Source organism: Olleya sp. UBA1516, from assembly GCF_002323495.1.
Taxonomy (GTDB): Bacteria; Bacteroidota; Bacteroidia; order Flavobacteriales; family Flavobacteriaceae; genus Olleya.
In genome coordinates this window covers 57,672-115,342 of record NZ_DCQO01000012.1, presented here as the reverse complement: position 1 = coordinate 115,342, position 57,671 = coordinate 57,672, and the positions used below count along the sequence as shown (strand labels likewise).

Sequence of the window (57,671 nt, the reverse complement as noted above, 5' to 3'; positions counted from 1 at the left end):
ATCATTGTCTCCTGTATAAAAGGGATTTCTTGCATCTGTTTTAATAATTGAAGCACCAATACCAAAGCTAACATGTAATTGCGAATTAACATTTTGACTCAAGTTTTTTTTAAACCTCAACATAGGATTAAACATAAAAGCAGCTTTAGCCTGAATAGTATCCAAAGCTCTAACATACTTAAAAGACTGTTTTTGATCCGGAACGACAAATTGCAAAGCTAATTCTAAAGACTTTTTATTAGTAACTGGAAAGTCCAAACTTAGCTCGATTAATGGAGAGACTCCAAAATAATTTTTCAGTTTACCTTGAGGCAACATAACACCTCCTCCAATTTTAAACGTCACTTTTTTAAAGTAGTCGTCCATATAACTATGATATTGATTACTATTGGTCACGTAGATAGTATCCTTTTGCGCTATACATAGCTGTAAACCTCCAAAAAATATAATAGTAATTAATAAATTTTTCATGATTATAGTTTTAAAATTTGATTCAAAATTATTGTTATAATCACATAAAATTTTTGCTAATCCGCCAATAGTAAAAGTAATTTTTGCGATTTTCGCAAATTATTAGTAAATTACTACATGTTTCAAACTTCATTTTTAGCTTATTTAAAAGCACAACTGCCAAATAATACTTCTGTAATAGATGCTGTTGCAACTGCGTTAGATATTAGTTATGATGCTGCACATAGACGTGTTAGCTTAAAAAGTAAATTATCTTTAGATGAAAGTGTTGCATTGGCTAAATACTACAATGTGTCATTAGACAGGTTATTTGAAACGACTGCTAATGAATTTGTAACCATTGAAAAAACGAAGCAAATAGAGAATGAAACAGAATTGCAACACTATTTTGAAGATTCTTATCAGTCTTTATTACCCTTATTAAAGCAAAAGGACAGCACCATATTATATTCGGCTAAGGATATACCGTTATTTTACAATTTAAATGGCGATGCTTTAAGCCAGTTTAAATATTATGTTTGGCTTAAGTTACTAAACCCTAAATTAGCCAGTAAAAGTTTTGATAATTTTGCTCCAAGCCCATCTTTAATTGAAGCCGGAAAGCGACTAGGTAGTTTGTATAGTACCTTAAACACGCAGGAAGTTTGGGACATTACAACTATTAATAGTACTTTAAAACAAATACATTTTTACTTTCAGGCTGGACAAGTAAGCTCTAAATCTGCATTACAGTTATGTGATTTATTAAAACAATTAATCACATCTATTTTTAATAAATTAACGTCGGAAGACCATCCTTTTTTACTGTATTATAATGAGTTACATTTAATGAATAACAATGTTCTGGTTAGTACGCCTAATAACCAAATGTTATATGTGCCTTTTACTTTGCTATCTTATTATAAAACTGAGGACAGGCACACGTGTGAGGAAGCTGAACGCTTTTTAAAAAAGCAGTTACAGAATAGTAAATTATTAAATACTGCTGGAGAAAAAGAACGTAATCGTTTTTTTAATAAACTGTATAGTAAAATTGACGCTTTAAAGCAACTTATTGCTGCCACACAGCTATTAGATTTTGAGTAAGTCGCAACCGTAAGCGCGTTAAGGATGGAAGTGGCATCCTTTTTTGTTTTTTTTCAAAAAAGATATAACGTACAGCCTGACGCATTTAAGCTTACAAAAAGGCTTAAATGGGTAACGCTAAAAAAATAATTACTAATTTTTGTAACAAAAAGTGGATTGTATACGTATAACTATTGATAGCAAAATATTCACAAAAAAAATAATCACACTTTTTTAGATGAGACAACTTAAAATTACCAAGCAGGTTACTAACCGTGAGACCGCATCGTTAGATAAATATCTACAAGAAATTGGAAAAGTTGACTTAATTACCGCAGATGAAGAGGTAGAATTAGCACAACGTATCAAGGCTGGAGACCAGGTTGCACTTGAAAAATTGACTAAAGCTAATTTACGTTTCGTAGTATCGGTAGCTAAGCAATATCAAAACCAAGGGTTAACGCTTCCGGATTTAATAAATGAAGGTAACTTGGGATTAATTAAAGCTGCACAACGTTTTGATGAAACGCGTGGATTTAAATTTATCTCGTATGCTGTTTGGTGGATTAGACAATCTATTTTACAAGCTTTAGCAGAACAATCTAGAATTGTGCGTTTACCGCTTAATAAGATTGGATCTATTAATAAAATAAATAAAACTTTTGCTTTCTTGGAACAAGCGCATGAGCGTCCACCAAGTCCAGAAGAAATTGCTAAGGAATTAGACATGACTATTAACGATGTTAAGGAGTCTATGAAAAATTCTGGTCGTCACGTTAGTATGGATGCACCTTTAGTTGAAGGTGAAGACTCTAACTTATATGATGTATTAAATTCTGGTGAGTCACCAAATCCAGATCGTGAATTATTACACGAATCTTTACGTACTGAAATTGAGCGTGCTTTAGAAACACTAACGCCTCGTGAAGCTGATGTTATTAGATTATACTTTGGTTTAGGTAACCAACACCCAATGACGTTAGAAGAAATTGGTGAGACTTTTGACCTTACTAGAGAGCGTGTAAGACAAATTAAAGAAAAAGCTATACGTAGATTAAAACATACGTCTAGAAGTAAAATATTAAAAACTTACTTAGGATAACACCTAAGTTGCGGTAACAAACAGTTATTCATAACTGTTCGTTTTTTGATTGATGAAAGAACCCGAAGCTGATTACTTCGGGTTCACTCATTTAAAATACTACTGTATTATTATTTAAAATTTATTATTATATTTATTTATGTTAAAAACCATTTGCTATAAAAGCCAAGCTAATGCTAACCTAAACTTACTAGAGTTTGAGGCACTTTTTAATCAAACTCAGTTAAAAAACAATAGCCATAACATTACAGGTGTTTTAGTTAAAAGAGATGATGTGTTTTTTCAGATACTTGAAGGTAATCCTATAATAATTGACACAGTTTACGAAGAGATTAAAAAGGATCGTAGACACTTTAATATATTAGAACTTTTAAATAAATCCATATCGCAATTAAGTTTTAAGTCCTTTGATATTGGCTATGCTGTAATTAAGGATACTGATACACTTTATGGATTACAAAAATTTGTTAGCGATTTACAACAAAACAATATTGAAAATAGTCCACTGTTTTTGCAAATTATTGAAGAGCTACTAAGCGAGCACTAATAAAAAATGTTAGCTTTGTGCAAACAACACAAAACTAAAATAAATGTCTTCTAAATTAATTGCTCCTTCAATGCTTGCTGCCGATTTTGGCAACTTACAACGCGATACTGAAATGGTTAACAACAGTGATGCCGATTGGTTCCATATAGATGTTATGGATGGCCATTTTGTACCAAACATATCTTATGGAATGCCAGTTATTGCTGCCATTAAAAAACATGCCACTAAACCATTAGATGTGCATTTAATGATTGAAAAACCAGAACGTTATATTGAGGAGTTTGCAAAAGTAGGTGCAGATATTATTACTGTACACCACGAGTCTACTGTACATTTACATCGTACATTAAGACAAATTAAAGATGCTGGCTGTAAAGCTGGTGTTGTCCTTAATATTACAACTCCTGTATCTGTTTTAGAAGATATACTTCCAGAATGCTACATGGTTTTACTTATGTCCATTAATCCTGGTTTTGGTGGTCAGAAGTTTGAAGACGTTACTTACCAACGTGTAAAAAAACTTAGAAAAATGATAGACGAGCAAGGTCTTGATACCAAAATAGAAATTGATGGTGGTGTAACAGATAAAAACATTGAAAAACTAGTTGAAGCTGGTGCAGATGTTTTTGTTGCTGGTAGTCACGTTTTTAAAAGCGAAAACCAAAAAGACGCTATAAAAAACCTGAAAGCATTAGCTAACGGTTAATAGATATAAAAAAAAGGCTCCATATTATGGAGCCTTTTTAATTACTTAATTATTTATTATTAACCCTAAAACTGATTAATTAAGTAATTAATTAAATCTGTAGTAGTAACAATCCCAACCAAAACATTGTTATCTACCACAGGTAATGCATGAAATTCTTTTTTAGACAATAATTCTGCTACCTCCTTTATTGTCGTATTACTAGACACACTTATTAAATTTTTAGCCATAACCTGCTGTATTGTAAACATATTATATACAACTGTGTCTACATTACTATCCTGATCATCTGTTGCATCTGCATAACTAATTCTAAGTAAATCTGTATAACTTAACATTCCAATTATAGCATCTCCACTAACCACAGGAATATGTCTAATGCTATGAAGCTTAAATAAATTTTCTGCTTTATCTAAATCGTCAGTTGTATTTAAGGTAATGACATTTTTAGTCATTATGTCTGATACTGGAGTTCTTTTTTTCATGTTATTGGCTTTTAAATTATAGTAATAAAGTTACCTTTTATATACTTAAAAAAACATGACAAAAGTCAGTAAAAACCTATTTAATAGCCTTTAAAATTAAAGTTAAGCATTTGCCTAACCTTTTTATAAAGCTCCGGAAATTGTGCTTTAAAATCTTGAGGAGTTTCGATAAAAGACTCGACAACAACAGCGATAAACTCAAAGTTGTTTTCAAAAGCATATGCCCTAAAATAATTTGAATTTACTAGTTTACTTTTATAAACTGGATTGTCATTAATATAACTTTGCAACTCCTTTAAACCTGTTAAAAATAGATATGCAGTTACATCATTTTGAAATTCGGTTTGCAAATAGCTTAAGTGTAGAGCGTGTATAAATTCGTGTATACCTAAATTAAGATTATCATCTTCAATTTTATAACCAATCATAAAATCTTCCCAAGATAATATCACAGCTCTGTAAGCAGGATTAAAATGACCTTTATGGTAGGTCTTATCTAAGCTAGAGTAAAAAGTAGTGGGATAAATTAATATTTTGTCTACTAATCCAATTTTATAATCTCTGTATCCAAAGGTTAGCATTACTGCTGTTGCAGAAACTAAAACACGATGTGTATCATTAATTTCTAAATGCTCTTTACCAACAAACTCGGTATTATTTAAAAATTTATGAAGCCGATGCCTAAAGTAGCCTTGCTCTTTTAAATTAAGTCTTTTATAAAACTTGAAATTACTTTCTAGTATTTGTCTTTGTCCTGGAGTTAAGTCATTTAATTTAAGGTAAAAATGACGGAATAATGGTTTTCTAGCGATATAGTCAATATAAATACTTTCTACCAATTTAAATAACCAAATAAAGCCAGCTATTACCAAAAAGCATACTAACAACACAGATATTACACCTAAGACATATTTGTACACCAATGGGTTTTCATCTAATTCTGCCTTAGCTTGTAATAACATTAATTATTGTCCGGTTTTAAAATGTGTATTAATTAAATATAAATTAAAAATAAAGAAAGTGATTTTTATATATCACATATACTTAAATTAAGATTATTTTTATTGATAATAAAAAAACCAAATCACTACTTCAGAAAACTTGAAACAGCGTTTGGTTTTAATTAAAATTGTGACCTCGATGGGACAAAGTTCAAACTTTTTGAACGAGGACATTAGTCTAATTATTTCATCTTCAATCCAATCCAATTTACAGTCACTTTTATAATTATCATTAAGAAACTCTATGACTAAACAAAATCAGAAGAAAATTCATTCAATCACAAAGAACTTAAATATTAAAAACAATAAATTCTCTCATTCTGAAATAGACGCTATGAATATTATTAAGCATCCAATAACCAAAGTGTTAATTGGTGGGATAGTAATTTATGGACTTCTAATATCTTCGACTTACTTTGTTAATGGTTATGCAAATTTTATCAAAGCAACTCGAAACCTGAAAAATGCCAAGAATGGTTAATTAAATAATTATAACTGATCATTAATTAATGGATCAATTGAATCAGCTTTGCTAGAAGCCCATTGAATCCACTTTTTCTTGCCTTCGTTCAATTCGTTATTCTGCTCGGCTTTTTTTTTGGTTGCTTGAATGTAGTTTCTAAGGATAGTGGCTTTATGCCACTTTTCACTATCGACAAGGAGCTCTTCAAACCGTTCGTTCTCTAGCTGAATGATTTTAAGTTTTTCTTGCTCTTTTTCACGTTCTATATTTCTTATAAGCTCTTCCTCTGCTTGGCGCTTTCTAAGATCATGCCAATATTGACAATCTTGCTCAATCCATACTAAGATATTTGGAATGTAATCTTCAAGATTTTTCTTCTTGCCATCAATCCAATTCTTTTGACTAAAAGATGGACCGGCTTGAAATTCTAGTTTATCAGATTTTACCCATTGATCTCCACCGTATCCACTTTCATCTTTTTCTCTGATTCGGTTAATCTTCTGCCTTAGGTTTATTTCTGTCTGCTGACCGAACATTTCTACGGAGCAGGTAGTCTTATTTCTAAAACTAACAGAGTGCCCTTTATCGTAGATATTCGTAATAATCGTATTCATTATCCTAAGAGCTCGATTTCTCAATTTCTTATCTGTATGGATAGGTAATGTATTCTCGAAATGATTGCGACGTTCGTAATAATCTGTTTCAAGGATCTTATCATAAGCTTCAAGACTTTTTTTGGTCTTAATTATTAATGGATGTGCATTCTTTAGCGTGGTAGGAACTGTAAGTTTGTAACTCTTATCATTTTTAACTTCATAAACTCTCTTTAGAAATGGCGACTTAAAAAATGGAATATCATCATCTCCAACATTTCTTTTCAATAATTGGTATTCGTCTATAGTTTGTTTATTACTCTCTGGTAGTTCTGTAACAACAGTAGGCTTATTATGCTTAATCTTTGACCAATAGCCTTGAAGTGGCAGCGGTACATCGTAATATCTGCATAACTTTCTCAAATCATTTGTTGATATCCGATATTCCTGAGATATGGTTGTTGTCGATTTAGACCAAACTAATTCGTACAGACTTTCTCTTGTCATAGATTATTTTTTATTAGAAGCTTTCGCGAAAGCGTACGAATCATGAAATGGTTTTTTTTAACCTTTTCAAATATTATTTTTCTGGATTTAAGGATCGAGCCTAATGGAAAGTAGTTTAGTAATTTTTAAATGACGAGAGCCATTGTTTGAATTTGGACATCCTACTTACAAATCCAATACATTTGAAAAGTGCTGCAAATCATTACTAAGAATTCGTTTATCTATCATTCTGAATTGACGGTAATACTCATTATGTTTACCGTGACTGCACTTTTTAAGGGTATTACCAGAATTGCAGTAGCATAAATCTCTAATTCTTAATTTATCATTTTTTAAGCGCTGAATCATTAACTTGCCAATACTTTTTATATTGTTAATGCCTAGGATATCTTGATAGGATTGAACTACTCCATTAGAACCGTGATCGTACTCTTCAAATGAATATTCTCCATTAATTTCATAAAAGGAATTGTTCTCTAAGTATTTGACTGCTATTTCGTCAATAAAAAGTAAAAGAGACTTTATTTTTGTTTTTAATAATATCTGAGATTTTGCTGCTGTGGTAAAACAACAAGAACCTGTATCTGTGTAGATATGTCTATCCATTTTATTTGGAATCCGACCTTCGGTCTCAAAAACTACTGGGAACAGCTCTGGATAACGCTCTAATTGTATCTCCAACTCATAACTATCGCCGTCAGGTAAGAATAGTTCACCACTTAAAGAATTACTCTCTAAGTGGTAATCTAGCCCTTTATGTATTGCTAAAACCTCCTGCACTTGCTTATTAATATCCATAAGGCTTTGGTTTAACCATTGCAGCTCCTAATGATTTCTTGAGGCTATTGCTCTTGAATTTTTCATCTTTGTCCTCTCCTAAAGGAAATCTAATTCCAAACTGATTGTTTCTAAGAATTTCAGAGGCTATTTTGAAGTTACTTTCTTCTGAGGCTTTGATACAATCATTTTTTAAGCTCCTTAGAGTGTTTAAGAAGTTTGATTTTCTTGTCTCACTATAGTTCTCAAAAACATCTTCATTTGATGGTGTTGTAGGACGATAACATTTGAATCCATTATATCTATTTAGCTCTGCATCTATCGCTTTTACAGTTTCTCTGAAAGCTTCATCTAGATTATCTGCTTCCACGTAATTATTAGTCGCTAAAATGGTAAGTTCAAAACCACTAGGTAAGTTTAGATTTGTATTATTTGTTTCTCTAAAATTTTTCCACGCTTTTAAGCAACGTACAATAGCCTCTAATCTTGACCTCGTTTTCTTTTTATCATTAAACCATTCATAAAACTCTTTTGGATCGCTTTCTAACCAGCCTTTTGACTTATGAGCTAATTCAATAACGCCGTCTTCTTTATAATAGATAGGTAGGTCTATATGATGACCGTTTGCAAATACGACTCTGACACAAGTTGTTTTCCTGATTGAATCTTTACCGGTGTGATTCTCAGTAGCTTTGAAAATCCAATCGTGCCAAGTATTAATAGATTGCTTTGTGTCTTCTTCATTTTTATATATGAAATATACTCCGTCATCAAGGTCGTACTTTTTCAAACTATTTCCTTCATCGTCTTTAACAACAATAGGATTAACAGTAGTGTTCATTTCAAAAGAACCTTGGCTTCCAAATTTTGGTTTTATCTCGTTAGGCTTATTCTCTTTAAACCATTTTTTGATTTTTTTACGCAGTTCTTTTCTGCTCTTTTTTAATGATTCTTTTCTACTGTCATTAAGTTTGATTTCTTTATCAAACTTGTTGTATTCTTTATTTAATACTGCCATTTAATATCTTTTTTTTAGTTCTTTTCCAATAAACTTAGCGCTCATTATACCGCAGGTTTGAGGGTTTTTATTTGTATAATATTTACCTTTTATGGTTCCATCGAATAACTCTAAAATATTTGTCCCGTAATGCTCGGGAATCTCTAAAACTGAATTCCCATTGTTATGATAATTCATAAAAATCGTCATATGCCCGAACTCGTCTTTTCTAAGACTTATGAGTTTACTTTCTGATTCTGACGTGTCTCCAGAAATCGCATTGAAATAGGTTTTCAATTTTATTAATGAGCCCGTTTGTTCAATTTCAAGAGCAAACGACCTATTCTCAATAGTACCATCCAAATAACTATTAAAGGTTATTTCACCTTCATAGCGACCTGATACATCTTCTATCCACAGTAACCACTTAAAAGGTTTATACTTCCAAAGAAATTTATCTATACCTAAGATTAAAAGACCTATTAGAATGGTCGTCGAAGGAAATTGGTAATAGTTAAAGCCAAAACCGTCAACTATTGATGCAACTATTTGAGGTACTACTGCACTTATGATTGTACCTGTAATAAGAATAAAAGGTACTATAGCCCCAGGCCTATAATATTTCAAGTAACTTTTCTCCATATACTATCCTTTAGATTCTTTAGGGTCATTAGCTCTAGGATATGTTCTCTCTTCTTGAAAACCACCTTTGTTCTTGTGAATTTTTAAAGAACCACCTCCTTGATTCTGGATAAAATCTCTAGCTGATTTAATAGCATCCTGCTTGTTAGAGTCAATAATTTTAGAAGCGCGTTGCGCATTCTCTCTTTTAAGTTTGTACACACCATCATCGTGTACTAAATGAAAATTTTCCATTTGTATTCTAATTTATTAAAGTGGCTAACGTTTACAGACGATAGGCCTAAACCGCGAAAGGAAATAAGGAGATTTTGTGAAGAGAATAGAACACGCTATATTTGCGACACAAAAAATGGGGTAGTAACCTTTACGTTCTACTACTCACTTGAATTCTAAAAGTCCTTCCGGTCGAATGTTGGGACTTTTTTTTATGCTTAATAATTGGCAACCTCTGTTCCAAACTGTTAAGACTTTCTTAATTTGTCAAGCTGTCATTATGAACTATTTAGAAAATGATTAAAACGGATTAACTGTTTTTTATTGACGTTGAAATACTTAAAGTCATCCTCACATCTTACTGACATAAAATCAGTTATGCTTTTATTCAGATTGAGTGCGCAATATTTAAACTTGAAAAACCACCTAAATAGCTTAAACTTCCATAAATATTTTGTGATGGATATGATTAGAATAGAAAGAACTCCAAACACAGACAGTGAAAGTCCAAAGGATTCTTTAATGAGATAAATTAAGAAGAAACCACCCACAACGAGAAATATCAAGAACTGTGGATGGTAGTATTTTAAATAATCTTTTTCCATAATGCAAATTGCTTTTAAGTTTAACAATGCAAATATGGAATATAGGTATGCAATATATTTACACACCTTAAAAACATTACGCGGAAATTGTTTTTAACCTATTAGGCTATCATTAAAACCGCTCACAATCTCAAAGATTTTATCAGCTTGTTGTTCTGTAAAAACGCCATCTATCCCTAAGCTGTGATAGTTTTTAAAAGGTGCGTCATAGAGCTTGCTTGGTTCTATCTCGCCGTTAGTCGTTAAGAATTTTTTAATGGTATCTAGAAACTCTATTTGTATTGCATTAAGTTGATAGTCATTAATAAATTTTGCAAAAGCAGCATCAACCTTTTCAGAGCTTAACCCCATCAATGAAATAATAAATTTTACCAAGCTGAATTGAGAACCTATCTCTTTCTCAATAGCTTCTTTATCAATACCACCTTTAAATAAAATAGCTTCTAGCGCTTGAAGCTCTGCCTGTGTAATAGCTTCTCCCTTTCTAATCCTTGTGATGGTGATATGATTTTCATTTTCTCGTATCAATTCCTCAAGGCGATACACATTATTTTGAAAAGGTGATGGTGTATAGGTAGCACCATCTTCTTTAACAAAGCTTCCTGTTTTTATTTTATCTTTTAATATATAGTCTGTAAAATCTGTCGTGACATAACGTTGGTCTACCGGATCTATATACTTCACTAACTCACGAACCCCTTTTCTTAATTTTTCAAGATGTACGATACCATTTACTTTCCAAAAGTCTTCTTCTAGCGGTAGCTTGATAAGTCCTTCCTTAGACTTAACCGCAGGTATTGTCGTTTTCTTTAGTAGCTTTCTGGAAGTGCCTACTACTTTTGAAATAGGAATTATAAAACTATTCACATACTCTTCACTATTAGGTGTTTCAAGTCTTTTTGTAATAAGCGTATAAAGTAGTTTATCGTAATATCTAGCAAGATCTGTATCGCCTTTTTGCGGTTTTATAAGTGGTGCCAGTTCATCTTCTATGCGCTTTGCATCGCGTTTTGATAAGTGATTCCAGATTTCCCGATTATCATTTCCAAACTCGTGTACAATCTCTAACTTCATTTTTACGTCAAATCGTTCTCGATCTAATCGAGCGATATCGCTGTGTAAGCCATCTAATAAATCTGTTCTAAATTCTTTTAATGTAGTGTCATCTTTAAACTGATTACTTCTTAGATATTCTGCCAGGCGCAAACGTAATCCAAACAACAATTCAGTTAGACTTTTTTGAGTAGTGGTTTCAATTCCTTCTGGGTTTTCATTAAAGAATTCAAAATTTCCACAGAGATCAAAAATTAAGAAATTCTCTTTATCATCGCCTGGTCCAAAAAGATCTGGACGTAATCGGGAACCACGACCTATCATTTGCCAGAACTTTACATAAGATCGTACAGGCTTGTAAAAAACTAAGTTGACACAACTAGGCGCATCTATTCCTGTATCCATCATATCTACAGAAATAGCAATTTGCGGTAGTCGTTCTTTTTCTTCGTCACAAAAACGGTTGATAAACTCTTTTGCCTTGGGTTCACTGTGTGTGATGACCTTAACATAGTCGTTACCAAATATTTCTTTATCGAGCTCCATAAAAGTATCTTTAAGGAACTGTGCGTGCTTTCTATTTTTAGCAAATATGATGGTTTTTCCTAGTTCATCTCCACCACGTTTTTTAATACCGTGTTCTAATAAATAGCGCAATGTTTCAATGGCTGTAGGTTTATTAAATAACCACGTGTTTAACTCAGAAGAAGAAATCCACTCATTTCCTGTGGCTTCTTCACCATCTAGTATTTCTTCTTCAAATTCCTCCTGTTCTTCTTCTGATAGTTCATCGTACTTGATGCCTTCTCTTAAAAACTTAGTAGGAATTTCAATAGTGTTATAAGGCGATAAGTGTTTATTATCTACTGCCTCTTTAAATGTGTAGGCATCCGTAGGCGACTTATCTGCTAGGCCAAAGATGTGATAGGTATTTTTATCAATACTGTTTTTAGGTGTAGCTGTCAATCCTAAAAATAGCGCGTCAAAATAATTAAATATCGCTTGATATTTTTTGTAAATAGATCGGTGCGCTTCATCAATGATGATAAGGTCAAAATGCCCTACACCATAAAAGCGCGCTTCTTCATCACGATTACGATCTATGAGTCCCATCATCGTCTGATAGGTGGAGAAAGCAAAACGAGCATCTGGATTGTCTTTTTCTTCTAAAAGGTTAACGCAAGTATGTTCTGGCAAGAACTTTTTAAAACTATTATTCATTGCTTGCTCTACAAGACTTACTCTGTCTGCCAGAAACAGTATTCGTTTTGCCCAGTTACATTCCAGTAATAATTTTGAAAAAGCTACTGCAGTTCTTGTCTTTCCTGTTCCTGTGGCGAGTACTAGAAGTGCACCTCTGTTTGTACCTATAAGTTTCCCATCTGTCTTATCGTTACCAGCAAAATGGGCTGCAATACTTTTTATAGCACGCATTTGATAAAAACGTCCAGAGATTTCTGTATCTATAGGTGCTGTGCGTATGTCTTCGCGGTGCGTGCGACGGAACATCGCGGTCTGCAATTCTGCCTTGGTATAAAATCCGTGAACTGGTCTTGACTGCTTATAGAATTGATCATCCCACAAGAAAATCTCGTATCCATTACTGTAATACATCACGGGACGTCTACCGTGCATTTTTTCTAGGCTGTCTGCATAAAGTTGTGCCTGGTTTTCTCCCTTACTAGCACTTTCTAACGTCTTTTTTGCCTCTACTAATGCGAGTGGTAAACCATCATCATCCCATAATACATAATCTACATAGCCTGTTTCAGAGACATTGGTAGATTTAGGCATATACTGTACTTTGTATTCTTTATCATTGACTCCATTTAAATCCCAACCTGCCTCACGTAGTGCTACATCTATAAGATATTTACGCGTTTCTGCTTCGTTACGAGGATGGTGTACTTCATCTGCTTCGTTTGCTTCAACTTTATTAGCTTCTATCTGCGCTTGTAAGGCTTCTATCTGTTTTTTAAACAGCTCGTTTTCATCTGCAAGTAGCTGTCGTTCTTCTTCTTTGGTTTTTAATTGCTCTTGATAGGTATCAAGCTCTTTATCTAGTTTTTCTTGTAGTTGTTGTATTTGCTTTCGCGAAAGCGTACTACCACCTTCTTTAGGGATATAATCAAAATCGAAAATACCAATATCACTTACAGGTTCCTGCGCGTAGGATTTTATAAACCACTTGCCGAAATAGAATAATGCATCAATCGCTTTATGCGAGTCTATATCGCTTACAGGTCTATTATGTGCTGCTAGATTACCACCTCTTTTGATGACAAATAATTCACCATAAAGTTTATGATTAAACTGCTCTTTAAAGGCTTGCTGTACCAGTAGGTTATGTAGGGACGTGTCATACTGAGATTCTAATTCTTCATCATTTGCATACATCCAGTTGATGGCTTCTTCTAGCGCCATACGACTGTAGATTAATGAAGTACGAGGATCTGTAATAACGAGCTGCTCTGCTTTATGCGCTCTGTCATAAAGCACAGGAAATTCTGCTGCTAAAAATTGAAAGTTTGTACTCATTTATGGTGTCCTCTTTATTTTAAATCACAATGTATATCTATATATCTCTAGTTTTTAATCTACTATTCTTCAATTACTTCCCAATAGCCACCTTTATCAGGACCTACATGTCTAATTATATTTTTTTCTTTTAAATCAGAAATCTGTCTATAGATGGTTCTCTCTGTAACGCCTATTTCCTTAGAAATTTCAGGTACTGTAACTTTCTTGTTTTGCACTATGAGTTCTACTATTTTCCCTGACGTTTTCCCTGACATTTTCTCTGAACTTTTCTCCCTAGTTTTTAATTTATTATTTTTCGATTACTTCCCAATATCCACCTTTATCTGGACCTATTCTATTAAGCTTTCCTTTTAATTTAAGATTAGCTATCTGTTTCTCAACTGCACGCTCAGTGATTCCTATATGCTTAGCTAAATCTTTGGCGCTTAAATCATTTTCATCTTTAAGTAATCTTATTATTTTCTCCGAACTTTTCTCCGAACCTTTCTCCGAACCTTTCTCCGAACCTTTCTCCGAACTTTTCTCCGAACCTTTTTTCTTAGTTTCTTCTAAGGTTTCTCCTTCAATAGGTATTACTATTTCAAACACATCACCTTCTTTAAAAAGAGGTACAGCTCCAGGATGATATAATTCTAAATACTTAAAAGTATTACGTACACCAGAGCCTAGCTCATCTACCCAGCCTATTTCTTTAAAAAACTTAGCTATGATAGGATTTTTAGGAAATGGAGAGAAGTTAACAGGATCTATAGCACCAGTACCGTGTGGCTTGTTCCAGTTTTCAGTACGTACCTGATTTGATTCTATAACTAACTTTGCAGGAAAAGGATTTGTAAATTCTCGGTGTACTAATAAGTTCCCTACAATTTCTCTAAAGAGGTTGTCGCGCAAATTAATACGCTGTCCGTTTATTAGGGTAAATTTTTCTGGTAAATGTTTTGCCACAAAAGCCATTAACCTCTCATAGCTTTCTATAAGATTGGTACGTATGTCATCACGATCATCATAACGGTCTGTATTTTCTACACGTACAATAGCATCTGTTTTATGGTGTGCCAGAACGCTTTGAATACATTCATCACTACCCAATAAAAGTACAGCAGCGAGCGTGTAACCTTCACCGCCTGTTTTCATATCTCGTTTAAACAATCCAGCAGATCGCAGCAACTCTTCATTGTTCATCGCGAGCCAAGGATGGTTAGGCTGGATGTTTCTCGCTAGGCTTCTTACTTTGTCAAACAGACTGGCTTTAAAGTCTGAAAGTTGAACATAAGGAAATACTTGATTTTCTGAATAGCTGTTTTGCTTGCGCAGGTATAATTGCGATACTAAATCATTATTTTTAGTAATATTAAAATCGCCATCTTGATTGCGATCAAAAATTTTACCTCGTGTAGCGTGCACCTGCGAACTCTCGGGCACGTAGAGTGTAATGACTTGTTTACCATCTACTGTTATCACTTCAGGCGATAAATAGTAGGGCGGATTTAAACGCTCTGGATTATTTGCGCCAGTAACAATATTATCTACTATGTTCTGTACCTGATTTTCTTGTACGCCAGTAATACTCTTATCTGCATCATTAATACCTAGAATAAGATAACCGCCACTACGATTTAAAAAACCACAAATAGAATCAAACGCATCACGGTTAAGGCCTATACTTGCTGCCTTAAACTCTACCTGAGTGCCTTCTCCTTGTTGTACTAATGCTCGTAGCTTTGTTTCTGTCATACGCTATAAAGGTACTAATGTGATTTTGATATATTTTATTTCATTTTTGATTATGTGTGATTTCACATACTGTTTATATCGTAAAAAGAAAAAACCATCACAAGGATGGCTATTTAGTAATTACAATAAAATTATAAGTTTTATGCGTTTAATACCAGCATAGCAGCCTGTTGATGAGATTGAGTTTCTTTTTTTTCATAAACACGAACAACATCTTTCATCGCAACCTTAACTCTTTGATTAGTTTGAGCAATGTGTACTTTACTGATAGGTGTAAATTTACCTTCATTAACAGTACTAAATGATATTTTTTCTCTATTGCCTGACATTTAATTTTTTACTTTAGGTTATGAAAATAACGATAATTTTCAAATTTATGGTGCAAATTAACGAAATTATTCTCATTAAGACTAATACACTTATCCGGGTAACCTGCAAAAATCAATGCATCAATACTTTCTTGATTAGCTTCAGTAGCATCTAAAAGTATGATACCTAAAGCTACTTTAATCTCTTCATTAAAGGTTTCCTTGTTATAAAATTCTCCTATCCATATAAATTTAGGCATTTTAGTAAGAAGTATAGTGGTTTTTAAATCACTTGTTATTTCATTACTTGAAATAATATGATTCTTGAAAGAACGGCTTGAAGTCAAATAGAATCTAAAGACAAACTCCTCATCAAACTTATAACCTATGTGATCATCTTTTATTATTTCTAGAATTAACTCTTTAGCAATTACCGATTCTAGATAGATCTTTTGATATAGAGGAATTACTATAGAATCAATTTTGTATTCCTTACAATCTTTATCCTCATAATGTTCACCTGGTGTATCTAAGGATATCAATTTATAAGGAATATCATTATCATCTTGTATAACATACTTCGCAGGAATACTCGAAGTTTCGAAATAGCTAATTGAATCTCCTTGAAATTCTAAAGACTCTTTGGTTACATTTTCCCAGTCTACCTCTTTGGTATACTGTTTACCTATCGCTACAACTACGTGACCTATATCACCACTCTCTAATCCTAACATTATGGGAATACCAGACTCAATGTAACTATCTATAATTGTAAATATCTCTTTTCCATAAGGCTTCTCTGCATAAATTCTGGTACCGAAACCGAATTCTTTTAAAGCAAAAGATATTTGATCCATTGTTAAACCATTTGATGGTAATTGCCTTTGATATGAAAATCTTTCAATTGCCTTATGAATCTTAGCAGGTAAAGCTGGCTTGTAATCTGGGTACTTATTTCCAAAATACTCCATAAGTCCCCAGATAGTAGTTTCAGCACACTTTATAGTCTCACCATCTTGAGAGCTATGTGGAAAACCATCTACATCTAGTTTAACACCATTAACGAGACTTTCAGTCCTACACAAACACAATTTATAGTCATTTTCTTCAAAAGCTTCAGGACTTATTATAGATCTACCAAATAATGCATTTATAGTAGGTCTAAGAATAAAGAAACCCAAATATCTTTCATTTAAATCTTGATGATTTTCTGATTTCAAAAAATCTTCATATTTGATCGAATTACTAAATAGAGAAACTCTAATACAGTCTCTTTGATAGCTATAATGCTTTGATGCATAATAATTATAATAACTATCTCTATAGACCTTATCTACGTAAGGATATTCAATAACGAAAAAAACATCTTCCTTTAATTCATCTATTAATTTTGCAAGATCAGTTTCAATAAATGGAGAGATAAATGCCTCGTCAACATCATTTATAAAAAAGTTCTTGATATTCTCAATGATAACTTTTAAAGCTATATCATAAGGAACTATGTCTATTTCAATATTGGTGTTCATTCTTGTTTATGGTTTACTACAAAGATGACAATAAATAATTTTTAATTTTGATTGGTCTGCTAGAGGCGCATAGTCGGGAACATATTTTGTGCTGTTTTTAATCATATTCTTCTCTCTACTTCATCTTCTAAAGCTCACCCTTAAAAGCCTTTTGCAACAAACAATTAAACAAGTCTTCACTTTCTCGTAGCTCTTGTTTTGCGAGTGCTTTTTGCTGCTCGATTAAGGCGATTTTTTCGGCGAATTGGTTTTGAAGTTCGATGGGTGGAACTGGAATCTGAAATTCTTTAATGATTGTTTTATTCAAATTTGCCATAGTAATACCTCTAGCTTTTTCATATAATCTTGATATGGTTACCTCTTGATTAAAAAAATAATAGCAAAATATCGGATTTAAATTTTCAATAAATCTTACGTAAAGACTTCCAGTTCCGCAAAAGAGGTCATCATCGTTAACTACTGATATTTTGCTTAAATCTCCTCGTCTAGCCATTATTATATCTCCGATTTGAAGATGATAGTTGGGTAATGACAAAAATTTGTGTTTACTTATTTTTCGACATTTTTGTAAATCTATTTTTCCATTATCAATATCGGTTGGGTTAACTAAAGAAAAGCCTGTTTCTTTATAATCTGATTGATGAAGTTGAGAACCAAATGGACCAATCTGTATTTTTTCACTCAAATCACTTATTCGTTTAATATTCCATTCTTTCTGATTTAAAACCGGATCCCCAAACATCTCCAAAAAGATAGACTCCGCCAGTAGGTCATATTCTGTGAGCAGTTGTGCGGTTTTATCACGTAAGGCAGCAGCATCGTCCAGAATGGTGGCGATGCGTTGTTGGGTTTTTAAGGGTGGAAGTGGGATTTTTAATTTATTTATGTAACGTGGTAATTGTAAATTGATAATACCAGTAGTTTTATTTTGAAACATTCCAGTAACACCAAATCTATGACTCGCATAAAGTAAGTAATGTAGATATTTAGGCACCACTTTTTCCTTCTTTGGTCTAAGTATGGATGTGAAATTGTTGCATAAATAGACTCCTTCTACATCATAGAAAACTACACGACCAACAGGTTGTTTTGGGCTTCCGCCGGATTTCTCAATTATTATATCTCCTTCTTGTAACTTCTTTTGTTCAACTTTTTTCTTGGAAATATTGCGTTTCACAACATTCGTAAAATCTAAAACCCCTGAATTCGTAAAGTTTGTTGTTCTAAGAACATTTATTTCTTCACCATCAGTTCCCCATTCACCAGTTATAGGCTTTTCGATTAAATCTTTTAATAAAGCCATCAATTATAAAATTTTAGATAGTTTTTGGTTGATATCCATTCTTTCACCATTCAAAGATTTAATCCTATCAATAATCTCATCAGGCGCATCATATTCCACTTCTTCATAAACGATTTCTTTATAACGATTTATGGATAGGTCCCAGTCGTTTTCTTTGATTTCGGTAAATGGCACGAGAAAAGATTGCGAGGTACGGTCAGCATAATTATGCGTGCAGGTGCCGTCCATAAATTTATCCATTCCCAGATTTTCTGGCACATCGTGTACGTGCAACAATTCTCCGTTTGTATCGTGCATTTTTCCCCAGTACTCACTTTTTAAATAGCGGTATTGATCTAGTATTTGTGGTAGGTTAAATTTCTCGTGGTCTTGTGCTAAGGTTTCAAGGGTTTGTGGTGTTACCGCTTTCGCGAAAGCGAAATTATTAAACGCCTCTTCTTCTACCAGTAGATTGCGCTTGTCGTCCAAACTTTTACCGTCTGCCAGCATATCATAAAACCATACATTATCAGTACCACCATTATCGGTCTTAGTAAATATGATAATGGCAGTACTCACTCCAGAGTAGGGTTTAAACACACCACTAGGTAGCGAGATCACGGCTTCTAGCTTGTGGTTTTTTACAATCTCGCTACGTATGCTTTTAAAAGCTTTACCACTTCCAAAAAGTACACCATCTGGCACAATAACGGCTGCACGACCACCTTTTTTAAGCTGGCGTAGCATAAGGGCTAGAAAGAGCAACTCGGTCTTAGTCGTATCTGTCACATTGCGCAGTCCTGGTGCAATACTTTCCTTATCTATCGTGCCTTTAAAAGGTGGATTTGCCAGTACCAGCGTGTAAGCATCGCTTACCGCATTATCTTTACTTACGGCATCTACATCAACAATGTTAGGCTCCTCAACGCCGTGTAGAAACAGGTTCATAGAGGCAATGCGCAACATCGTAGCGTCAAACTCGGTACCGTTAAACATACGTTTATTAATATGCTCGCTGTTTTTATCCAGCTCTGTAACGCTGTAATGCTTGTCTATATATTCTTTGGCAGCTACAAGAAAACCAGCCGTTCCCACAGATGGATCACAAATGGTGTCCTCTAGCGTAGGCTGCATTAACTCGGTCATTAATTTAATAATGTGGCGCGGTGTTCTAAACTGTCCAGCAGTACCGCCACCTTCTAGTTTAGAAAGCAAGTATTCATAGATATCGCCTTTTATATCTTGCGACTCCATATCTACACGTTCTAGCTTTTCCATCACCTGGTCTAGCGTAGCGGCTTTATTAATCCCAAAAGCGGCATCTTTCATATAGGTACTAAACAAGCTTTTCTCACCACCTAAACTGCGTATAAAAGGGAAAATACCATTTACAGAGTTGTTAAAAATTTCGTGACGTGCCTGTACATCCATTTCCTTTAAATTTTTCCATCTAAAGTCTTGCTGATCTACGCCAAAAATAGGATTAAAATCTTTTTTAAGTCGCTTTGCCATACGCTCGTTGCGCGTTTCTGTCTCGTCCAGATCTTTGATAAAGATTAAGTACGTGAGCTGCTCCACGATGGTAATAGTATTAGATATGCCGCCTGTCCAGAAGGTATTCCAGATAGCGTCTATTTGAGATTTTAGGTTTCCTGTGATCATAATCTTATGTAACTTTAATGTCTTTAATAAATATTTTAGTTCCGTCTGGGCTAGGTTCTGTTACTATTTCTACTTTTTGCCTGACTGACAGATTACTAGAGGCAACCATAGCAGGAGGAATTCCTATTTCTGTAGAACCATTAACGTCCTTAAAAGTTCCCCATCCATTATCTGCTATTCTCGAGACTTCACCTTTAAGAGTATTATTTAGAACTGTAGGTTGTATCTTATCCCATTTAGACTCATTCGTTACTTTGTCAGCGTTGTTATCCAAAAAAGATTTAAACCAGTCTAAACAATCTAACAACAAAAGAACAGTACTTTGGTATAAGAATGTATTTGAATTTGAAGCCATATATGCATCAACACCAAGCTTACTTCCTTCATTATGCGATCCATCTTGGGAAATACTCAATATTTTAAAAATATTGAAGGCAATTACTGGATGTATGATTTCTTGTCTATAAGAATAATTTGTGTTTTTACCAGATAAGAAAAAGCTAGATCCACTTATCCAACCTTTGTCCTGAGTTATCTCATCTGGAATACAGCCTATTTCGTTAAGTTTAGTAAAAATTGCTTCAATAATTTTTCTAATACCTGTTAAGGAATCTTGAGCAATTTTAATTTGACTTGGATTTTCAATATCCAAAATGAGATTATGCAGTCTATCGAAATGTTTCTTACCTATGTAAACATCAGTACACATTTCAAAAGGATTTGTGTATTTGTGTTTAAGCTTGGTCAGTTCTCTGTTATTACAAGCTTCAAGTAGTAGACGAAATAAGTTGTCTTCATCTTCTTCAACGCCTTTGTTAAATACATACGGAAAAGCATTTTTAAACTCTCTTGAGTTGTAAGCTTCGGCCTGACCAGTAAGAACGAAAAAGGATATCGTTTTATCTACCTCTTTAATCCAATCTTTTGCTTTATGCACCCATTTTGTATCCTCTGATCCTGGTTCATCTGTTTCGTTTTCAAAAAACTTTGCATCAAAAAGTATGGCATCATATTTTGATGTATTATTTTGAAACTCGGTACATCCTCCATTCATAGATTTGAACGGAAAAAGCGTGATGTCAAAGTCAATTGCAGTTTTATGCATTGCCTTGATTGATTCATGTTCATCATCAATCCATAGCACATTATATTTTTTACTCATTTATCATTGGTATTATTGGGAAACTAAATTTAAATGTTACTGGAAATACTTCTTCATTATTAAGATTAAGTTCCCATTCTTCATTATCAAAATAGGTTGCAATTCTATTAATATCATAGCCTCCTAGACCTGTTCCTTTTGTAGGGTTAGCTGTGGTGTATTTTGCGCTAAATTTTTGCTTATCGTAGTTGCGAGGAAAGGGCTTTCCGTTATTTCGTATTTCAAGTATCATTATATCTTCTGTGACCTTGAGTTCAATTACTAACAAATTCAATTCATTCCCGTCCTCAAAAGCGTATTTACTTGCGTTTGAAAGGATATTATTTAGTAAGATTTCAAACAAAGTAATATTAGCAATTATAGCTTTACCTTTTACTTCATCTGCAGATGCTTTATCAAAGTGAAGAGTAAAGTTCTGTGATGACTTCTTTAAAGACGTTAATAGCTTATTAATGTCTTTTAACGATATTGGTGTTAAATCATAATTATCTAAAACTAGACCTTGCTCTCCTTTTTCTAGAATTGAACTAATATGGTTTATGTCATTTTTAATTTGACTAATATCTTCGGTTAGATTATTACCGTACGTATTCTTATAAAGACTTTTAACTTCTAAAAAAGCTTCAGAATTATTGTTTTCAAAAAAACGAATTAGACTTTTCGTGTTTGATAAAATGTTCTGTCTAGGAGCTCCAAGTGAATGTTTAAGAGATGCAAACTCATCAAAACTTTTAACTTGTTTACCGTGAGCGAGTAAATTTCTTTCACGCTGAAGGATTTTGAACTTTTCAGAGAGTTCTAGAATTCCCTGTACCTTGGCTTTTTGCTCTTCAATAGAAGGAAGTACTATTTTTATTGCGAAAAAGTCAGCTCTATTCAATGAGGTTATAGCTCCTGGATTTTGAAATCCTGTAACTTGCTTAATAACTTGTGGCGATCTTAGTTCGCTAATTAAATAATGTGGATTTACTTCAAAATTTTCAGAATACATTTCTATTGCTAGTAAATCTATTCCTATATAAATTGGTTCTCCTTTATACTCAAATAAAGTAGGCTTAAGCGACTTCCATCGAGTAGAAATAAGAATGCAGTCTTTTTCTATTTTGATAGAATGTGATGGAAGCTCTCGTTCCTTAATCTCAGTCAAATCCAATTGATAAGAAACATCATTATCTTTCAAGTTGCTCGTACGAATGAATTTACCTGTTACCGCGTTTTCTTTACCAACTCGTTTACCACTGATTCTTTTTACAAACTTGATAAGTGGTTCTCCATTAAAATCTATAACAAAATATCTTTGAACATTAAGATTATAATTGTTTTGTCTTATTTGTTCAATAGGAACTTCAACCACAGCTTGAGATTGACTGAACTTAAACAAGTGTTCTAACAATCTATCTACCTCAAGTCTCTTTTCACGTTTGCCCTTGCTTTCAACGAAAGAAGAAGCATCTATCATTTTGATGGTGTTATTAATGTTCTTCTTTCTGGTTAGAATCATTATGCAAACCGGGATTCCAGTGTGTTTTAACATACCACTAGGCAAAGAAACTATTGTTTCTATTAGTCCTTGTTCTACTAAAGACTCTCTTAGCCTTTGATCATCACTACCTCTAAAAAGTATTCCTTGTGATATAACACAAGCAACTTTACCATCAAAATTTATTGATTCTAAACCTCTGTGTATAACATAGGTTTCAGCAGTCATTTTTTTTCTTCCGAAATTATGAGCTATGTAAGGGTCAATTTTGTAATTGAAAGGAGGATTAGATATTACTAAATCAAAATCTTCTGATTCTGGCCAGTTTTGTATGGAGTCTTCGACTCGATATTTAATTTGAGTGTGCTTATTCAGCCTCATTAAGCGCAACATTCCTAAAGCCCAAGTGGAATTAACTATCTCTTGACCATAGTAGCGTTGATTGCTATCCAAATGAGTTGCAAAAGAAGCAAGACCAGCAAAAGGATTAAAAACTGAAGCTCGACTAGGGATATCAGCTATTTCTATAACAAACTTGCTTATTTCATTAGGAAGTAAAAATTCTCCAGAATACTTGCCTTGATTATCTGCTAATCTAAAAAGTAAGTCATCAAAAATTTTATCAAAATATTGATATAGGACATCATTATTAAACATCGTAAAATGATGTAGTACCTCATTGAGTCGTTCTTCTGGAATACTGTCAATTATCGGTTTGTAGACATTTAAAATTTCAGAATATTGTTCTTCCCTTTCTAGAGAAGAAAAAAGATAATGATGAAGATTGTTAGAAAAATCAATATGTACACTCTTAATTATTCCGTCATAATAAGCAGATAGTAAAAACAGATAAACGTGATGATGCTCTACTGGTAATATACCGCGTAATAAGCTCATTGATTTCCAAACTTGATTGGTAATCATCTCTACTTCGCTATTTCTGTAATTATCTTCCTTCATAAGTGTTTTTCAATTCTACGTTGCAAATAAAGCAATTTGCTGTGCAAACTATGTGCACATCTGTTTTAATCTTCAATACTTATATTATAAATAAGGTCATGGGATACAAATTTCCTTATTTCAAATGGCTCACTAGTATCTTGTAAATCTTCAGCTGCCAAATATTTAACTGGACTTAGTCCGTGTGCTAAACCTGCGTCAATACGCAGAGTAAAAATGATGTTATCATTTTTAAATTCAAAATACCTGTAATGTGGCAGCTTATCTGCTCTTATTACTTTTGAAGTAAAATCTAATGAGTCACTTAAGCTCAATAATTTATTTTCATACTCATCTATTCTTTGGAAATTATTGATAATGTATTCTGGACTCTTATAACTCTTAAAATCTTTTTCGGATAAATGAATCATTAAATTTGAAAGTTTCGTTTGAGTAAGACTCGTAAATTCATTTATAAAACTTAGTAATAAACGTAAAGCAAACTCACTCTGATTAAACTTATCGTAATATGAAACCTCAAAAGTTTGATTAGCTATTCTAGACAGAAAATCTTCTGCGTTATTAAGGTTTGCAATAACTAATTGTGCGACATCATTGCTTTGGCTGTTTCTTGGGATACTGCCCTTTATTCTAGATTCATAGAGGTTACCAGCTGTTAGTTGTGGCACAACAAAATCAGCATATTGATGTGTAGTTGCTTTTTCTACCTTAAAAAATTTCTCAATGATACAGGACGTCCAGTCTTCACTTAACGCATCGTAATCTCCTTGGGATATATAATGTATAGTTTCTCCATTATTCAAGCTTACAGATAAGTGGATAGGGTAATCTAAAAACGAATCTCCAGAGCCTTGCTTAAGATTGAAATTATGAGACAACAAATAGGCCGATAATTTTTCTTGATTATTACTAAAATTCACCGCGCCTTCTACTACAAGATTTACCGCAATCCTATCCCTCTTTAATTTATCTATCCAAACAATATCATCTATTTGCCATTCTGAAATTTTATTATTGATGTGTATGTTTACTTCTTTGATGTCAAAGTGATATTCAATCCTACTCAACTCATCACTTAACGAACCAAGTACTGTACTCACTTTATTATTTTTCGTTTTTAAATCTTTTGGTAACTGATTTTTCAATGCAGTATTCAACCATTCTACTGCAGTAAACCTATCCAAGTCTTCGATATGCCATTGAGTACTTCTATCGATTAAACACTTCGTGCAAGCCAATTGACAATCACAATTTTCCAAAACATTTAAAGCTAGTTTCAATATCTTTTCAACATATAAATTAAATTGTGATGCATAACCTGCACCTCCTTTTGCAGTATCGTAAATGAATATTGTTAAATAGCCATTGTATTTTTTTATACCAAAACCTAATTCTGCCTCGTCAATTGCAAGATGTTCTGCCAAAGACTTAGTGAAGATTACGCCAAGAGAGTAAGCTAATTTTTTATCGTTTAAAAGATTATGATTTATACTTTTTAATCTTATTTCTGTAAAGTCTGTTTTAAACCTACTTCCTAGAATAATATTATCTCTAGTATTTTTAGCTTCACAATTACTATCACCTTTATCATTTTTCCCACCTCTTAAGCGCCTGTGACCATCCAACTTTTCTTGGGAAGTTTCTACTCTTCCACAATCAAAGCAGAGACTGTAACCATTTCCTTCTCCGGTATTGTAAAAAAGAATCTCAGCATTTTCTATGTCAGAACTATCTCTAAAATCAATGAAACTATTTTGATATTTATTCCACGGTTTTAACTCAAGCAATAATGGCTCTAGATATTGCGGTTTACTTTTCTCAGAAATTACTCTTGTAGGACTTTTAAAGAGGTCTGTTGAAAAGCCTGAAGGCTCTATGACATATGTGTATTTGTCTTGATGCTCCGTTAGTTCTATCCCTTTAAAAGAATTTGACTCATTACACTCTGGGCAGTTTTCATTAACATTTTTAAGACCTATAATTCTCTGAAAACCACAATTTGTACAGCCTTGGATAGCATCTCTTGTGCTAGTTTCTCCCCAAGTATTAGATAACACAATACCAGATGACTTATAATTAAAACCATCAATTAAAATATTATTTCCTGGAGCAAATTCGGTTAATGCTCGAGATATAGAGTAACTAGGATTAGACTTAATAGTTTTTTTATCGATATCCTTTTTAGTAGTTTTTTCAAAATCAATAACTCCAGTCGGAAGACCTGCATTAGGTAAAAAACCAGACTCAGCTAAATAGGTTAGTAAGTTTTTTGCTAAGAACTGTCTCTTCCTATAGTTAATAGCTTTAAAAGCGGCACTATTATTTCCAAATTCGTCCTTTAACTCAATAAGTTTTTTATCAAAACCTTCAATCTGTTTCTGAACTTTCGTTATTAGTTTTTTGAAATTTTTTTCAACCAAAAAAAACAACTGTTCAGAACTACTATTAGCAATTGGAGTTCCATTAGTTAAATATTTAAACTTACTCTTGTACAAAAAATTATTTTCTTTTGTCAACCAGGTCAAAAATTGCTCTCCTAAGGTTGGTATCTCATTAAAGAAGAATTCTTCAATGTTTTGTTTCACATCAAGTCCGACTCCTTCTTTTCTTATAAAAGCCCCAAACAAGAAAGAATTCACATTTCGCTCTATAATATTTTTACTATCAAATTTGCATTTTGGAGATGCAATGTCGTGTTCCAATGCCCATTTAGGGTTGTTCATTGTACGTAGGCCGATAGGATTAGGCGCGCAAAATGTTAAGGCTAGAGATTTGTTTTCTGCACGACGACCAGCACGTCCAGTTCGTTGTAAGTAATTTGCTGGCATAGGTGGTACATTACTCATTACTACTGCAGATATACCACCTATGTCTACGCCCATTTCCATAGTAGTAGAACAACTTAAAACATTTATTTCGCCATTTTCAAATTGTGTTTCTAGTTCTTTAAGACGTGTTTTATCTTGTTGAGCTGAATGCTCTCCTGCAAGGTATAATTTATCATAATCAAAGATGCGCTCGTGTAAATCGTTCCATAGTCCTTTGTCTCTTGCTTCTTTACTATTATCCTTAAGCCAAGCATCTACCTGATCAAGTGGTATGGCTTCATTATTATCATCAAGATGGTATGGATGTGAATAGGTTGGGAACTGATGATTTTTAGAATCGTCTATTTTATAGTTAGAAATATTACTAGACTCTAAATTTCCTTTTATTAATGGAGAATATCCTCTAAACACCTTATCAACTAATCGGTTTGTAACTGGACAAAGAAATTCTTTTCCTGCTATTTCAAACTGAGTGCTTTCTAGAAAATCAAGAATAAAACCATCGCCATCTGCTTTGAGAATTTTCTGCTGTAATGTTCTCCATATCTTTTCTAAAAGCTCGTTAAGTTGGTCTTCTCTACTTTCTGTAATATCGCCTCTGTCGTGCCAATCTAATCCTGCACAAATTAATAAAACTAACCTTGATTGTGTTATGGAATTAGGGTTGTAGAGGCGCCATTTTTTTGCATTTACTATTTCAGTATTAGACGGATAAATAAGTTCTGATCGATAAAACTTAGAAGTAAATAATCGCATTGCATCATCAAAAGAAAAATTGAAGTTATATCTAATGATATAATCAGCAGCTATCTTAAGAAGTGATTGCCATTCCTCTTTGTTTATCCCCAATTTATTTGCAATTTCTGGGGCGACTACATCGTCTAACTTTGGATAAACTATGTTCACCAAACCTAAATTTTCTAGCGAACGTTCTCTAGGAATTCTACGCGCAAATTGATCATATAGTAATGCTTTTGCATATACTTCATTTTCAGTGGCTAAGTTATTCCCTCTTGCTCCTTTTTTGAAAAGTGTTTTAAAATCATTCTTTTCTTTTATTTCATCTATAATTTGTTTCCAAGATGATCTGCTATCTGATAATGAGCTTTCTCCACCAGCTGCTAATAAATTATTAATGTCCTCAATTTCTTTTTCAATTTTCTTTTTCAAAAAAGCAGGAGCTTCGTCCAACTGCTTTACATACATAGCTCTAGCTTGTAATAATTCGTCATTACTGGCATCGACTTGGTTACCTTTTAGTTTTTTAAGAAGATAATGATACACTTGATAACGAATCCAGTCACTCTCACTATCTATATTTATTAAGGCTGAAATTTTTGCTGTTCCTTGTCTACTATCAGTAAAAGAAATGTACTTTCTACCTTTGTATAGTGTTTTTGTGGTTTGTTTATCGATGTTATCGGTTTGATCTAAAACGATATCTGATAAAATCCTATTTGTAAATGCTGAAGAAATCCTAAAGTGTATAGGGTTATTATTTTGATTGCCACAATGAGGGCATTGGTCATTATCTGTCATCAGAAAATCTTCGCCCGTTTGTATCTCATTATTTTGATTTATAGTACAAGGCAACAGCTCTTGATTTCTATGCTCTTTTCCACCTGCATTCTTTATTAATCTAACCAAGTTTTTACTCGTAGACTCTTGTGAATCATCTTCATCATCATCTGCTTCTATGCTAAACGCTTCATAACCTACCGTCGCCTTTTGAGTAACTCTATCTGTACCTTTAACACCTTTAGATCGTTCACCTTCTAACATCATATTCCCGCAACTTCTACAAGCTACCAGCTCAAGTAGTGGATGTCCACAGGAACATTTCTTACCAGCAATGGTGTACATTGTCCCTAATGCTTTATTTGGTTTAGCATCTTTATGTTTATCACACGTAGTATTTGTACACGCGTAAACACCACCAATACCTCTCGTAAAAAAATGACCACGTACTGGTAGTAGGTTTGCACCACCTACTTGCTGTTCTGCCAGATTATCAATAACTGAAAGTTGATCTAATCTATTTGTTATGTGTAAATGTTCACCTATTTCACTTTGTGTAATTCCTTTTTTAAGCAAAAATTGCTCTCTTAATAATTTGATATTGTTCTGCGACAATGTTTCAGATAAATGAGGTATGTCCTTATCCGCAATTTGGTCATTAACACGTTTACCGGTGATTACTTCTATTTGATTTACTGAAATACCACATAAGTCCGACATAAACCTCTTCAATGTTTCAGCATTTCCTGTACCTACAGTTGCAGAAGTAATTGCAAATCTTAGATCATTAATATCTACTTCAAAAGCAGAAACTACACGTCTAATAAGTAAAGCCATTTCGGCTGCTTTAGAGCCTGTTAATGTGTGTGCTTCATCTAATAAAATCCATCTTAGTGTACCTTTGGATTTTTCAAGAATAGGCACATCTGCATTACGCACTAGCATATATTCCAGCATCGTAGGATTAGTAAATAAAATTTGTGGAGGCGTTTCTCTAATTTGTTCTCTTGAAACCAGTTCAGGCAAGGCTTTTTTCTTTTTCTCTTTGCTACTTTCTTTGTTAGGTGTGTCTCCTGTTAATAGTGCGTATTTCACACCGTCTAAAGCAGAACACCAAGCGTGCATACGTTTTCTTTGACTTGCAATCAAGGCATTTAATGGATAGAGAAAAATAGCATTAATTCCTTGCTGGTTTTTGCAATTCTGATGAATATCTTGAAGAACAGGAAGCATAAAACACTCCGTTTTCCCAGATCCTGTTCCTGTTGTAACAGCTATTGATTTATTTTTGTTGAGTAACATTCTCCAGCTCTCAAGCTGATGTTTGTAAGGATGTCGATCTTCTGGAAATTGAAAATCTTTGTCTTTAATAGAAGATAATGCGCTAATAAATTCTTCTTGAAAAACAGTTGAAGTCTCACCAAACGTTAATTTATGCTGTTCCCAAGGAAACGTGTTTTGAAAAACAGCATCTGCCATAATAGGTTCTTTAGATAAAAGGAATTTAAAATAATCTTGCATCTCCTTATCTCCAGTTGCCCAAAGTGATAAAATAGCATCGGTTAATCTGTTTTCTGTTTTATAATAAAAGTTTCTGAAATTCATAGTCTTAGCTTCTGGTTAAGGCGTGTAATAAGGTTTTATTGTAAAAGTCCGGTTTGAGATATTGACTGTACTGAATGTTGCGCCTTATGACATCTCGTTTTTCATTACCAGCCCAAATGGGAAATTCTTGTTGTATATCGTTAATAGATTCTGCCGCAGCAATAGGAGATTGAATGAGTAATCTTACTTGATTGTGATCTTCAATTTGAATATTGTAATCCTTAGATATTTTTGGGCTATTGTATGGTAATTCATTTAATACCCTTTTCCCTAATTGCGACCTAAGATTTATTATATGGCTTTGCAAAACAGGTTCCGTTTTTAGGTTAGGATCACTCATAATTCTGAATAAACTTTCAAGTCCATTATTACTCATATAGTTTGAGATAATCTCCAATATCGATGAATAATATTGGTCACCTATTAGCTGACTAATTTCATTGATTGAATTTCCCCAGTGGCTCACTGCAATCCAATGAAAACAAAAACCCAAATCCTTTTCTAATTCAGGTATATCTTTCTGTACATACTCTATTGGATCTACTTGATTAATGCCTAATAATAGAAATGCTTTAGCTGCAACTTCGGAACTGCGAGAAATTGCCCTTAGCTGATCAAAAGTGGAAAATGGTAGTTCGTATTGCGTACAAATTTTAAAATAGCTTATTACCTGTTGCCAGACATCATCGTTAAATTCTGTAATTGAGAGTTCTTTATGAAAATTCTCAATACGCTCCTTACTATCTACAGTTAGAACCTGTTCGCTTGTTTTTACAAAACGTGGCATTAACTGATTGCCTTGCTTTTTTGAAGAAATGATAATGAACTGGTTTGAGATATCTGTATTTGGAATTAAGTAATCACCATCATTTCGCGAAAGCGGAATCATATCTATATCCTTAGCATTACAATTTACTGGTACAGCAAAAAGATCTAAATTATCATTGCTATCATATAAAGCAACTTGCCTAACCAATTCATTAGTAACATCCAGCGTATGACTAAAGCCTGAGATTTCAAACGTCTTTTTATTGGTGCCTTCACTTAATTCAAGGCAAACCGTATTTCTATAATTCATAGCATCTGCTAAGTAAAAAAGTCTTACAATTTCATCTTTGAAAGAAATTACGGGCTGAGTAGATTCTTTTACAACTTTAGTGATTTTTACATCCGTCTTTAGACTATTCTTAATAGTCAGAAAAGTCTCTTTATTATTCGTACTCAAAATACGCATACCATAAAGATTTGCCAGAGATAGTTTTTGATCTTCAGGGATTATTTGACCTTCACTATCAGTAATAATCATACCTTGAAACGGAGATAGTAAATCAAAATATAATTTCTTTTTACCGGAGTTTCCGATAGCGCCCTTTATGGTCGTTGGTATTTTTGAGTATTCAGTATTTAGTTTTAATGAATAATAATTATTGGATTCTGTGATTTCTACAAGACTTGATTCATTGAGTTTACAGGTAAAATAATCTAGGTTTTCAAATACAATTGATGCTGAGTGAATAGATTGCTCTGTAAATCTCGCTTTGAGATTGCCAATGTTGAAAAATGTATCATAGGCTACAAGGTCACCTTTTACAATCCTTATATCGAAGCAACCTGTTTTGATATACTTAAGGCTTGTAATATCATCCCAAGAATCTTTCGACTTATGTTTACGCAAATACACTTTGAAACGATTTCTTGAGATATCGTATCCATTTTCGTCAAAAACCAAGACTTTAGGAACTGTTTTAACGACAGGTAAGTTTGCCTTTAACATCCAGTTGGGTTTTTGTGTCTGAATTAACCAGTCAAAAGATTCTACATCAGTAAGAAAAACTCGTTCATAATTCAGTTCTTTAGATTGTACTTTAATTTCACCCTCAAAAGGCATCCATTGTAATGAATTTGAATATAATGTAACTTGGGAACAAGGAAGGTCTGACTTCCATCTGTTGGGAATCAAAACTGCTGCTTCTTTACTAGGTACCGAGTTGCCTTTTACTAATCGCCATTCGTTATCATTGAATCTACTCCATAGGCTTGGCTCTTCAAGATTAGGAATGATTTGCACAAAATCAGACACCTCTATTTTTTCATCATTACAGATGACATAAGTATAAGGGAACCCATCGGAAATGTTCCATTCTCTATTTTGCTGATTATACCAGTCCGTCTTATAACTATTGTTATTCATTCTACGGAATACACAGATTAAATTGTCATCCATATAGAATTGATATTCTTTTTCAGCAATCGAAAAGCCTAAAATGTCTTGTAATGTTTCTTGAGTGTAAGTGTTAGCCAGTCCCAATCTTAAAGTAATTTTACATTTATCATCATCAAAACGTAGTAGCCAATAGTTTTTAGGTTTTGACTGTCTCACCTTTTTTGATATTGATGCGCTCTTAACTTTCAAAGAGCTTGAAATTTCCTTTAAGGTATCTTCAGATTCTAGCAACTTGTCAAATTCACCATCATTATTAAGAATAGATTTAACTATCTCAAGACAATTCTCATAGACCATATCATTCTGACTTGATTTAGGTAGTAGGTCTATGATATGTGATTTAAACATAAAGTCTTCTATAGATGAAGGTTGTTCTACTAAAACTGCTTCTAAGAAATCTTTATATTTTCCTTGATTATCTGAAATATGCTTGAGCGGAAGTCCTCCTTGTAAGAGAAGTGTTTTAAATCGAAGAGTGTTTTGTTTTTTAATCCACTTTATCCCTAGTATTTGAGCTCCTTCAATTGCAAGTTTATAAAATGACTGTTCAGTAAAGTTATACTGCGCATTACCTCCAACAGAATTAAAAACTTCCTGCTTACTTGGTATGCCTCCATTGTAGTTCTTTTTCCACCAAAATGCATAATAGAGTGTTACATCTCTTGGGTCTATGTTTAAGGGTGTGGAAAATTGTAAACACTTTTTTAATTCATTAGATTCCTCTTCATTTAGAAAATACTTCCACAAGGATCTGTTATCGTGTTTTTGAAGGTTACGTTTTTTTAGTAAGGAAGAGAGAAAATTCATTGATTAGTTGTTAATTATGTGCCGTCAATTTTAATAATTCAAAATAAAACAATAGGTATGCAACTTATTTGCATAGCTAAGCGGTGTAATATTTTAGCATTTCTTGAGCTTGATTTTTTAGCTCGTTTTTAACAAAATCAGGTTCTAAGACTTCAACATCTTTTCCAAAGGACAAAAGTGTTTGATATAGTTCCTTGTTAGGAATCACTTTTATAATTCTGGTCAAACCGTTAGGATCTGAACGGTCTGTTTTCTGAGTTGCGCCGTGTATTGGTTTTGTATCGACGTATTTTATTCTGCTTTCGCGAAAGCGTAACTTAATAAGTACTGTATCTTCTTTGTTTTTTGAAACTCCAATAATATCATCGAAGTAATCGCCCCAATCAATAGTATCCTGTTTAATTGTTTGAGTAGTTTCTGTGAACGATATAATCCTGTCCAATGCAAGATTTGTAATACCAGTGTAAGTATCTTCTTTTTGATACCCAAAGAGAAACCATCTATTATTGTATTGTTTTAAGTGGTATGGATGTATGGTTCTTATGTGACTTTTTTCTTCTTTAAAAGACCTGTATTCTATGTTTAAAACTTTCTTTCTGAGTAACTGGTTGTATAACTTTCCAACCATAGACTGCCCAGTATAATCTCTATTACTTTGATAACTAATGAGACTATTATAATCTTCGTGCGCTAGCTTGAAAGAACTTTCTATTCTAGGAAAAAGTTCGTCAAGCCAATTAAAATCAGCTCTATTTCTATATCTGGACAATATTGCAAGGGTTTCTTCTAGCTGCTCCTTATCTGATTTGCTTAATAATTGATTTCCTAATGAATAATTGGGAGTAACATATCGAAATGCTTTTTTCTTCCCGTCATAAATCCCTTTTACAAACACTTCTAAATCATCTATATCATTAGACATACTTAGGTTGTCTTCAATACGCTCCTTTATATATTTGATATCATTTTGGATTGTTTTTCTGGCTACAGGAAATCCCATTTTCTCCTCTAAAACGTTTCCTAGTTTTTCAAGAGTATATAGACCAGAGCTGTATGAAAAACATTCATCTAGAATTGTTATTCTTTTTTGAAAATTTTTAGTGTTTGGCATTTGCTTTGACTTTATTTTTTAATTATTTCAAAAGGTCTTTAGGATCTACATCGAGAATTTTAGCAATTTTGTACAATATTTCTAAACTAGGTTGCGCTCGGTTTTGAACATATCCATTTACAGTATTAAAACTTTTACCAAGCCTATCAGCAAGCCACACTTGTTTAATTCCTTTTTCTTCTAAAACTTTTTTTATTCGATTCATTTCAAAGGGATTTGATTCCTAAAGATAGAAATACAGTGTATAAACACACTATAAAACGTTATGTTTTTTAGACATTCACTCGCAGGCCAATGATACCATAGAAAGTAGCAAAACTTTTGTACTCAAACTCATTTGCTACTCCTTAAGGAACCTCGTTTCCTTTTTACTAAAACTCTTTAAGCTTTTTGTATGAATTAGATCTGATAGCTAAAAGCGATATTTGCAGCTCGCATCCCTATGAAACTATGGGAAGCAGCAAAACTTTTGCACACAAATTGATTTCCTACTCCTTAAGGAACCTTGTTTTCTATTCACTAAAAATTTTGAGGTTTTTAAATGGGAAGTACATCAGATACCTTAGAGCGACATTGGCAGTTCGCATCTCTATAAAACAATGGGAAGCAGCAAAACTTTTGGACTAAAACTCATTTGCTACTCCTTAAGGAAGCTCGTTTTCTTTTAACCAAAACTCTTGAGGTTTTTTAATATGAATTAGATCGGATATCTGAAAGCGATACTAGCAGCTCGTATCCCATAAAACTATAGGAAGTAGCAAAACTTTTGTGTTCAAATTCATTTGCTACTTCTTAAGGAAGCTCGTTTTCTTTTTACTAAAACTCTCAAGGTTTTCAATTTGGATTAGATCTGATACTTGAAAACGATGACAACAGCGCGAATCCCTATAAAAATATGGGAAGTAGCAAAACTTTTGTACCCAAGTTCGTTTGCTACTCCTTAAGGAAGCTCGTTTTCTTTCTACTAAAACTCTTAAGGTTTTTTAATGTGTATTAGATTGGATATCTAAAAGTGAGATTAGTAGCTTGCATCCCCATAAAAATATGAGAAGTAGCAAAACTTTTGTACTCAAACTCATTTGCCACTCCTTAAGGAACCTCGTTTTCTTTTTACTAAAACTCGGGAGGTTTTTAAATAGGAATTAGATCTGAGACTTGAAAGCGATATTAGCAGCTCGCATACCTATAAAACTGCGCGAAGTAGTAAAACTTTGGTACTCAAATTCGTTTGCTACTCCTTAAGGAAGTTCGTTTTCTTTTCACCAAAACTCTTTAGGTTTTTTAATATGAATTAGATCTCATACCTAAGGTGATATTAGCAGCTCGTGTCCCTATAAAACTATGGGAAACAGCAAAAATTTTGCACTCAAATTCGTTTTCTACTTCCTATAGGAACCTAGTTTTCTATTTGAACTTCAAAGTATTATCAAAAATTGGCTCCGAAGCCATAAGTTATATGACAAATTGAAAACCTTTTTAGAGGTTGTATTTACAACTCGCATCTATCATAGTAAAACAGCACAAGATGTTTTTCAATCAATGCAAGTAACTTTTTCTAATCGATAGCTGCATTGGCTGCTGAGCATTATCATTTACACAAACATCATAAGTAGTGTCATTAAACAATTGAGCTAAAAACAACTACAAATTTTGAAGAATCCTAGTATTTACAATACTTCGGAATTTATCCCCTACATAAATTCAGCAACCGATTTATAAAATAAACTTAGTAAATCTGGTTTATCTAAAGCCTTAACGGTTTTCTCACAACTCAAAAACATTGCAAGTCGTGGTTTTTGCAAAGCAGTATCTAACTTTTCGTTATTCTTAAATTTTAAAATAGCAACTTGTAAGGCCAGTTGCTCTTGAGACTTTTTATTTTGTCTTAAAGTTTTTTGATACCATCTTTTTGTTCCGGTAAAACCAGATGGATTTTTAGGGTCAAAAAAGCGATTAGGTAATTGAACAAATCTGCTGGAATCTTTATCTAAATATTTTCTAACAATATTGATACGTTCTAAATATACCTGATGTACTAATTCTAAATTTTCATCAGAAACTGGCTCATACCATTTTAAAAGTAATCGCTTTGCTGTTTTTATTTGGCCATTCGTAAGCGGAGTTGCCGTGTAGAGTTCTTTAAAAGCATACTGCCATAGTTTATCTGCATAGCTATTTAGGGAAACGGAACGAGCCACATTAGACTCCAAAATTTCGGCACCAGTTTGCTCTGTGACTCGAGTGTTCCGTGCTGTTTCCCCTGCATTTTTATATTTTTTTGGGGCTATTTCCCCTGTGTATCTTGTAAAACTGTTTCCAGTAGCGTTGCGTGACTTTGAAGATAAAGTGAGTGGTAATGAGCTCGTATCTGTCTTCCACTTATCAACCGCTATTATTATATTATTTATGTAACCATTGTTACTAGTATCTCTATGAGGACAAGTTGTCGTTTTATTTTTAGCAATTACCTGATTATCAATAGCAACCTTATTTGACTTATTTCTGTCCGGATTTAGGTTTTCAACAGGTTTAGCTTTGGTTATACACAGTATCTCGGTCAAAATGAGAATATCATAACTCGCTCTAGAACCACGCCACTTTTTATGAGTAATTATTCCTGCCCGTTGCAATCTCTTAATATGTCTTTGTATCGTTCGACCGCTAGTGTTACTTATCGTTGCTAGATGTTTATTATTGGTCCGTAATGGTGGTAACGGCATCAGTGGATTGTACTTGATTTTTAAAAGTTCTAGACCATAGATTCGTATTAAATCTTTGGCGGTAGAAATAGTGGATTGCTTCAGCTTTTCGGCTACGCTTGTGCACTGCGCATTATAATTTTTAATGTATGTATCTAAAGCCTTGAGCGATTCAGAGTAAGGAATAATGGACATTCAATCCTATGATGATAAAACCTCAGTTATTTTCTGTCAGCCTTAGGGTATGAGAAGTTTGCTTTAATTGCAATTTTCAAACGTCAATAAGATGGTAAAACTACATTTTAAAATCGGCAATGACAACCATAATCACCTATTAAACAAATTGTTAAACATCAGTCAATAAAATATAAATTTAATGTAAACATATAGTAAACCTACTGTAAAAAATAAGTAGATACTTTTACAATTGATCAATAATATGATTATTATGTATTATAATAAATACATAATTGTATATTTGAGCAACTATAATAGCCAATGAAAAACAATCCTTCTGAAATAAATATTAAAGAACTCCTTCAAGAAGAAGCTTATACGGGCAAGTTCATTGTCGGTTTGCGACGCGCTTTATTATCACAATGGCAGCGCGATGGTTTTATAAGAGACCGCCGTGATAACCACGAGACTTGGGCGCGATTCAGTTTGTTGGAGATTTTGTGGTTGGAAATCATTCAGGAATTGAGAGCATTTGGTTTAAAAAGTGAAGCAATACAAACGGTTGGCGAGTACGCTTTCGCGAAAGCGGAACAAAAATTATTAAATGCCACCACAGAAATTTTATCAGAAGATACCAGCTATGTACTTAAGGTGCAGAAAAATGGTGTCTCTAATATTAAAAAACCAGTAGATGCTAATCAGATTTTTCAAGAACAAAAACCAGAAAATCATATTATCATCTACTTAAACGATATGGTCAACCGTAGCATTAGATGGTTGTTCAATCAGCCAAATACTGAATGGTCGCAAGGCTTGACGAGAGATGAAGTACAAGCGGTTTTGATATTAACGAATCAAAAATATGATTCCTTTAAATGCAAAGGGAAATCAGATATAGAAATTAATGAAAACGCAGCTCAGGTTGCAGAATTAATACAGCATCGAGACTATAGACGTCTTGAAATTATACTTGATGATAAAAGTATTTTTAGCGTGGCACGTAAAACGAAAGCTAGTTAAACGCTGGCGATTTTACAGTTAACATAAAGGACTCTATAAAAGAGCCGAATGTTTATCGCTTAACAATGTCATTTAAAGATAGTGAGAGTAAACAATTACAATTAGAAAAAACAAAGATGACTGCCGCTCGTCTGAAAACGTTTAAAGGATTTGAGCATTATAACGACTCGCAGGCAACATCTACTTTAAGAATTATGGAAGAGTTTGCAAACCTATTATGCAACCACATCCAAAATAGAAATTAAAATGAAAGACTTAGCCATATTTGAGAAATTTGCCAAAACAGGTAAGGGACAAAAATTACGAACTGATGGAAAAGCAGTTATTTACACACGCGTTTCTACAAAGGAACAAGCAGAAAATAATGCAAGTCTTGAAACTCAACTGAAATATTGTAAACAGCTAGCTGATAAGAAAGGTCTTGAAGTTATTGAGTATTTTGGTGGAACCTATGAGTCGGCTAAAAGTGATGAGCGCAAGGAATTTCAAAAGATGCTTAACTATGTCAAGCGAAGAAGCAACGTAGGATATATTATAGTTTACTCTTATGATAGGTTTTCAAGAACTGGAGCAAATGGCGCTTACATAAGTGACCAACTTAAAAAGCAAGGAATAGTCACCATATCGGCTACTCAAGAGGTAGACACCTCTACAAGTGCAGGTTCCTTCCAGCAAAACCTTTATTATATGTTTTCTCAGTTTGATAACGAATTAAGAAGAGATAAGTCTGTTTCTGGAATGCAAGAGAAACTTCGCAAGGGACATTGGACAGGCGCGTATCCATTTGGTTATACTAATGCTAATCCAGGAAAAGGAAAAACACCCAACTTTGTTATTACTAAAGAAGGAAAGCTTCTGAAACAAGCATTCTTATGGAAAGCAAATAGCAATATGTCTCACGTGGATATTGCTAAAAAACTACAGAAAAAAGGTCTTAACATAAACGATAAGCGATTGAGTGATTTGTTTAGAAATCCGTTTTATTGTGGCCTCATAGTAAACAGTCTTATTCCAGGAGAAATTATCGAAGGATTGCATCCATCATTAATCAGTAGAGAAGTATTTCTCAAGATTCACAACTTACTCAATGCTGGAGCCGAAACTAGAAAATATTCCTTTGATGATGAAAACCTACCTCTAAAAACCTTTCTTAAATCCACAGTTTGCGGAACACCTTACACAGGTTTTGTAGTCAAGAAAAAAGGATTGTACTACTATAAGAACAGACGTAAAGGAAGCAAGGAGAATAGAAGTGCCAAAAAGCTACATCAAGAGTTTTTAGAGCTATTAAAAACTTATACTTTAAAAAATGAAAAATTCATCGCTCCATTAAAAGAAATGCTTCATTATACGTTTGTAAGTATGAACAAAGAAGCCATAGAAGATTCTGAAAGACTTACGAAAGAAGTGATTGCTATCGAATTAAAGCTGGATCGTATAGAAGAGCGATATGTTTTTGAAGAGATCAATAAGTCGCAATACGATAAATTTAGAACCAAGCTACTCACTGAAGTCAACGAAAAGAAGAAAAATTTAACTCATAATACTTTTGATAGTTCAAACCTCAAAAAAGCGATTGACCGAGCTTTAAAATATGCGCTCAATCTACCATTATTGTGGAGTTCCGGAGATATTGAAACCAAAAGAAAACTTCAATATATGGTCTTTCCAGACGGTTTAGGGTATGACTTCAAAAACAAGAGAGTTCAAACTTTTAGAGTGAACTCTATTTTTGCTCAAATCGCTTGTTTATCAGATAAGTTAGGATCAAATAAAAAAGGGAACTTTCAAAATAAAATTGAAAATTCCCTTTCAGTGACCTCGAGAGGATTCGAACCTCCAACCCTCAGAGCCGAAATCTGATATTCTATCCAGTTGAACTACGAGGCCCAACTTGTATTTAAGATAACTTAGCCTTTACAATTGTAGATATCGTTTTACCGTCGGCTTTTCCAGCTAACTGACCGCTAACCATTCCCATGACTTTACCCATGTCCTTCATACCTTCTGCTCCTGTTTTTGCTATAACGTCATCAACAACTTTAGCGACTTCTTCATCACTCATAGCTTCTGGTAAAAATTGAGAGATTACTTCTGCTTCTGCCAACTCTGGAGCTGCTAAATCCTCTCGTCCTTGTTCTAAAAATATAGCTGCACTGTCCTTACGTTGTTTAACTTGCTTTTGTAAAATTTTAAGCTCTTGCTCTTCTGTTAATTCTTCTTTTGCACCACTTTCTGTCTGAGCTAATAATATAGCTGACTTAACTGCTCTTAAAGCTGTTAAGGCAACTGTATTTTTACTTTTCATTGCCTCTTTTAGGGCTGTCATTATATCTGTAGATAGACTCATTGTATGTATTATTTAATATTTATTACGAAGATAGTTAAAAGTATTTATTTAAGTAAGCTAACTGCAAGTGATGACCTGATTATAGCTTACAAAAAACCCGAAAAGTTTGAGGGAACTTTCCGGGTCAAAAAAATGGATTAATCTAATTGATTATTAATCTACATTATCGTGTAAAAAAGAATTATTGCTTCTTAATTGTATGTCGTCATTTTCATCCACACCTAAAGATGTTCTTGAAATATTATTATCTGACGAGTGTTGTCTGTCTTCTAGCTCTAAACCTTGACGTTTATATGCTGGAATCTTTTCTATATCTTCAATTTTTGAGCTATTGAATTTATGATTAAAATTTTTCATTTTCTTTCTGCGCTCATCTGCTCTACTTTTTAGTAACTCAGAAATTGGAGTATTCATTGGATCAACCTCAGCATCAATATCCACTTCTAATTCTTGAGCTTCAATTTGTTTTTTCTCAAAAACCACTTCTTTATCAACCTCAACTTTAGCTTCTGATACTTTAGTTGTATTAGTTTCTACCTCATCGTAGTCGTCTAAAGCATATCTAATTTCTCCTGACTGCGAGTTTTCTGTTACTGGAACAACTTCTACAAAATCATTAACTTCTAAGTTGCTGATTTCATCTGTTAAATTCATAATAACAGGTTTTTCTTCTTCCACAACAGGCTCTACTTCTGGCTCTGATAATGGCATATCAAAACTTAAGGTAATTTGTTGTTTCTTTTCAGTCTCTTCAATATGATTAACCTGATCTACTGAAGCACTTGAAGAAGTGATATTAAACTCTTCTGTCTCGTCTATTAAGGCATTAACTTGTGTGTAGTTAACATCTATATTTTTTATTGACTGAGTGGTTTGAACTAAATCTTGATCGTTAAGTGTTGTACTTTTTTGCTTGTTTACTTGCGCGATTTCAAAAGCTGATAATTGGTCATCCGTATCTTCTTCTAAATCTAATGTATGTACAACTGCTTTAGGTGTTTCTTTCTTTTCTTCTAATTCAATACTTGGTAAGATTATCGCAGGCTCTTTTTCTTTTTTGTTTAAATCCTGCTCCATATTTTGGTCATCTTCCAATGCATGGATTACCTTTTTAGTTTCGGTATTAGAAATTTCATTTTGTTGTTCAACATCAAAACCAGTTGCGATAATTGTTACTGAAATTGACTCTTCTAAATTGTCATCTTCACCAACTCCCATTATAATATTTGCACCATGACCAGCTTCATTTTGAATATGATCATTGATTTCTCCAATTTCATCAATAGTAATTTCTTGAGCACCAGAAACGATTAGCAACAATACGTTTTTGGCTCCAGTAATTTTATTATCATTTAATAATGGTGAATCTAATGCTTTAGAAATCGCTTCGTGCGCACGATTTTGACCTGATGCAGAAGCAGATCCCATAATAGCAGTTCCGCTATTACTAAGTACTGTTTTAGCATCACGTAAATCGATGTTTTGTGTGTAGTGATGTGTAATTACCTCTGCAATACCACGTGCTGCAGTAGATAAGACTTCGTCTGCTTTAGAAAAACCAGCTTTAAATCCTAGGTTACCATATACTTCACGTAGTTTGTTGTTATTAATCACAACTAAACTATCTACTTCTTTACGTAATTTTTCAATTCCTTCTTGGGCTTGAGCATTACGCATTTTACCTTCAAATTGAAAAGGCATTGTTACAATACCAACGGTTAAGATATCTAAATCTTTAGCCATTTTTGCTATGATTGGAGCTGCACCTGTACCAGTACCTCCACCCATTCCGGCTGTAATAAATATCATTTTTGTGTTAGTATCTAACATGCGTTGTAAATCGTCAAAACTCTCTACAGCTGATTGCTCTCCTACGTCTGGATTTGCTCCTGCACCTAATCCTTCTGTTAAGTTTAAACCTAATTGGATTTTGTTTGGAACACCACTGTTTTGAAGTGCTTGTGCATCTGTATTACAAATGACAAAATCTACACCTTTTATTCCTTGAAGAAACATGTGGTTTATGGCATTACTACCTCCTCCACCTACACCAATGACCTTAATGACATTAGATTGGTTTTTTGGTAAGTCAAATGCTATGTTTTCGAATTCGTTGTTGCTGCTCATAAATTCTATTTTACTGGATCAATTATTATTTTTTAGCGATACATACATCGCTTAGTATTCTTATGTATTTATTATTCTGCGTTATCCAAAAAGTCTTTTACTCTTTCTGTTAACGTATCTAAAAACGACTTGCGTTGTTTTTTAGGTGGTTCAATTTTTTCTACTTCTGGCACTTCTTCGTTTGCAATTTCTTGTGCTTGAATTTCTTCTTCAATCACTGCTTCTGCTTTTTTGCGGTCTTGACGTTTTAATCCGTCCATAACTAATCCTACTGCTGTTGCAAATAAAGGACTGGTTATTGCGTCATCACTATCTCCTGCAAGATGCTCGTTTGGATAGCCTATTCTGGTATCCATACCTGTTATATATTCTACCAGTTGCTTTAAATGTTTTAACTGGCTTCCTCCACCTGTTAAAACGATTCCTGCGATTAGTTTCTTTTTTTGTTCTTCGTGACCGTAATTTTTGATCTCAACGTACACTTGCTCAATAATCTCTACAACTCTTGCATGGATTATTTTAGATAAGTTTTTTAAAGTTATCTCTTTAGGATCACGTCCTCTTAATCCTGGAATTGAGACAATTTCATTGTCTTTATTTTCTCCTGGCCAAGTACTACCAAATTTTATTTTTAAAAGTTCGGCTTGTTTTTCAATAATAGAACAACCTTCTTTTATATCCTCTGTTATTACATTTCCTCCAAAAGGAATAACTGCTGTATGACGTATGATTCCGTCTCTAAAAATAGCTAAGTCTGTTGTACCACCTCCTATATCGATTAATGCTACTCCTGCTTCTTTTTCTTCTTGACTTAATACTGCATTGGCACTAGCTAGAGGCTCTAAAGTAATTCCTTCTAATGCTAATCCAGCACTTTGCACGCATCGTCCAATGTTTCGGATAGAAGATACTTGACCTACAACAACATGAAAGTTGGCCTCTAAACGACCTCCATACATACCGATAGGCTCTTTAATTTCGGCTTGACCGTCAATTTTATATTCTTGAGGTAACACATGGATAATTTCTTCTCCTGGTAGCATTACCAATTTGTGTACTTGATTGATTAAACGCTCTATATCCTCCTCGTCAATAACAGTCTCGCTGTTTGGTCTAGTGATATAATCGCTATGTTGTAAACTTCTAATATGTTGTCCTGCAATACCTACTGTAACACCTTCAATTTTTGTTGCTGCTGCAGCTTCTGCCTCGTTAATGGCTAACTGTATAGATTGTATGGTTTGTGTTATGTTATTTACTACACCACGATGCACACCCAAGCTTTTAGACTTACCTATGCCTAAAATTTCGACTTTACCATATTCGTTTTTACGACCAATCATAGCCACAATTTTTGTGGTTCCTATGTCTAATCCTACTGCAATGTTTTGTTCCATAACTTATGCTTTTGTGCATACAACTTGATTACCAAATTGTAAGTTTACTATACTGTAATTATCTAAAGCTTTATCTTTTGTAGCCTTTAAGTAAAAAGCCTTTAGATTATTAATTTTTTTGTCCAATTGTTCTAAACTGCCTAATTTGACTACAAAATTACACTGTCTTAACTTAAGATTAATTGTACTGTTTTTATTTTGATGAATTTGCACCACATGCGTCTTCAAAAACGTGTCTTCCTGAATTTTTGTTGCTATGGTATAAACCTTTTCTAAATCTTTTTTATTGACAAAACCAGTTACCATTGGTACACGCTCTGTGTAGTTATTTGATAGTGGCATGTAGCCACCATTGCTATCTACATAAAAAGATGCGTCTGTTACCACTCTGGCAATAGGCGTTTTTTGTTTTACTTTGGCTGTTAACTTACCTGTCACGCTAACGTAAACATCTGCAAACTCGACAATTGGATTTGCATTTAGGGTTGTCTCTAACAAATTCAAATCTAAAATTTCTTTGGACTTGTTGGTTACACTTTGTTGATTTTGTATTAACAACTTACTAACATCTTCATGCGTGATAAATAGGTTTTTATTTCCTATAAATTCTATGTTAGGTTTTGACACTAATCTTTTACCACTTCTTGCTGAAGAGAAGGCATACAAAAATACTACTAAACCTAGTAGTAATCCCATTTTTATATAGCTCCAATTAGCTTTCATTTAATAATTCTTTTTTAATTTTTGATACTTCTGCACCAATATCTCCTGCTCCAATGGTCAACACTATTCTAGCATTACTTGCTTTAATATGCTGAATCATTGTTTGTTTAGTAACTATTTTTTTGTTTTTATTGTCAATCATACCTAATAACCAGTCCGACGTTACGCCTTCTATTGGTAATTCTCTTGCTGGATAGATATCTAAAAGCAAGATTTGATCAAACTGCGCTAAACTTTTTGCAAAGTCTTGCGCAAAATCTTTAGTTCTTGAAAAAAGATGAGGCTGAAACACTGCAACAACCTTATCATTTGGATACATCTCTCTGACTGCTTGATGTACAGCATTTATCTCTTCTGGATGATGCGCATAGTCATCTATAAAAACGATGTCATCTGTCTTAATTTGATATGTAAATCTGCGCTTAACCCCTTTATAAGATGCTAATGCTTTTATAAGTTGGTCATGAGGCAATCCATACTCTAATGACATTGCTAAAGCAACTAAAGCATTTGACAAATTATGTCTACCAGGTAGATTAAATTTAAATTGCTTTAGTACCGTTTTTGGCGTTTTAACATCAAAAATATAAGTACCATCTTTAATGGTTATATTTTGTGCAGAATAGTCTGCGTTGTCTTCAATACCGTAGGTAATTCCATTTAATGGCAATCCGTTTTTAACAAACAATTTACCGTTAGGTTTTAGCTTTTTAGTGAAATCTTCAAACGTTTTTATTAACTCTGAAGCGTCACCATATATATCTAAATGATCTGCATCCATGGATGTAATACATGCCATATCTGGACTTAAAGTAAGGAAGGATCTATCAAACTCATCTGCTTCTACAACGCTTACTTTATCACCATTTAATATAAGATTAGAATTATAATTCTCACTTATACCACCTAAAAATGCAGTTAACTTTACGTCACACTCATTAAGTAAATGCCCTAATATACTTGTTGTAGTTGTTTTACCGTGTGTACCAGCAACTGCTAAACAAAACGAATGCTGTGTAATTAAACCTAAAACCTCAGATCGCTTAAGCACTTTAAATGTATTATCTAAAAAATAATTTAATTGCGTATGGTTTTTAGGCACTGCAGGCGTATAAACTATTAAAGTTGTTTCTGGATTTAAATAATGAGATTCTAAATCACTAATATCGTCTTTAAAAGTTACTGAAATACCTAAAGCAACTAAACTATCTGTAATATCTGTTTTTGTCTTATCATAACCACCAACCTGTTTACCATTAGCATTAAAATAACGCGCAATAGCAGACATACCAATACCTCCAATACCGATAAAATAGATGTTATGTATGTTATTTAAGTTCATTATTTATTTAATAGTTTTTCAACTTCGTCAGCTATATCCTTAGTTGCATTTACTAATGCTAATTTTTTAATATTTTGACTTAACTCTTCTTGTTTTTCTTTAGAAGCTACTAGTTGTCCAAATTTATTTTTAAAGTCAACTTTTAAATCTTCTTGAGCGATTAATAGTGCTGCGTTTTCTTTAACTATGGCATTTGCATTTTTAGTCTGATGGTCTTCTGCAACGTATGGAGAAGGTACAAATACAACCGGTTTACCAACAATACACAACTCGCTTACCGATCCTGCTCCTGCACGTGATATTATAAAATCTGCTGCAGCATATGCATAATCCATTTTATTAATAAACTCATGGACTTGTACATGTTTTGTGTTACCATATAACTTATACGTTTGATAATACAACTTACCACATTGCCATATTACTTGGACGTTTAGTGTTTGTAAAAAATCAAGCTCATCAACCATCAACTCGTTAATTGCTTTTGCACCTAAGCTTCCGCCTAAAACTAATAAGGTTTGCTTACCTTCAATTAAATTAAAATACTTAATTGCTTCTGCTCTTTTAGAAGAAATATCCAATAAATCTTGTCTAACAGGATTACCCGTTTTGATAATCTTTTCTGAAGGAAAAAATCGCTCTAAACCATTATAAGCAACGCATACTTTGGCTACTTTTTTAGACAGTAATTTGTTAGTTATTCCTGGATAAGAATTTTGTTCTTGAATTAAGCTTGGAATTCCTTTTAAAGCAGCAACATGTAATAATGGACCACTAGCAAAACCACCTGTACCAATAGCTACATCTGGCTTAAATTGATTGATTATTTTTTTTGCATTCCATAAACTACTAATTAGTTTAAATGGAAACATCATATTTTTAAGCGTTAATTGACGCTGAATTCCTGTAATCCATAATCCTTTAATTTGGTAGCCAGCTTGTGGTACCTTTTCCATTTCCATTCTATCCTTTGCACCAACAAATAAAAATTCCGATTCCGGAAAGCGCAACTTCAGCTCGTTAGCAATTGCAATTGCAGGATAGATATGGCCTCCTGTGCCTCCACCTGATAAAATTATCTTATATGCTTTATTTGTATTACTCACTTTACTTTTTAAACTACGTATTGAAAATAGATTTAGCCTATATTTTTTTAAAAATTAATCTTCTAATGTTTCTGATAAGATATCTAACGGATTTGTGTCATCAGAATCTTTTTCTTTTTTTATAATTTCTTCTCGTTTTGCACTTACACTTAAAATTATTCCAATTGCCAAACACGTCATCCATATACTTGTTCCTCCACTACTAACCAATGGTAATGTTTGCCCTGTTACAGGAAACAACTCAACAGCTACAGCCATATTAATCATAGCCTGAAAAATGATAGGCAAACCAACACCTAGTACTAATAATTTTCCAAAAACGGTATCTGCTTTTTGTGCAACAATTATAATTCTAAATAATAACCACATGTATAAAATCATTAATGCCAATCCACCAATTAAACCATACTCTTCAACAATAATGGCGTAAATAAAATCGGAAGAGGATTGAGGTAAAAAGTTTTTTTGAATACTTTTTCCTGAACCAACACCTACTATACCTCCTGAGGCTATTGCAATTTTAGCTTTTTCTATTTGATAGTCTTCTTCTGAATCTTCACCATTAAAAAAACTGTCAATCCTACTCATCCATGTATCAACACGATTTGGCATTGCGTCTGGAAATGCTTTAGCCACCAATATAAACATGGTTAATCCAACGATGCCTGCAAAACCCATTGCTATTAAATATCTAAGAGGATAACCTCCTAAAAATAACAAAGCACTAGTCATTACAAATATGATTGCTGTAGTGGAAAAATTTGACGGTAATATTAATGCCAAAATTATAAAAATTGGAATCCATAAAGGCAAAACAGACTCTTTAAAAGTTATCGTTTTGTCTTTAATTTTAGACAAGTACCTAGCAATGTACACCATTAAAACAACAGCTGCCAACGTTGATGTTTGAAATGACATATTTACAAACGGAATCCTTATCCAACGACTAGCATTGGCACCATCAATAGTTGTACCTTGAAGAATTGTTAAAATTAACAACACAAATACAATAGGCATCATAACCATTGACAATCCCCTAAAATAACGATAAGGGATTTTATGCACTCCGTACATAATTGAAAAACCTAAAAACAAGTGCATTAAATGTTTAATAAAAAAACCAAAGGTATTACCATCTCCACCAATATATGCCAAATTACTTGCAGCACTATATACTGGTAAAAACGAAAATATAGCTAATAGCGCAGAAATTGCCCATATTAACTTATCGCCTTTTATATTATTTATTATTGTGTTTTGCATTTACTTTTTAGAACTAACTATATATTAAACCGTTTGATATCACATTAAAGGTTTCTTACAGCATCTTTAAACTGTCTACCTCTATCTTCATAATTTTCAAATAAATCAAAGCTTGCACATGCAGGAGACAACAACACACTATCTCCAGCCTCTGCCAACTTATAAGCTATTTTAACAGCTTCACTCATAAACTGTGTTTCAACAATAACATCAACCATTTTACCAAAGCTTGCCAACAGCTTTTCGTTATCAACACCCAAACAAATGATAGCCTTTACTTTTTCATTAATAAAAGGATATAATTCTTGATAATTATTACCCTTATCCACACCTCCAACAATCCAAACTGTAGGCGATTCCATACTATCCAAAGCAAAGTAAGTCGCGTTTACGTTTGTAGCCTTAGAGTCGTTTATGTACTGCACTTTATTGATTTTAAGTACATTTTCTAAACGATGCTCCACACCTTGAAAATTTTCTAAACTTTCGCGTATTGTTTGTTTTCTAATTTGTAATAAATGCGCTACTGTTGAAGCAGCCATAGCATTTTTAGTATTGTGTTTTCCTTCTAGAGCGATATTTTTTGTTGGCATAATTATCTGATTATTATCAATTGTTATTATAATGTTGTCTTGATCCAAATACGCACCATTTTCTATTGTTTTAGTTAACGAAAACGGTAATAATGTAGCTTGAATGTTATTGTTATTTATATACTGCAAAATCACCTCATCATCTGCATCATATATTAAGTAATCTTCTTTTGTTTGATTTTGGGTAATCTTAAATTTTGAAGCGATATAATTTTCAAACTTATAATCATATCTATCCAAATGATCTGGAACTATATTGGTAATTACTGCAATATTTGGCTTAAAATTGATGCAACCATCTAATTGAAAACTACTAATCTCTAAAACATAATTTTTGTAATTATGTTCCAAAACTTGTTTTGCAAAACTATCTCCAATATTACCTGCCAACCCAACGTCCAACTCTTGTTTTAACACATGATGTGCTAACATAGCTGTTGTTGTTTTACCATTACTACCTGTTATAGCAACAATGGTTGCGTTGGTAAATTGAGTTGCAAACTCGATTTCTGAAATTACAGGCACTCCCTTATTAATAAGTGCTTTAACTATTGCCACTTTTTCAGGAATTCCTGGGCTTTTCATAACAAGATCAGCTTCTAAAATTTTATTATCAGAATGCTGCTCTTCCTCCCATTCAATCTCATTATGTATAAGAACTTGCTTGTACTTTTCTTTTATTTTTCCTTTATCAGAAACAAATACTGCGTAGTCATTTGCCTTTCCTAAAAGCGCTGTACCAACACCACTTTCTCCTCCTCCTAATATGACTAGTTTTTGTTTTTTCATTTATATTTTAACGTATAGACTTTATTAATTTAAGTCTTAGCTTTTATCTTAACTTTAATGTTACTATCGACAGTATTGCAAGAAAAATTCCAACAATCCAAAAGCGAGTTACTATTTTACTTTCGTGATAGCCCTTTTTTTGATAGTGATGATGCAAAGGAGACATTAAAAATATGCGTCGTCCTTCTCCATATTTTTTACGTGTAAATTTGAAATAACTAACTTGTAAAATTACAGACAAAGATTCAGCAAAAAAGATTCCGCATAACACAGGAATCAACAACTCTTTTCTTACTGCTATTGCTATTACAGCGATAACACCACCTATTGTCAAACTACCTGTGTCTCCCATAAATACTTGAGCAGGATATGTATTGTACCATAAAAACCCGATTAATGCTCCGACAAAAGCAGCTATAAACACAACCATTTCACCCAGTCGTGGTATAAACATAACATTGAGATAATCTGAAAAAACGATGTTACCAGAGATAAAAGCAAATATTGCTAGTACAAAGACTATAATTGCCGAACTACCTGCTGCTAACCCATCGATACCATCCGTTAGATTAGCACCATTAGAAACTGCTGTGATTATAAATATTACTATTGGTATAAACACCAACCATGCATATTTAGCATAATCTTCTCCCATCCACGTAACCAAATTTGAATAATCAAACTCATTATCTTTTACAAAAGGAATGGTTGTTTTTAGCGACTGCTCCTCTACATTAAATTCTCTTTCAGAACTTTGAGTTATTAATTCTGTTTCAAAAACTGGATTAACTTTTTCTGTTTTGATAGTAATTCCTGGATGGAAATACATTATCGCACCAACAAATAACCCTAAACCCACTTGTCCTAACACTTTAAACTTTCCGCTAAGGCCTTTTTTATCTTTTTTAAACACTTTTATATAGTCATCTGTAAATCCAACTGCTCCCATCCATAACATGGTTACAATTAACATGATGACATATATATTATCCAATCTAGCTAGTAATAGCACTGGCAATAACGTAGCAAGAATTATAATAATCCCTCCCATAGTTGGCGTACCTGCTTTTTCTAACTGCCCATCTAAACCTAAATCTCTAACCGACTCTCCTACTTGCTTTTTTTGTAACGCTACAATAATACGTTTACCAAATATTGTAGAAAATAACAATGATAAAATAATAGCCAGAGCTGCCCTAAATGTGATAAATTGAAACACACTAGCACCTGGAAATTGGTAGTTTTTTTCTAAAAATTCAAATAAGTAGTATAACATTTATATTGCTTTTTTATTTAGCTAAACCGTTTTAAATGGTGTTACGTTTAGCTTAAATTCAATTATTATTTTTGTAACTGTTTTAAAAAATCCTGAACTATTTTAAAATCGTCAAAATCATGGCGTTTTCCATTTACCTCTTGATAGGTTTCATGTCCTTTACCTGCTATTAAAATAATATCGTTAGGGTTTGCTAACTGACAAGCTGTTTTAATAGCTTGCTTTCTATCCACAATCGACATTGTTTTTTTAAAGTTTTGAGGCTCGACACCCTTTTCAATATCTTCAATAATAACTTCTGGCACTTCTGTACGTGGATTATCACTTGTAAAAATAACTTTAGTACTAAGCGCTGAAGCTATGTGACCCATTTTTGGACGCTTAGTTTTATCCCTATCTCCACCACAACCAACAACAGTAATTACGTCCTCATTTTTGGTTCTGATATCGTTAATAGTTTCTAAAACATTTTGTAATGCATCTGGTGTATGAGCATAATCTACAATTGCAGTTATTTTTTGGTCAGAAATTAAAAATTGAAAACGTCCGCTTACACTCTCTAACTCACTTATCAACCTTAAAGTTTCTTCTTTTTCCAATCCTAAAAGTTCTGCAGTAGCAAAAATTGCAAGGATATTATAAGCATTAAAGTTCCCGATTAATCTAACCCAAACCTCATTATCATTAAGCTTTAATAACAAACCATTAAACTGATTTTCTAAAATCTGAGCCTTATAATCTGCAAAACTTTTTAAAGCATAAGTATATTGTTTTGCTTTGGTGTTTTGAAGCATTACGCTTCCGTTTTTATCATCACCATTAGTTAATGCAAATGCTGTTTTAGGCAATTCGTCAAAAAATCTTTTTTTAACATCTCTATATTCAGCAAACGTATCGTGATAGTCCAAATGATCATGAGAAAGGTTTGTAAATATTCCGCCTTCAAACGTTAATCCTAATGTTCTATTTTGATGTATTCCATGAGAACTGACTTCCATAAAGCAAAACTCAACACCTTCATCATTCATTTGCTTTAAGTATCTATTGATAGTTAAAGAATCTGGTGTAGTATGCGTTGCAGGAAACTCCTGATTATCCACCATAATTTTTACAGTTGAAAGCAAACCAACTTTATAACCTGCTTTTTTAAACAATTGATACAAAAGCGAGGCAATCGTGGTTTTTCCATTGGTACCTGTTACACCAACTAACTTTAAGTTATCTGAAGGATTACCATAAAAATTTGAAGCCATTATTGCTAAAGCTGCACTTGAGTCATCCACTTTAACATAAGTAACTCCAGCTTTAGTCACACTTGGAAACTCTTCACAAACAACAGCAATTGCGCCTTGCTGGATTGCACTTTCAATATACTGATGTCCATCTGTAAGACTACCTTTAACAGCCACAAAAACATCGTTAATTGCTACATTATGAGAATTAAAATGAATATTGCGCACTAAGATATTTGTACTTCCTACAACTGCATCTAGCGTTACTTTATATAATATGTCTTTTAATGAAATCACGAGGCTTCTAAAACTATAGTTTGATTATCTTTTAATTTGGTGTTTTTATTAACTGACTGACTTTTTACAGTCCCTTGGCCTTGACATTTAACATTTACTTTTACGTTCATGTTTTCTAACAAAGCCATAGCATCCATAACAGGTAATCCTGTTACATCTGGCATAATTGTTTTATAAGTATTTGCTATTTTATAATAGCTTTCATACTCTTTATCTACTTTTATATCCTTAACATTTAATGATGCTACTTGATCAATTAATGGCGTATCTGTAAATATTTTTTGAGCTATTTTTTTAAACACTGGACCAGAAACATCAGCACCATAAAATCCTTTTTTAACACTAGGCTTATGGATCACTACAATACATGAATATTTAGGTTTGTCCAATGGAAAATATCCAGCAAACGAAGAAATGTAACGTGGATTTTTTGCCCAATCATCCATCCAATATTCTACCCTTGCAGTTCCTGTTTTACCACACATAGAAAAATAGTCCGAGTACAATGATCTACCTGTCCCTTTTACAACCACATTTTTAAGCATTTCTTGAGCTGCACGCAAGGTCTTGTCTGAACATATTTTTTCATTGATAATAGTTTTATCAAAAACCTCTATTTGCTTATTTAAATCCCTTACCTCTCTAATAAATCTTGGCTTAACCATAACACCATTATTTGCAACAGCATTATAAAACGTTAAAGTTTGTAAAGGTGTGATTTTAAGATTATAACCATAAGCAATAGACGGTAAAGCATTACGACTCCATTTACCATCTCCTGGTCTAGGAATCATTGGTTGCCCTTCTCCTTTTATAGAAATACCTAATTTTTTATCTAAATTCCAGTTACTTAAAATATCTACAAAACGGTTTGGATCTTTTGCATAAGCATTATCTACAATTGTTGCTATCCCAATATTAGAAGACACTTCAAATGCTCTGGCTGCAGATATCTTTCCATTACCATGAGAATCTTTTATACCTCTACCATAAAATACCTTATAACCATTTCCCGTATCAATAACATCTGACGTATCAATTTTGTTATCTTCCAGAGCAGCCATTAAAGCCATAAGCTTAAACGTAGATCCAGGCTCATGCGCTTCGTACACCGCATAGTTTCTTTTTTCCCAATAATGACCTGATGCAGTTTTACCTAAATTTGAAATAGCTCTAATTTCACCTGTTTCAACTTCCATCACCACAACTGTTCCATGCTCTGCTTGATACAACTCTAATTGTTCCAGTAATGCATGATGCGCAATATCTTGTATATTAACATCAATAGTAGTATAGACATCAAACCCATCTTTAGGCTCAACTTGATCGTAATCTAAAATAGGTTTCCATTGTCCTTTACCTATTTTTTGTTTTAAACGCTTACCATCTTTTCCTCTTAAATAATCGACACCAAAAGCACCATCAATACCTGCTCTGGTCACATTACCTTCATCATCAGTACGCTCATAACCAATAGTTCGTTGCGCAACTTCACCCAAAGGATGTTCTCTTTTAACTTTCTGTTCTACTATTAAACCACCTTTAAAAGCTCCTAATTTTAATAGAGGAAATTCTCTAAACTTTAAATACTCCGAGTAGCCAATATTTCTAGCTAATAAAAAATAACGATTTTTATTAGCTCTAGCTTTCCCTAATTCTTTTTGATAAAAACTTGAAGGTTTACCTGTATAGTTTGATAAGGCATCACTTAATGGTTTTAAGTTCGCTTTAAAGTTTTTGTCTGAAGGTGTAATGGCATCAAACAAGATATCATACTTAGGTATTGATGTTGCCAACAAACTACCATCTGCAGAATAAACATTACCTCTGTTTGCTGGTATAACCACGTCCTTAATAGCACGCTTATCTGCCAAAGCCCTATACTTATCACCTTGCACAACCTGAATGGTTAACAATTTTCCAACCACAAGCAGCCCAAAGATGAACATACATCCTGCGACAAAATATAATTTGTTTAATATGTTCTTTTCGTTTACTGCCACGAGTGGAACTAAGTTTGCGGTTTAACAATTATTTTTTTTGGCGGAATAACAGAAGGCGCCAAACCTTTTTCTTTCATTTTTTTTACAACAGAAGATTCCATTTTTAACTGCATAAGTTTGGTTCTTCCATCATACAACTCGGATCGCAACTCTTTAACTTGATTGTTAAGCTTTGCAATTTGATGTACTTTTTTATCTAGACTATGCGAACTTGCTATCATTACTATAGCTAAAACCGAAAGAAATATGATAAGCTTCCAGTTTTTAAATGAATCTTCGCTGACTAAAAAAGTCCCTCTTAATATGCTATAGATACTTTTTTTCAATGTTATATCTTTTCAGCAATACGCAACTTTGCACTTCGCGCTCTGTTGTTAATTTTTATTTCTTCTTTAGATGGGATTATTAATCCTCCAACTTTTTTTAATGGCACTTCAAAACGACCAAAAACATCACGTTCTGGCTCTCCTTCAAATAACCCATTTCTAATAAACCGTTTTACCAATCTATCTTCTAAGGAGTGATATGAAATCAAACTTAAACGACCCTCTGGCTTCAAAACCTCAGGTGTTTGTTGTAAAAATTCTTTTAAAGCCTCTATCTCTTGATTTACTTCAATCCTGATTGCTTGATAAATCTGAGCTAATATTTTGTTTTCATGCTTAGGCGACAAAAATCTTTGTAACACCTTTTTAAGCTGATCACTAGTTTTAATTATTTCGTTTTTACGATGCTCTACAATTAAACCTGCCATTGCTGGTGCAGCACGAAGCTCTCCATATTGCGATAGCACTTGTTTTAACTGTTCCTCGTCATACTCATTAATAACATGAAATGCAGACAAAGTATCATTTTGATTCATCCTCATATCCAAATCTGCTTCAAAACGCGTCGAAAATCCTCTAGAAGCAACATCAAATTGATGTGATGACACGCCGAAATCAGCCAAAATACCATCCACTTGCTTTACACCATGAAAACGCAAAAAACGTTTGATATATCTAAAGTTTTCATGTATTAAAGTAAATCGTGGATCATCTATTGCATTTTCTAATGCATCAACATCTTGATCAAAAGCATATAGCTTTCCGTTTTCACCCAAGCGACTTAAAATCTCTTTACTGTGTCCACCACCTCCAAAAGTAACATCCACGTAAATTCCGTCTGGCTTAATAGCCAAACCACTTACTGTTTCGTTTAACAATACTGGATTATGATATGCTGTCATATTCTTCATCTTGACCCATTACCTCTTCAGCTAAATCAGCAAAATCATCTGCTGCATCATCAATAGCTTTTTCATACTTCGTTTTATCCCAAATTTCTACAATATTAACCGCTGAAGACATCACGATATCTTTAGCAATAGATGCAAACGCAACTAAATCTTTTGGTATTAGCAAACGACCGTTAGCATCGACTTCAACAATTTTTACTCCAGCAGTAAACCTGCGGATAAAGTCATTGTTTTTCTTTTTAAAACGATTAAGTTTGTTCACTTTTTGCATTAAAGCATTCCATTCTTGCATTGGATACAACTCCAAACATTCCTGAAACACTGCGCGTTTTAAAACAAAACCATTTTGCAACTCAGGAGCCAACTGTTTTTTCAGAGCAGCAGGTAGCATAAGCCTTCCTTTTGCGTCTACTTTACATTCGTATGTTCCTATTAATGAGTTCACAACCGTTTTTAATTGTCAGAATTTGTAAAAATCAAATATATTGAAAATTTTACCACATTTTACCACATTTTACCACTTTGTTGATAAGTATTCCAATTTTAACACCTTTTAGGAGGCAAATCAAGTCCAAGCTTAAACAAAGTCAACAAACCAAGCCGAAATCTTAGGTGGGAAATTTTGCTTTTTATTAACACGAATGACACTTAACTAAATGATTAAAATGTCTGTTTTTTAAATGAATTAGTTATATTTGCTTTTGATGTAAACTACTAGCCATTAATGACGCGTATACTTAAAAAAGAAGGAAAATTCAACTATATTGAAGTTGGTGAAGGACAACCAATAATTGTACTTCACGGACTAATGGGAGGTTTAAGTAATTTTGATGCTGTGACCACTTTTTTTAGCACAAATGGATACAAAGTAATTATCCCAGAACTGCCTATTTATAGCATGTCCTTACTTAAAACAAATGTCAAAGCATTTGCTAAATACTTATACGATTTTATTGCTTTTAAAGAACTTGATAACGTCATTTTGCTAGGTAACTCATTAGGCGGACACATTGGCTTATATCACACAAAAATGCATCCTGACAAAGTAAAAGCTTTAGTAATAACTGGTAGCTCTGGATTATACGAAAGCGCAATGGGTGGAGGATACACTAAACGAAGTGATTACGAGGTAATTAAAAAGAAAGCCCAAGAGGTATTTTACGATCCTGCAGTAGCCACTAAAGAAATAGTAGACGAAGTTTATGAAACTGTTAACGACCGAAATAAACTTATTAAAACTTTAGCTATTGCAAAAAGTGCCATTAGACATAATATGGCTAAAGACTTACCTAAAATGACTGTTCCGACTTGTATAATTTGGGGTAGAAATGATGGCGTTACACCACCAGAAGTTGCAGAAGAATTTAATTTATTACTTCCGGACTCTGATTTATTTTGGATCGAAAAATGCGGTCATGCTGCGATGATGGAGCATCCTGAAACTTTTAATCAAATATTATTTGATTGGTTTAAAAAACGTGATATTTAATATCTTACCAGTCTGACAATATAACTTAATATAAGATTTTCGGTTTAACCGAAATCAAAACACTAGTAATACATGCATATTAAATCTGCCGAGTTTGTAACCAGTAATTCTGATGCTTCAAAGTGTCCTAAAGATCGCATACCAGAATATGCTTTTATTGGTAGAAGTAACGTTGGAAAGTCGTCTTTAATCAATATGCTTACAAGCAGAAAAAGTCTAGCTAAAACATCTGGAAGACCAGGAAAAACCCAACTAATCAACCATTTTATAATTAATAAAGATTGGTTTTTAGTTGATTTACCAGGTTATGGTTATGCTAAAGTATCCAAGAGCACAAAGAAGGTGTTTCAAAAATTTATAACACATTATTTTGAAAACCGAGAGCAATTAGTAACTGCATTTGTACTTGTAGATATTAGACATAAACCACAACCTATAGATCAAGAATTTATGCAATATTTAGGAGAAAGCGGAATACCTTTTTCTATCATATTTACAAAAGCAGACAAGTTAAAACCTAAAGCTATTGAAAACCACGTTGAAGACTATAAAACAATACTGTTAGAAACATGGGAA

44 protein-coding genes and 1 tRNA gene (2 of these 45 cut by a window edge) are annotated in these 57,671 nt (G+C 33.3%); 8 read left to right on the top strand and 37 right to left on the bottom strand.

What is annotated here, in order from left to right; genetic code table 11:
- On the bottom strand, nucleotides 1–471 hold the 5' portion of the coding sequence (locus tag B2989_RS07970) for a hypothetical protein (RefSeq protein ID WP_292946969.1). The gene continues 192 nt to the left of window position 1, outside the view; the window shows 471 of its 663 coding nt (coding positions 1–471); it begins with the start codon at nucleotides 469–471; its stop codon lies beyond the left edge, outside the window.
- 117 nt (nucleotides 472–588) lie between these two features.
- Between B2989_RS07970 and B2989_RS07965 the strand changes: the two genes are divergently transcribed.
- The 4 genes from B2989_RS07965 to rpe all read left to right on the top strand — a co-directional run bounded on the left by B2989_RS07965 (nucleotide 589) and on the right by rpe (nucleotide 3,891).
- Nucleotides 589–1,557: a hypothetical protein gene (locus tag B2989_RS07965; protein WP_292946966.1), complete on the top strand. Its 969-nt coding sequence runs from the start codon at nucleotides 589–591 to the stop codon at nucleotides 1,555–1,557.
- 217 nt (nucleotides 1,558–1,774) lie between these two features.
- Nucleotides 1,775–2,638 carry a sigma-70 family RNA polymerase sigma factor gene (locus tag B2989_RS07960; RefSeq protein ID WP_028284293.1) on the top strand — a complete coding sequence of 288 codons (864 nt, stop codon included), beginning with the start codon at nucleotides 1,775–1,777 and terminating at the stop codon, nucleotides 2,636–2,638.
- Nucleotides 2,639–2,777: 139 nt separating this feature from the next.
- A complete protein-coding gene (locus tag B2989_RS07955) occupies nucleotides 2,778–3,185 on the top strand; it encodes a BLUF domain-containing protein (protein ID WP_145006133.1) in 408 nt (135 codons plus the stop codon).
- A 43-nt stretch (nucleotides 3,186–3,228) separates the two neighbouring features.
- Nucleotides 3,229–3,891 carry a ribulose-phosphate 3-epimerase gene (gene rpe, locus B2989_RS07950; RefSeq protein WP_099568010.1) on the top strand — a complete coding sequence of 221 codons (663 nt, stop codon included), beginning with the start codon at nucleotides 3,229–3,231 and terminating at the stop codon, nucleotides 3,889–3,891.
- A 65-nt stretch (nucleotides 3,892–3,956) separates the two neighbouring features.
- Here the strand turns inward: rpe and B2989_RS07945 are convergent, their stop codons facing one another.
- From B2989_RS07945 to B2989_RS07845, 21 genes are all read right to left on the bottom strand, one after another.
- The gene (locus tag B2989_RS07945) at nucleotides 3,957–4,376 is read right to left on the bottom strand and encodes a CBS domain-containing protein (protein ID WP_292946959.1); all 420 of its coding nucleotides are present in this window, start codon (nucleotides 4,374–4,376) and stop codon (nucleotides 3,957–3,959) included.
- 80 nt (nucleotides 4,377–4,456) lie between these two features.
- Complete coding sequence (locus B2989_RS07940; protein ID WP_292946957.1) at nucleotides 4,457–5,338, bottom strand: zinc-dependent peptidase; 882 nt, start codon at nucleotides 5,336–5,338, stop codon at nucleotides 4,457–4,459.
- A gap of 528 nt (nucleotides 5,339–5,866) precedes the next feature.
- Nucleotides 5,867–6,940 (bottom strand): hypothetical protein, encoded by a 1,074-nt coding sequence (locus B2989_RS07935; protein WP_292946955.1) that lies wholly within the window; start codon nucleotides 6,938–6,940, stop codon nucleotides 5,867–5,869.
- Nucleotides 6,941–7,105: 165 nt separating this feature from the next.
- Nucleotides 7,106–7,738, bottom strand: coding sequence for a hypothetical protein (locus B2989_RS07930; RefSeq protein WP_292946952.1), 633 nt, complete (start codon nucleotides 7,736–7,738; stop codon nucleotides 7,106–7,108).
- On the bottom strand, nucleotides 7,728–8,735 hold the full coding sequence (locus B2989_RS07925; RefSeq protein ID WP_292946949.1) for a cyclic GMP-AMP synthase DncV-like nucleotidyltransferase: 1,008 nt from the start codon (nucleotides 8,733–8,735) through the stop codon (nucleotides 7,728–7,730). The genes B2989_RS07930 and B2989_RS07925 overlap by 11 nt, the downstream gene beginning before the upstream one ends.
- Nucleotides 8,736–9,356: a hypothetical protein gene (locus B2989_RS07920; protein ID WP_292946946.1), complete on the bottom strand. Its 621-nt coding sequence runs from the start codon at nucleotides 9,354–9,356 to the stop codon at nucleotides 8,736–8,738.
- A 3-nt stretch (nucleotides 9,357–9,359) separates the two neighbouring features.
- Complete coding sequence (locus tag B2989_RS07915; protein ID WP_292946943.1) at nucleotides 9,360–9,590, bottom strand: DUF2188 domain-containing protein; 231 nt, start codon at nucleotides 9,588–9,590, stop codon at nucleotides 9,360–9,362.
- 677 nt (nucleotides 9,591–10,267) lie between these two features.
- Nucleotides 10,268–13,765 carry a DEAD/DEAH box helicase family protein gene (locus B2989_RS07910; protein WP_292946941.1) on the bottom strand — a complete coding sequence of 1,166 codons (3,498 nt, stop codon included), beginning with the start codon at nucleotides 13,763–13,765 and terminating at the stop codon, nucleotides 10,268–10,270.
- Between the two features lie 62 nt (nucleotides 13,766–13,827).
- Nucleotides 13,828–14,022, bottom strand: coding sequence for an HTH domain-containing protein (locus B2989_RS07905; protein WP_292946938.1), 195 nt, complete (start codon nucleotides 14,020–14,022; stop codon nucleotides 13,828–13,830).
- Between the two features lie 34 nt (nucleotides 14,023–14,056).
- Nucleotides 14,057–15,502: an RNA-binding domain-containing protein gene (locus B2989_RS07900; RefSeq protein ID WP_292946935.1), complete on the bottom strand. Its 1,446-nt coding sequence runs from the start codon at nucleotides 15,500–15,502 to the stop codon at nucleotides 14,057–14,059.
- A gap of 140 nt (nucleotides 15,503–15,642) precedes the next feature.
- Nucleotides 15,643–15,831 carry a hypothetical protein gene (locus B2989_RS07895; protein WP_292946932.1) on the bottom strand — a complete coding sequence of 63 codons (189 nt, stop codon included), beginning with the start codon at nucleotides 15,829–15,831 and terminating at the stop codon, nucleotides 15,643–15,645.
- Nucleotides 15,832–15,839: 8 nt separating this feature from the next.
- A complete protein-coding gene (locus tag B2989_RS07890) occupies nucleotides 15,840–17,336 on the bottom strand; it encodes a hypothetical protein (RefSeq protein ID WP_292946929.1) in 1,497 nt (498 codons plus the stop codon).
- 127 nt (nucleotides 17,337–17,463) lie between these two features.
- Complete coding sequence (locus tag B2989_RS07885) at nucleotides 17,464–18,639, bottom strand: restriction endonuclease subunit S (protein WP_292946926.1); 1,176 nt, start codon at nucleotides 18,637–18,639, stop codon at nucleotides 17,464–17,466.
- A 3-nt stretch (nucleotides 18,640–18,642) separates the two neighbouring features.
- A complete protein-coding gene (locus B2989_RS07880) occupies nucleotides 18,643–20,280 on the bottom strand; it encodes a type I restriction-modification system subunit M (protein WP_292946924.1) in 1,638 nt (545 codons plus the stop codon).
- Nucleotides 20,281–20,284: 4 nt separating this feature from the next.
- Complete coding sequence (locus B2989_RS07875) at nucleotides 20,285–21,442, bottom strand: hypothetical protein (protein ID WP_292946921.1); 1,158 nt, start codon at nucleotides 21,440–21,442, stop codon at nucleotides 20,285–20,287.
- The gene (locus tag B2989_RS07870) at nucleotides 21,435–23,882 is read right to left on the bottom strand and encodes an N-6 DNA methylase (protein ID WP_292946919.1); all 2,448 of its coding nucleotides are present in this window, start codon (nucleotides 23,880–23,882) and stop codon (nucleotides 21,435–21,437) included. The genes B2989_RS07875 and B2989_RS07870 overlap by 8 nt, the downstream gene beginning before the upstream one ends.
- 65 nt (nucleotides 23,883–23,947) lie before the next feature.
- Nucleotides 23,948–29,833, bottom strand: a complete 5,886-nt coding sequence (locus B2989_RS07865; RefSeq protein ID WP_292946917.1) for a DEAD/DEAH box helicase — start codon at nucleotides 29,831–29,833, stop codon at nucleotides 23,948–23,950.
- A gap of 4 nt (nucleotides 29,834–29,837) precedes the next feature.
- On the bottom strand, nucleotides 29,838–32,864 hold the full coding sequence (locus tag B2989_RS07860; RefSeq protein WP_292946916.1) for a hypothetical protein: 3,027 nt from the start codon (nucleotides 32,862–32,864) through the stop codon (nucleotides 29,838–29,840).
- 76 nt (nucleotides 32,865–32,940) lie between these two features.
- Nucleotides 32,941–33,975 (bottom strand): helix-turn-helix transcriptional regulator, encoded by a 1,035-nt coding sequence (locus B2989_RS07855; RefSeq protein WP_292946914.1) that lies wholly within the window; start codon nucleotides 33,973–33,975, stop codon nucleotides 32,941–32,943.
- 22 nt (nucleotides 33,976–33,997) lie between these two features.
- Nucleotides 33,998–34,180, bottom strand: a complete 183-nt coding sequence (locus B2989_RS07850) for a helix-turn-helix domain-containing protein (protein ID WP_292946912.1) — start codon at nucleotides 34,178–34,180, stop codon at nucleotides 33,998–34,000.
- Nucleotides 34,181–35,666: 1,486 nt separating this feature from the next.
- Nucleotides 35,667–36,869 (bottom strand): winged helix-turn-helix domain-containing protein, encoded by a 1,203-nt coding sequence (locus B2989_RS07845; RefSeq protein ID WP_292946910.1) that lies wholly within the window; start codon nucleotides 36,867–36,869, stop codon nucleotides 35,667–35,669.
- A 303-nt stretch (nucleotides 36,870–37,172) separates the two neighbouring features.
- On the opposite strand from B2989_RS07845, the gene B2989_RS07840 reads away from it, so the two are divergent.
- Nucleotides 37,173–37,871, top strand: coding sequence for a MerR family transcriptional regulator (locus B2989_RS07840; RefSeq protein WP_292946908.1), 699 nt, complete (start codon nucleotides 37,173–37,175; stop codon nucleotides 37,869–37,871).
- A gap of 246 nt (nucleotides 37,872–38,117) precedes the next feature.
- A complete protein-coding gene (locus B2989_RS07835) occupies nucleotides 38,118–39,734 on the top strand; it encodes a recombinase family protein (RefSeq protein ID WP_292947227.1) in 1,617 nt (538 codons plus the stop codon).
- Here B2989_RS07835 and B2989_RS07830 read toward each other — a convergent pair.
- The 15 genes from B2989_RS07830 to mraZ form a co-directional block, all read right to left on the bottom strand.
- Nucleotides 39,688–39,761: transfer RNA gene (locus tag B2989_RS07830), tRNA-Arg, on the bottom strand. The genes B2989_RS07835 and B2989_RS07830 overlap by 47 nt on opposite strands.
- Before the next feature lie 10 nt (nucleotides 39,762–39,771).
- A complete protein-coding gene (locus B2989_RS07825; protein ID WP_292946906.1) occupies nucleotides 39,772–40,221 on the bottom strand; it encodes a GatB/YqeY domain-containing protein in 450 nt (149 codons plus the stop codon).
- Nucleotides 40,222–40,374: 153 nt separating this feature from the next.
- Nucleotides 40,375–42,348 carry a cell division protein FtsZ gene (gene ftsZ / locus B2989_RS07820; protein WP_292946904.1) on the bottom strand — a complete coding sequence of 658 codons (1,974 nt, stop codon included), beginning with the start codon at nucleotides 42,346–42,348 and terminating at the stop codon, nucleotides 40,375–40,377.
- A 71-nt stretch (nucleotides 42,349–42,419) separates the two neighbouring features.
- Nucleotides 42,420–43,745 carry a cell division protein FtsA gene (gene ftsA, locus B2989_RS07815; protein WP_145006120.1) on the bottom strand — a complete coding sequence of 442 codons (1,326 nt, stop codon included), beginning with the start codon at nucleotides 43,743–43,745 and terminating at the stop codon, nucleotides 42,420–42,422.
- A 3-nt stretch (nucleotides 43,746–43,748) separates the two neighbouring features.
- Nucleotides 43,749–44,468, bottom strand: a complete 720-nt coding sequence (locus B2989_RS07810; protein WP_145006118.1) for a cell division protein FtsQ/DivIB — start codon at nucleotides 44,466–44,468, stop codon at nucleotides 43,749–43,751.
- Entirely contained in the window at nucleotides 44,458–45,810 is a 1,353-nt protein-coding gene (gene murC, locus B2989_RS07805; RefSeq protein ID WP_292946899.1) for a UDP-N-acetylmuramate--L-alanine ligase, read from the bottom strand. Before murC ends, B2989_RS07810 begins: the two co-directional genes overlap by 11 nt.
- Entirely contained in the window at nucleotides 45,810–46,916 is a 1,107-nt protein-coding gene (murG, locus tag B2989_RS07800) for an undecaprenyldiphospho-muramoylpentapeptide beta-N-acetylglucosaminyltransferase (RefSeq protein ID WP_145006114.1), read from the bottom strand. The genes murC and murG overlap by 1 nt, the downstream gene beginning before the upstream one ends.
- Before the next feature lie 54 nt (nucleotides 46,917–46,970).
- Nucleotides 46,971–48,179: an FtsW/RodA/SpoVE family cell cycle protein gene (locus B2989_RS07795; protein WP_292946894.1), complete on the bottom strand. Its 1,209-nt coding sequence runs from the start codon at nucleotides 48,177–48,179 to the stop codon at nucleotides 46,971–46,973.
- A 44-nt stretch (nucleotides 48,180–48,223) separates the two neighbouring features.
- Nucleotides 48,224–49,561 (bottom strand): UDP-N-acetylmuramoyl-L-alanine--D-glutamate ligase, encoded by a 1,338-nt coding sequence (murD, locus tag B2989_RS07790; RefSeq protein WP_292946891.1) that lies wholly within the window; start codon nucleotides 49,559–49,561, stop codon nucleotides 48,224–48,226.
- Nucleotides 49,562–49,604: 43 nt separating this feature from the next.
- The gene (mraY, locus tag B2989_RS07785) at nucleotides 49,605–50,837 is read right to left on the bottom strand and encodes a phospho-N-acetylmuramoyl-pentapeptide-transferase (RefSeq protein ID WP_292946888.1); all 1,233 of its coding nucleotides are present in this window, start codon (nucleotides 50,835–50,837) and stop codon (nucleotides 49,605–49,607) included.
- A 65-nt stretch (nucleotides 50,838–50,902) separates the two neighbouring features.
- Entirely contained in the window at nucleotides 50,903–52,366 is a 1,464-nt protein-coding gene (locus B2989_RS07780) for a UDP-N-acetylmuramoyl-L-alanyl-D-glutamate--2,6-diaminopimelate ligase (RefSeq protein ID WP_292946885.1), read from the bottom strand.
- Nucleotides 52,363–54,315 carry a penicillin-binding protein gene (locus tag B2989_RS07775; RefSeq protein WP_292947224.1) on the bottom strand — a complete coding sequence of 651 codons (1,953 nt, stop codon included), beginning with the start codon at nucleotides 54,313–54,315 and terminating at the stop codon, nucleotides 52,363–52,365. The genes B2989_RS07780 and B2989_RS07775 overlap by 4 nt, the downstream gene beginning before the upstream one ends.
- Before the next feature lie 62 nt (nucleotides 54,316–54,377).
- Nucleotides 54,378–54,695: an FtsL-like putative cell division protein gene (locus B2989_RS07770; RefSeq protein ID WP_145006103.1), complete on the bottom strand. Its 318-nt coding sequence runs from the start codon at nucleotides 54,693–54,695 to the stop codon at nucleotides 54,378–54,380.
- A gap of 2 nt (nucleotides 54,696–54,697) precedes the next feature.
- On the bottom strand, nucleotides 54,698–55,597 hold the full coding sequence (gene rsmH, locus B2989_RS07765) for a 16S rRNA (cytosine(1402)-N(4))-methyltransferase RsmH (RefSeq protein ID WP_292946881.1): 900 nt from the start codon (nucleotides 55,595–55,597) through the stop codon (nucleotides 54,698–54,700).
- Nucleotides 55,581–56,051 (bottom strand): division/cell wall cluster transcriptional repressor MraZ, encoded by a 471-nt coding sequence (mraZ, locus tag B2989_RS07760; RefSeq protein WP_292946877.1) that lies wholly within the window; start codon nucleotides 56,049–56,051, stop codon nucleotides 55,581–55,583. Before mraZ ends, rsmH begins: the two co-directional genes overlap by 17 nt.
- A gap of 279 nt (nucleotides 56,052–56,330) precedes the next feature.
- Between mraZ and B2989_RS07755 the strand changes: the two genes are divergently transcribed.
- Together B2989_RS07755 and yihA are read left to right on the top strand one after the other, a co-directional pair.
- Nucleotides 56,331–57,095, top strand: a complete 765-nt coding sequence (locus B2989_RS07755; RefSeq protein WP_145006095.1) for an alpha/beta fold hydrolase — start codon at nucleotides 56,331–56,333, stop codon at nucleotides 57,093–57,095.
- A gap of 72 nt (nucleotides 57,096–57,167) precedes the next feature.
- Nucleotides 57,168–57,671: the 5' portion of a ribosome biogenesis GTP-binding protein YihA/YsxC gene (yihA, locus tag B2989_RS07750; protein WP_292946873.1), read on the top strand. It continues 102 nt past the right edge of the window; 504 of the gene's 606 nt are visible here — the first part of the coding sequence; it begins with the start codon at nucleotides 57,168–57,170; the stop codon falls past the right edge of the window.

Coding starts and splice junctions, on each gene's coding strand:
- B2989_RS07965 (WP_292946966.1), top strand. CDS start 589: ATGTTTCAAACTTCATTTTTAGCTTATTTAAAAGCACAACTGCCAAAT.
- B2989_RS07960 (WP_028284293.1), top strand. CDS start 1,775: ATGAGACAACTTAAAATTACCAAGCAGGTTACTAACCGTGAGACCGCA.
- B2989_RS07955 (WP_145006133.1), top strand. CDS start 2,778: ATGTTAAAAACCATTTGCTATAAAAGCCAAGCTAATGCTAACCTAAAC.
- rpe (WP_099568010.1), top strand. CDS start 3,229: ATGTCTTCTAAATTAATTGCTCCTTCAATGCTTGCTGCCGATTTTGGC.
- B2989_RS07945 (WP_292946959.1), bottom strand. CDS start 4,376: ATGAAAAAAAGAACTCCAGTATCAGACATAATGACTAAAAATGTCATT.
- B2989_RS07940 (WP_292946957.1), bottom strand. CDS start 5,338: ATGTTATTACAAGCTAAGGCAGAATTAGATGAAAACCCATTGGTGTAC.
- B2989_RS07935 (WP_292946955.1), bottom strand. CDS start 6,940: ATGACAAGAGAAAGTCTGTACGAATTAGTTTGGTCTAAATCGACAACA.
- B2989_RS07930 (WP_292946952.1), bottom strand. CDS start 7,738: ATGGATATTAATAAGCAAGTGCAGGAGGTTTTAGCAATACATAAAGGG.
- B2989_RS07925 (WP_292946949.1), bottom strand. CDS start 8,735: ATGGCAGTATTAAATAAAGAATACAACAAGTTTGATAAAGAAATCAAA.
- B2989_RS07920 (WP_292946946.1), bottom strand. CDS start 9,356: ATGGAGAAAAGTTACTTGAAATATTATAGGCCTGGGGCTATAGTACCT.
- B2989_RS07915 (WP_292946943.1), bottom strand. CDS start 9,590: ATGGAAAATTTTCATTTAGTACACGATGATGGTGTGTACAAACTTAAA.
- B2989_RS07910 (WP_292946941.1), bottom strand. CDS start 13,765: ATGAGTACAAACTTTCAATTTTTAGCAGCAGAATTTCCTGTGCTTTAT.
- B2989_RS07905 (WP_292946938.1), bottom strand. CDS start 14,022: ATGTCAGGGAAAACGTCAGGGAAAATAGTAGAACTCATAGTGCAAAAC.
- B2989_RS07900 (WP_292946935.1), bottom strand. CDS start 15,502: ATGACAGAAACAAAGCTACGAGCATTAGTACAACAAGGAGAAGGCACT.
- B2989_RS07895 (WP_292946932.1), bottom strand. CDS start 15,831: ATGTCAGGCAATAGAGAAAAAATATCATTTAGTACTGTTAATGAAGGT.
- B2989_RS07890 (WP_292946929.1), bottom strand. CDS start 17,336: ATGAACACCAATATTGAAATAGACATAGTTCCTTATGATATAGCTTTA.
- B2989_RS07885 (WP_292946926.1), bottom strand. CDS start 18,639: ATGGCTTTATTAAAAGATTTAATCGAAAAGCCTATAACTGGTGAATGG.
- B2989_RS07880 (WP_292946924.1), bottom strand. CDS start 20,280: ATGATCACAGGAAACCTAAAATCTCAAATAGACGCTATCTGGAATACC.
- B2989_RS07875 (WP_292946921.1), bottom strand. CDS start 21,442: ATGAGTAAAAAATATAATGTGCTATGGATTGATGATGAACATGAATCA.
- B2989_RS07870 (WP_292946919.1), bottom strand. CDS start 23,882: ATGAAGGAAGATAATTACAGAAATAGCGAAGTAGAGATGATTACCAAT.
- B2989_RS07865 (WP_292946917.1), bottom strand. CDS start 29,833: ATGAATTTCAGAAACTTTTATTATAAAACAGAAAACAGATTAACCGAT.
- B2989_RS07860 (WP_292946916.1), bottom strand. CDS start 32,864: ATGAATTTTCTCTCTTCCTTACTAAAAAAACGTAACCTTCAAAAACAC.
- B2989_RS07855 (WP_292946914.1), bottom strand. CDS start 33,975: ATGCCAAACACTAAAAATTTTCAAAAAAGAATAACAATTCTAGATGAA.
- B2989_RS07850 (WP_292946912.1), bottom strand. CDS start 34,180: ATGAATCGAATAAAAAAAGTTTTAGAAGAAAAAGGAATTAAACAAGTG.
- B2989_RS07845 (WP_292946910.1), bottom strand. CDS start 36,869: ATGTCCATTATTCCTTACTCTGAATCGCTCAAGGCTTTAGATACATAC.
- B2989_RS07840 (WP_292946908.1), top strand. CDS start 37,173: ATGAAAAACAATCCTTCTGAAATAAATATTAAAGAACTCCTTCAAGAA.
- B2989_RS07835 (WP_292947227.1), top strand. CDS start 38,118: ATGAAAGACTTAGCCATATTTGAGAAATTTGCCAAAACAGGTAAGGGA.
- B2989_RS07825 (WP_292946906.1), bottom strand. CDS start 40,221: ATGAGTCTATCTACAGATATAATGACAGCCCTAAAAGAGGCAATGAAA.
- ftsZ (WP_292946904.1), bottom strand. CDS start 42,348: ATGAGCAGCAACAACGAATTCGAAAACATAGCATTTGACTTACCAAAA.
- ftsA (WP_145006120.1), bottom strand. CDS start 43,745: ATGGAACAAAACATTGCAGTAGGATTAGACATAGGAACCACAAAAATT.
- B2989_RS07810 (WP_145006118.1), bottom strand. CDS start 44,468: ATGAAAGCTAATTGGAGCTATATAAAAATGGGATTACTACTAGGTTTA.
- murC (WP_292946899.1), bottom strand. CDS start 45,810: ATGAACTTAAATAACATACATAACATCTATTTTATCGGTATTGGAGGT.
- B2989_RS07795 (WP_292946894.1), bottom strand. CDS start 48,179: ATGCAAAACACAATAATAAATAATATAAAAGGCGATAAGTTAATATGG.
- murD (WP_292946891.1), bottom strand. CDS start 49,561: ATGAAAAAACAAAAACTAGTCATATTAGGAGGAGGAGAAAGTGGTGTT.
- mraY (WP_292946888.1), bottom strand. CDS start 50,837: ATGTTATACTACTTATTTGAATTTTTAGAAAAAAACTACCAATTTCCA.
- B2989_RS07775 (WP_292947224.1), bottom strand. CDS start 54,315: ATGTTCATCTTTGGGCTGCTTGTGGTTGGAAAATTGTTAACCATTCAG.
- rsmH (WP_292946881.1), bottom strand. CDS start 55,597: ATGACAGCATATCATAATCCAGTATTGTTAAACGAAACAGTAAGTGGT.
- B2989_RS07755 (WP_145006095.1), top strand. CDS start 56,331: ATGACGCGTATACTTAAAAAAGAAGGAAAATTCAACTATATTGAAGTT.